Origin of the sequence: Streptomyces sp. NPDC006384 (assembly GCF_042870695.1) — a bacterium.
In the GTDB taxonomy this organism is placed as follows: Bacteria; Actinomycetota; Actinomycetes; order Streptomycetales; family Streptomycetaceae; genus Streptomyces.
In genome coordinates, this window is the sequence record NZ_JBIAHR010000007.1 from 295134 (window position 1) to 348144 (window position 53011).

40 protein-coding genes and 2 pseudogenes (1 of these 42 running past the window's edge) are annotated in these 53011 nt (G+C 71.4%); 22 read left to right on the forward strand and 20 right to left on the reverse strand.

Features of this window, described 5'->3' with window-relative positions; translation table 11 throughout:
- Both ACFYOJ_RS12195 and ACFYOJ_RS12200 read left to right on the forward strand, forming a co-directional pair.
- Positions 1–161 carry the final stretch of an SNF2-related protein gene (locus ACFYOJ_RS12195; RefSeq protein ID WP_356556427.1) on the forward strand. Its footprint begins 2770 nt before the window's first position, so 161 of the gene's 2931 nt are visible here — the last part of the coding sequence; its start codon lies beyond the left edge, outside the window; it ends in the stop codon at positions 159–161.
- Positions 158–2404 carry an SWIM zinc finger family protein gene (locus tag ACFYOJ_RS12200; RefSeq protein WP_356556428.1) on the forward strand — a complete coding sequence of 749 codons (2247 nt, stop codon included), beginning with the start codon at positions 158–160 and terminating at the stop codon, positions 2402–2404. Before ACFYOJ_RS12195 ends, ACFYOJ_RS12200 begins: the two co-directional genes overlap by 4 nt.
- Before the next feature lie 19 nt (positions 2405–2423).
- Here ACFYOJ_RS12200 and ACFYOJ_RS12205 read toward each other — a convergent pair whose 3' ends face one another.
- From ACFYOJ_RS12205 to ACFYOJ_RS12255, 11 genes and pseudogenes are all read right to left on the reverse strand, one after another.
- Positions 2424–3650 carry an alginate lyase family protein gene (locus ACFYOJ_RS12205; protein WP_356556429.1) on the reverse strand — a complete coding sequence of 409 codons (1227 nt, stop codon included), beginning with the start codon at positions 3648–3650 and terminating at the stop codon, positions 2424–2426.
- 165 nt (positions 3651–3815) lie between these two features.
- On the reverse strand, positions 3816–4505 hold the full coding sequence (locus tag ACFYOJ_RS12210) for a ThuA domain-containing protein (protein WP_356556430.1): 690 nt from the start codon (positions 4503–4505) through the stop codon (positions 3816–3818).
- Between the two features lie 43 nt (positions 4506–4548).
- Complete coding sequence (locus ACFYOJ_RS12215) at positions 4549–9087, reverse strand: fibronectin type III domain-containing protein (RefSeq protein WP_356556431.1); 4539 nt, start codon at positions 9085–9087, stop codon at positions 4549–4551.
- 54 nt (positions 9088–9141) lie between these two features.
- Positions 9142–10074, reverse strand: a complete 933-nt coding sequence (locus ACFYOJ_RS12220; protein WP_356556432.1) for a carbohydrate ABC transporter permease — start codon at positions 10072–10074, stop codon at positions 9142–9144.
- A complete protein-coding gene (locus tag ACFYOJ_RS12225) occupies positions 10071–11003 on the reverse strand; it encodes a sugar ABC transporter permease (protein ID WP_356556433.1) in 933 nt (310 codons plus the stop codon). The genes ACFYOJ_RS12220 and ACFYOJ_RS12225 overlap by 4 nt, the downstream gene beginning before the upstream one ends.
- Positions 11004–11006: 3 nt before the next feature.
- On the reverse strand, positions 11007–12338 hold the full coding sequence (locus ACFYOJ_RS12230) for an extracellular solute-binding protein (protein WP_356556434.1): 1332 nt from the start codon (positions 12336–12338) through the stop codon (positions 11007–11009).
- A gap of 285 nt (positions 12339–12623) precedes the next feature.
- The gene (locus tag ACFYOJ_RS12235) at positions 12624–13697 is read right to left on the reverse strand and encodes a LacI family DNA-binding transcriptional regulator (RefSeq protein ID WP_356556435.1); all 1074 of its coding nucleotides are present in this window, start codon (positions 13695–13697) and stop codon (positions 12624–12626) included.
- A 50-nt stretch (positions 13698–13747) separates the two neighbouring features.
- Positions 13748–13927, reverse strand: a complete 180-nt coding sequence (locus ACFYOJ_RS12240) for a hypothetical protein (RefSeq protein ID WP_388596711.1) — start codon at positions 13925–13927, stop codon at positions 13748–13750.
- A 109-nt stretch (positions 13928–14036) separates the two neighbouring features.
- Positions 14037–15044 (reverse strand): hydroxyacid dehydrogenase, encoded by a 1008-nt coding sequence (locus ACFYOJ_RS12245; protein ID WP_356556436.1) that lies wholly within the window; start codon positions 15042–15044, stop codon positions 14037–14039.
- 143 nt (positions 15045–15187) lie between these two features.
- Entirely contained in the window at positions 15188–16828 is a 1641-nt protein-coding gene (locus ACFYOJ_RS12250; RefSeq protein WP_356556437.1) for a glycoside hydrolase family 43 protein, read from the reverse strand.
- A 220-nt stretch (positions 16829–17048) separates the two neighbouring features.
- A pseudogene (locus ACFYOJ_RS12255) lies at positions 17049–17951 on the reverse strand (family 43 glycosylhydrolase); the annotation flags it as partial.
- A gap of 543 nt (positions 17952–18494) precedes the next feature.
- Here ACFYOJ_RS12255 and ACFYOJ_RS12260 point away from each other — a divergent pair.
- Both ACFYOJ_RS12260 and ACFYOJ_RS12265 read left to right on the forward strand, forming a co-directional pair.
- The gene (locus ACFYOJ_RS12260; protein ID WP_356556438.1) at positions 18495–19409 is read left to right on the forward strand and encodes a YceI family protein; all 915 of its coding nucleotides are present in this window, start codon (positions 18495–18497) and stop codon (positions 19407–19409) included.
- Positions 19410–19425: 16 nt separating this feature from the next.
- Positions 19426–20052 carry a YceI family protein gene (locus ACFYOJ_RS12265; protein WP_356556439.1) on the forward strand — a complete coding sequence of 209 codons (627 nt, stop codon included), beginning with the start codon at positions 19426–19428 and terminating at the stop codon, positions 20050–20052.
- 107 nt (positions 20053–20159) lie between these two features.
- On the opposite strand, the gene ACFYOJ_RS12270 is transcribed toward ACFYOJ_RS12265, so the two are convergent.
- The gene (locus tag ACFYOJ_RS12270; RefSeq protein ID WP_388596733.1) at positions 20160–22802 is read right to left on the reverse strand and encodes a cellulosome protein; all 2643 of its coding nucleotides are present in this window, start codon (positions 22800–22802) and stop codon (positions 20160–20162) included.
- A gap of 383 nt (positions 22803–23185) precedes the next feature.
- Here ACFYOJ_RS12270 and ACFYOJ_RS12275 point away from each other — a divergent pair, with 383 nt between their 5' ends.
- The 6 genes and pseudogenes from ACFYOJ_RS12275 to ACFYOJ_RS12300 form a co-directional block, all read left to right on the forward strand.
- Positions 23186–24238: a LacI family DNA-binding transcriptional regulator gene (locus ACFYOJ_RS12275; protein ID WP_356556441.1), complete on the forward strand. Its 1053-nt coding sequence runs from the start codon at positions 23186–23188 to the stop codon at positions 24236–24238.
- 132 nt (positions 24239–24370) lie between these two features.
- Positions 24371–25612, forward strand: a complete 1242-nt coding sequence (locus tag ACFYOJ_RS12280; protein WP_356556442.1) for a sugar ABC transporter substrate-binding protein — start codon at positions 24371–24373, stop codon at positions 25610–25612.
- 20 nt (positions 25613–25632) lie between these two features.
- Complete coding sequence (locus ACFYOJ_RS12285; protein WP_356556443.1) at positions 25633–26616, forward strand: sugar ABC transporter permease; 984 nt, start codon at positions 25633–25635, stop codon at positions 26614–26616.
- Positions 26613–27458 (forward strand): carbohydrate ABC transporter permease, encoded by an 846-nt coding sequence (locus tag ACFYOJ_RS12290; protein ID WP_356556444.1) that lies wholly within the window; start codon positions 26613–26615, stop codon positions 27456–27458. Before ACFYOJ_RS12285 ends, ACFYOJ_RS12290 begins: the two co-directional genes overlap by 4 nt.
- A 100-nt stretch (positions 27459–27558) precedes the next feature.
- On the forward strand, positions 27559–29319 hold the full coding sequence (locus ACFYOJ_RS12295; protein ID WP_356556445.1) for a trehalase family glycosidase: 1761 nt from the start codon (positions 27559–27561) through the stop codon (positions 29317–29319).
- Positions 29320–29417: 98 nt separating this feature from the next.
- A pseudogene (locus ACFYOJ_RS12300) lies at positions 29418–29897 on the forward strand (GNAT family N-acetyltransferase); the annotation flags it as partial.
- Between the two features lie 169 nt (positions 29898–30066).
- Here the strand turns inward: ACFYOJ_RS12300 and ACFYOJ_RS12305 are convergent.
- Both ACFYOJ_RS12305 and ACFYOJ_RS12310 read right to left on the reverse strand, forming a co-directional pair.
- Positions 30067–30954 carry a septum formation family protein gene (locus ACFYOJ_RS12305; RefSeq protein WP_356556446.1) on the reverse strand — a complete coding sequence of 296 codons (888 nt, stop codon included), beginning with the start codon at positions 30952–30954 and terminating at the stop codon, positions 30067–30069.
- Positions 30955–31159: 205 nt separating this feature from the next.
- On the reverse strand, positions 31160–32443 hold the full coding sequence (locus tag ACFYOJ_RS12310) for an MFS transporter (protein ID WP_356556447.1): 1284 nt from the start codon (positions 32441–32443) through the stop codon (positions 31160–31162).
- Positions 32444–32829: 386 nt separating this feature from the next.
- On the opposite strand from ACFYOJ_RS12310, the gene ACFYOJ_RS12315 reads away from it, so the two are divergent.
- From ACFYOJ_RS12315 to ACFYOJ_RS12345, 7 genes are all read left to right on the forward strand, one after another.
- Positions 32830–33849, forward strand: coding sequence for a FecCD family ABC transporter permease (locus ACFYOJ_RS12315; protein ID WP_388596736.1), 1020 nt, complete (start codon positions 32830–32832; stop codon positions 33847–33849).
- Between the two features lies 1 nt (position 33850).
- The gene (locus ACFYOJ_RS12320) at positions 33851–34624 is read left to right on the forward strand and encodes an ABC transporter ATP-binding protein (protein WP_356556448.1); all 774 of its coding nucleotides are present in this window, start codon (positions 33851–33853) and stop codon (positions 34622–34624) included.
- Between the two features lie 14 nt (positions 34625–34638).
- Complete coding sequence (locus ACFYOJ_RS12325; RefSeq protein WP_356556449.1) at positions 34639–35649, forward strand: ABC transporter substrate-binding protein; 1011 nt, start codon at positions 34639–34641, stop codon at positions 35647–35649.
- 100 nt (positions 35650–35749) lie between these two features.
- The gene (locus tag ACFYOJ_RS12330; protein ID WP_356556450.1) at positions 35750–36508 is read left to right on the forward strand and encodes a methyltransferase; all 759 of its coding nucleotides are present in this window, start codon (positions 35750–35752) and stop codon (positions 36506–36508) included.
- Positions 36505–37314, forward strand: a complete 810-nt coding sequence (locus ACFYOJ_RS12335; protein WP_356556451.1) for a Rossmann-like domain-containing protein — start codon at positions 36505–36507, stop codon at positions 37312–37314. Before ACFYOJ_RS12330 ends, ACFYOJ_RS12335 begins: the two co-directional genes overlap by 4 nt.
- Positions 37311–38336, forward strand: coding sequence for a GHMP kinase (locus ACFYOJ_RS12340; RefSeq protein WP_356556452.1), 1026 nt, complete (start codon positions 37311–37313; stop codon positions 38334–38336). The genes ACFYOJ_RS12335 and ACFYOJ_RS12340 overlap by 4 nt, the downstream gene beginning before the upstream one ends.
- Positions 38294–39322: a pyridoxal-phosphate dependent enzyme gene (locus tag ACFYOJ_RS12345; RefSeq protein WP_356556453.1), complete on the forward strand. Its 1029-nt coding sequence runs from the start codon at positions 38294–38296 to the stop codon at positions 39320–39322. Before ACFYOJ_RS12340 ends, ACFYOJ_RS12345 begins: the two co-directional genes overlap by 43 nt.
- 115 nt (positions 39323–39437) lie before the next feature.
- Here the strand turns inward: ACFYOJ_RS12345 and ACFYOJ_RS12350 are convergent, their stop codons facing one another.
- The 3 genes from ACFYOJ_RS12350 to ACFYOJ_RS12360 form a co-directional block, all read right to left on the reverse strand.
- Positions 39438–39593 (reverse strand): hypothetical protein, encoded by a 156-nt coding sequence (locus ACFYOJ_RS12350; RefSeq protein ID WP_356556454.1) that lies wholly within the window; start codon positions 39591–39593, stop codon positions 39438–39440.
- Between the two features lie 353 nt (positions 39594–39946).
- On the reverse strand, positions 39947–40462 hold the full coding sequence (locus ACFYOJ_RS12355) for a DinB family protein (RefSeq protein WP_356556455.1): 516 nt from the start codon (positions 40460–40462) through the stop codon (positions 39947–39949).
- A 1931-nt stretch (positions 40463–42393) separates the two neighbouring features.
- A complete protein-coding gene (locus ACFYOJ_RS12360) occupies positions 42394–42819 on the reverse strand; it encodes an OsmC family protein (RefSeq protein ID WP_356556456.1) in 426 nt (141 codons plus the stop codon).
- Between the two features lie 514 nt (positions 42820–43333).
- On the opposite strand from ACFYOJ_RS12360, the gene ACFYOJ_RS12365 reads away from it, so the two are divergent.
- On the forward strand, positions 43334–44017 hold the full coding sequence (locus tag ACFYOJ_RS12365; RefSeq protein ID WP_356556457.1) for a response regulator transcription factor: 684 nt from the start codon (positions 43334–43336) through the stop codon (positions 44015–44017).
- A gap of 61 nt (positions 44018–44078) precedes the next feature.
- Here ACFYOJ_RS12365 and ACFYOJ_RS12370 read toward each other — a convergent pair whose 3' ends face one another.
- Positions 44079–44795, reverse strand: coding sequence for a hypothetical protein (locus ACFYOJ_RS12370; protein WP_356556458.1), 717 nt, complete (start codon positions 44793–44795; stop codon positions 44079–44081).
- A gap of 476 nt (positions 44796–45271) precedes the next feature.
- Between ACFYOJ_RS12370 and ACFYOJ_RS12375 the strand changes: the two genes are divergently transcribed.
- Positions 45272–47179, forward strand: a complete 1908-nt coding sequence (locus ACFYOJ_RS12375) for an ATP-binding protein (RefSeq protein ID WP_356556459.1) — start codon at positions 45272–45274, stop codon at positions 47177–47179.
- Between the two features lies 1 nt (position 47180).
- On the opposite strand, the gene ACFYOJ_RS12380 is transcribed toward ACFYOJ_RS12375, so the two are convergent.
- Positions 47181–48542, reverse strand: a complete 1362-nt coding sequence (locus tag ACFYOJ_RS12380; protein ID WP_356556460.1) for a sensor histidine kinase — start codon at positions 48540–48542, stop codon at positions 47181–47183.
- A gap of 304 nt (positions 48543–48846) precedes the next feature.
- On the opposite strand from ACFYOJ_RS12380, the gene ACFYOJ_RS12385 reads away from it, so the two are divergent.
- The 3 genes from ACFYOJ_RS12385 (at position 48847) to ACFYOJ_RS12395 (ending at position 52158) form a co-directional block, all read left to right on the forward strand.
- Complete coding sequence (locus ACFYOJ_RS12385) at positions 48847–50997, forward strand: AAA family ATPase (protein WP_356556461.1); 2151 nt, start codon at positions 48847–48849, stop codon at positions 50995–50997.
- A 118-nt stretch (positions 50998–51115) separates the two neighbouring features.
- On the forward strand, positions 51116–51427 hold the full coding sequence (locus tag ACFYOJ_RS12390; RefSeq protein ID WP_061441721.1) for a hypothetical protein: 312 nt from the start codon (positions 51116–51118) through the stop codon (positions 51425–51427).
- Between the two features lie 398 nt (positions 51428–51825).
- Positions 51826–52158, forward strand: a complete 333-nt coding sequence (locus ACFYOJ_RS12395; protein ID WP_356556462.1) for a hypothetical protein — start codon at positions 51826–51828, stop codon at positions 52156–52158.
- Positions 52159–52182: 24 nt separating this feature from the next.
- On the opposite strand, the gene ACFYOJ_RS12400 is transcribed toward ACFYOJ_RS12395, so the two are convergent.
- A complete protein-coding gene (locus ACFYOJ_RS12400; protein ID WP_388596738.1) occupies positions 52183–52998 on the reverse strand; it encodes an IS3 family transposase in 816 nt (271 codons plus the stop codon).
- Positions 52999–53011: the final 13 nt, after the last annotated feature.

The following is a 53011-nucleotide window of genomic DNA, read 5'->3' on the forward strand; positions in this document are numbered from 1 at the left end:
ACCGCCTCATCGCCGAGGGCACGGTCGAGGACCGCATCGCCGAGATGCTCCGCTCCAAGCGGGCCCTGGCCGACGCCGTCCTCGGCACGGGCGAGTCGGCCCTGACCGAACTGACCGACCGCGAACTGACCGACCTCGTGTCCCTGCGGAGGCCGTCATGACCCCCCACCCCGCCGACGAGGCCCGCCGTGCCCTGCGCGCGGCACGGCAACGCGGCGACACGGCACCGGGCCCGGACGACACCCGCACCGATGTCCACGCCCACGCCGGAGCCGCGCACACGGCCCCGCGCACCGGCGGCACGGAACGTGAGCCGGCGCGCAGGCACGGACAGGAGCACGGCGGCGTCCGGGAGCGGGACCGGGAGCCGCAGAAGGAAGCGGACCACGAGGCGCACACCGGGCCACGCCGCCCCGGGGACATCGCACGCGCGGCACTGCGCAGCGCACGGACCGCCGACACGGCGACAGCCGCCGCCCCGGCCGCTGACGGCATGCCGGACCCCGCGTCCGGCCCCGGGTCCGCCGCGACGAGCGAGGCGACGGAGGCGGCGGAGCCGACGGAGCCGACGGACGAGAAAACGGACGAGGCGACGGGCGAGAAGCCGTGCGCCTCGGCATCGCCGTCTCCCGCCGGCGCCGCCCCCGCGCCCCGCTCGGAACCCGGTTCCGGGAACACCGGCCGGCCGGCGGACGTGGCGCGTGAGGCGCTGCGGGCGGCCCGTCGGCAGGCACAGGCACAGGCGCGGTCGGACAGCGCGGCGAACGGCCCGGCGCGCACCCGGCTGCCGTCCCGCCCGGCCCGAGGTCCGCAGGGAGCCGGAGGCCCGCCCACCGCCGACGCCCGTGCCCGCGCCCTCCGGGACTTCGTCGCGGGCGCGTTCCGCCTCCCCCCGGAGGTGGACCCCGCCGAGGACGCCCCGACCTCCGGCGAGCCCGTCGGCGCACTCCACGACGAGCACGCCCCCGCCCCGTCGCACGAGCCACCGCTCCCGTCGGCCGAACGGCAGGCCGAGCAGCAGGCCGAACGGCAGGCCGAACGGCAGCAGGCGGCAGCGCGCCCGGAACATGCCCCCGTGACGCACGGCCGGGACTCCGCCCCGCCGCCCGCGAGCCCGCGTGCCCCGCGCTCCATGGCCGCCCCGGACCGCGACGGCGACCTCCGGCGTACGTTCCCGGCCCTCCCGCCCCGGACGGCGTCCGGTGACGGCTTCGCCGAGACCTGGTGGGGCAACGCATGGGTGACGGCGCTGGAGGAGGGCGCGCTGGACCCGAAGCGGCTGGCGCGAGGCCGCGGGTACGCCGAGCAGGGGCACGTGGACGCCATCACCGTCACACCCGGACTGGTTCTCGTCTACGTGCAGGGCAGCCGCCCCAGGCCGTACCGCGTGCAGGTACGGCTGCGCACCCTCGACGACGCCGGCTGGGACCGCTTCCTGGACGCCGCGGCCGACCGGCCGGGCCACATCGCCGCCCTCCTCGACAGGGAACTCCCCCACTCCCTCGCCGACTGCGGCGTCCCCCTGCTCCCCGGCCCCGGCGACCTCGTCCCGCAGTGCAGCTGCCCCGACACCGGCCACCCCTGCAAGCACGCCGCCGCCCTCTGCTACCAGACGGCACGCCTGCTCGACGCCGACCCCTTCGTCCTGCTCCTGCTGCGCGGCCGGGGCGAACGCGACCTGCTCGATGCGCTGTCCCGGCTCAGCGCCGCCCGCGCGGCCCGCGCCGCCCAGGACAGGGACCCGGCGCCGCTCCCCGGCGTCCGGGCCACCGAGGCACTGGCCGCCCGCTCGCTGCCGCCCCTCCCGCCACCGCTGCCCGCACCCCCGCACCCCGAACAGCCCCCCGCCTACCCGGCCGCGCCCGGCGGCCCGGACCCCTTCGCGCTGGACCAGCTGGCCACCGACGCCGCCGCCCGCGCCCACGCCCTGCTCACCACGGGCCGCGACCCGGTCGGCGGCCTGACGCTGTGGCAGGACGCCGTCCGCCTCGCCGCCGCCCGCCCCGGCTCCGGCCTCACCGCGGCCACCCGGACGCTGTACTCCTCGCTGGCCCGGGCCGCCGGCCGCAGCACCTCCGAGCTGGCGCGGGCGGTGGCCGCCTGGCGGCAGGGCGGCCACGAGGGACTCGCCGTCCTGGAGGAGCCCTGGGACCCGCCGGCCGGCCGCTTCGACCGGGCCCGTCCCGCGCTGCTCGCCGCCGACCTCCCGGCCTTCCGCCCCTGGCGCAACCGCCTCACCCACCCCGCGGGGCACCTCCAGCTCCGCCTCGGCCGCACCGGTCTGTGGTACGCCTACGAGTCCGAACCGGGCCACGACGACTGGTGGCCCCGCGGCACCCCCGACCTCGACCCGGTCGGCGCCCTGACCGGCCTGGCCGGCCCCGAAGCCCTCGGCGGCCTCTGACCACCCCGGCGCACCGGCGCTATGCGGCGTACATCAGCGTGCCGAAGCCGAGCTGGTCGTAGCCGCCGCTGTTCGGGCCGTAGTCCCCTCCGCCGCCCTCGGGGGCGATGGACGAGTACATCCGAGCGATGTACTCGTCGTCGAGGCGCAGGCGCCGGTTGTAGTGGTGGTGCAGCATGGCCCACACCGGACGGATCTGGCCGCGGGAGGCGGAGCTGATCACCGTGTGGGTCTGCCGGCTGCAGTTCTGGCCGCTGCCCCAGGTGTAGGCGGTGAAGGGCACGTCCAGGCCGAGGTTGTACCTGGCGACGTACTGGGCGGCCTTCAGGAAGCGCCGGTCGTCGTACGAGTAGAGGTCCTCGCCCTGGTTCCACGCCATCTCGCAGACGGCGCCCATCTGGCCCATGCCCATCACGCTGTGTCCCTGGTCCCGGCCCGACTCCTGCCACTGACCGAGGCCGAGGTCGTGGCCCTCGACGCCGTGGTGCAGGAAGGGGACGGCGTTGCGGACCGAGCCGTTGCCCGCGCCGGTCCTGAAGTACGTGACGGCCTGGTCGTACTTCGCCGGGTCCTCGTCGAGGATGCCGATGGCGAGGACCGACGCCATGGTGCACAGGTCCCAGTTCGCCCAGTAGTTGGTGACGCAGGCGTCGTTGTGGCCGGTCAGGAACTGGTTGTTGAGCGGGTAGAAGACGTCGGCCATCATCCGCCGGAAGCGGGCGAGGTCGAACGCCGGATACGTCCGCATGAGTTCGGCCGCGTTGGCGAACTGCCAGCCGTAGATGCCGGCGGCGAGGAAGCGGTCGGCGTTTCCCGTGACGGCCGTCAGGGTCGACGACCACGCGTTGAGGATGCGGGCGGCGCACTGCGCATGGGCCTCGGAGCCGCCGATATGCCAGCACAGGGCGTTCTGGTAGGCGGCGTGGATGTCGTTGTACAGGATGCCGTAGTTCTGGCCCGTTCCGCCGCGGACGACGGTCGCCTGCGGGCGAGGTGTCCAGGTGGAGCGGGCGTGGGGGTTGGCGGTGAGCCGGTTCCAGCCGGCCAGCCAGGGGTCGCTGCCGGCGGCGACCCCGGCCTTCGCCCGGGCGATGTCGCCGGCGTTGTGCAGCATGCCGGGATGGGTCCAGGCGGAGGGTGCTTTGCGGGCGGAGGTGCCGGCGGAGGCGGGCGCGGCTGCGGTTCCCCCGAGGAGGAGCGCCGTGCTCAGCCCGCCTGCGGTCTTCAGCAGACCGCGGCGGCTCATGTCTGTGGACGGGAGGGCATGACGGGGAGGAATGCGGTCCATGTGCGGTACGGCTCCCATTCGTGACGGATCGGCCGGGGTGTGGTGGTCACCTCTCTGCTCCGGTGGTGGGGCGGGTCCCGGTGACGCCGCCCTCGGTGCACGACCGCGGGCTCGCCGCCCCGGTCACCCGCTCCCGGCCGGAGCCGGCCGTCGGCGGTCCGCCGTCCAGCGGAGGGCGCCGAGGAGATGGGAGCGGAAGGCGGGATCCGCGTAGGACTTTGAGGTGTGTCCCAGCGCGGTGAAGAAGAAGCGGCCTCCGGCCTTCTCGTGGCACCAGGAAAGCGGGTGGTCCTCGCCGTGGGCGCCACCGGTGCAGGCCGTCTCACCGGCCCGCAGCAGGACGCGGACGCCCTCACCGCGCGGATGCGCGGTGAAGTTGTACCACTCGTCGGTCCAGGCCCACTTTGCGGGCAGGTGCGCGGTCGCCGGGTGCGAGGGGTCCTCCACGAGGACCAGCCCCTCCTGGAGCGGCGGATGGCCCGCGAAACGGGTGCCGAGGAGGAGACCGAAGAAGGGCCAGTCCGGCTCGGCGCCGGCCGCCGCGTGCACGGCGACGAAGCCGCCACCGCCGCGCACATGACCCTCCAGGGCCGCCCGTGCCCGGTCGGTGAGGACGGGGCCGGTCGTGGACACGAAGACGACGGTCGCGCACCGGCCGAGCAGGTCCGGCGTGAACACCGCGGGATCGTCCGTGACTTCCGCCCCGAACCCGCACTGCCGTGCCAGGGCGGCGAGCGTGTCCGCGGCCGCGGGGAGGGAGTCGTGACGGTAGCCGGTGGCGCGGGTGTAGACGAGGACGGTCGAGGCGGGCACGGGCCGGGGCTCCTTTCACCGGGGGTTCGTCCCCGGTCGTCGTTCAGTTCTCTTCCGCCGTTCGGTTCTCTTCCGCCGTTCGGTTCTCTTCGGAACGGCGGTACCAGAACTCGATCTCCGCGAGGTTGCAGCGCCCGTTGTGGCCGTCGTACACGCGGATCAGGTCGTGGACGGCCCTTTCGGGGAGGTCCGCCTCGTACCACCGCGCGCTGTCGACCCCGCTGACGGTGTGCAGGTCGGTCCAGGTGGCACCGCCGTCGTTCGAGCCCCGGAAGACGGTGCCGTTGGCCCGGGTGATCTTGTCGGCGGAGTCGGAGCGGGGGTACAGGCGGATACGGTCCACGGTCAGGGGCCCGGACGGACCGGCTTTCACATCGATCCAGCTCTCCGCGGCGAGGGTGTCGGGGAAGGTCGCCGGGTCCCCGTCGAAGGCGCGCCGGCCGTTCTCCTCCCTGGTGCCGGTGCCGGGCCACCGGACGGTCGACGCGGTCACCATGTCCGGGGTGACATCGACCTTCGTGAGCAGGGTGTCGGCGGAGACGAGAAGGCCGTACGCCGCGTAGACGTCGTCGATCAGCCGGTCCGGGTCGGCTCCCGGGGTCTCGGCGGCCCGGCCGATCCGGTCGAGTTCCCCGGTGAAGGAGGTGTACGACGCCTTGGTCCATTCCGCGGGGTCGGTGGCCCGGGCCCGGGCCAGGACGGTGGGCAGGGACTCCGCGACGGCGACGGCGTCCTCGGCCGTCTTCCGCGTCCCGCCGCCCGCGAGCAGTGCGGTGACCCTGTAGCGGCGGGTGCCGTGGCGCAGGCCCTCGTCGCGGTGGGCGAGCGCCCGGGTGTCCCGGACGACCTGCTCCCAGGGGCCCTCGCCGACGGAACGCAGCAGGGTGAAGGAGACGGCGTCCTCGGGCTTGTTCCAGCGGACCGTGACCACGTCCGCCGCGCGCTCGACCCCGACGAGCAGGGCACCGGCGGGCAGCGCGGTGAGCGAGGTCCGGGCGAACTCGGCGTCGCCGGTGGCCGCGAACCCGGCCAGCACGGTGTACGGGAAGGGAGCGAAGGCCGAACCGGCCGTCGTCCACACGGTTCCGTCCGCCGACACCTGGGCGAGGACACGGTGGGTGGCGAAGTCCCGGACGATCCGCAGCCAGGGCGTGGCCTTGAGGGAGTGTCCCTCCAGGAGGCGGGCGACCGGCGAGCGGATCTCGTCCTGCCAGTCGTGGCGGCTGTCCCGGCTGCGCACCCGCAGCACGAGCCGGCCGTCGTCGTCCGCGCCGAAGTACAGGTGCCGGGTGTCGGCGGTGGCCGCGTCCCGGAGCATCAGCCCCGTCTGCGGGCCCCGGGCGGTGCCGAGCCGGGTGGTCAGCGAGAAGGTGCCGGGCGCGGGGCGGCTGACGAAGTGCAGGGCGTCGTCGATGCCGCGGGTGGCGACCTTGTAGTCGTCGCCCTCGCCGAGACCGTCACCGCGGGCCCCGAGTATCCGTATCGTGGCGCCCCGCACGGTCACGGTTCCCGGGCGGGTGCCGGACAGCGCGTCGTCGCGCCAGCCGGTGCCGCGCAGTCCGGGGGTGACGGGGGCCGGGAGCGAGGTGCGGACGGCGTGCGAGGCCCAGCCGGGGCCCTGCGCGTTCACGGCGGTCACCGTGTAGTAGTAGGTCTTCCCCTGACGGGCCGTCGTGTCGAGGTGATGCCGGCCCGTGGCCCTCGGTGCGACGAGCGCGTACGGTCCGCCGCGCCGGGTGGCACGCCGCACCTGGTAGTACGCGGCGCCGGCCGTGGTCTGCCAGGTGACGGCCACCGCGCCGTCGCCGGGGAGCGTGCGGACGAAGTCCACGTGGGCGGGCGGCTCGGGCGCGGGCACGTCCGAGGAGAGCCTCAGCACGAGCCCGGTCTTCGGCGGCACGTCGATCCGGCCGCCGGACACGCGGATCCGGCGGTTCGTCACCAGGTCGGTGACCGAGTCACCGCGGTGGTCGGCCGGGAGCTCCACCGTGTGGGTGCGTTCGTTCCCGTAGGCCTTCCGCGTCGTGTTGAAGACGAAGAGGTAGCGGCCGTACCGGGCGGTGAGGAGGTCGGGGTAGCCGGAGTAGGCGTGGTCCGCCTCGAAGTTCTCGCGCCGTACGGTGCCCACGCCGGGCTGGAAGGTGATCGGGGCCAGTTCGCCCGCGAGCGCCTGGGGCGCGATGGCGTCGGCGGTCTGCTGGTCCTCCATGAAGTCCACGTCGATGTTGTCCATGCGGGCCCAGTAGTCCTCGTAGGAGAACCGGGCGTCGGTCCGGATCTGCACCAGATGGTCGTGGTCGGGGTGGCGCACGTGGAGCCGGCCGTTGCGGGCGAAGCCGCGCTGGCGTTCGTTGAGCTGCCCGAAGATGCGGGTGTCGCCGTCCCTGAGGGAGACGAACATGCAGTCCACGTCCACCCAGGCGAAGTGCTCGTGGTCACCGGGCCGGACGCCGAGGGCGGCGATCTCGGCGGCGGTGTAGTGGGCGAAGTCGGTGTGCGGGTGGACGATGCCCGCCGGCGGCTGCCGCTTCAGCCACGCGTACGTCTCGCCGAGCCTGAGGTCCGTCCTGTTCTTGGCGGTGACGGAGCCGAACTCGCTGAAGTACTTGTGGTCCGCGAGCTGCTGCTGGGCGAATCCGAGCGCCGCCCGCGCGTGGTGCCGGGTCTCGGCCCATTCGGCACCGGCGTAGCGTCCGGGGTGCCGGGCGATGTGGTGGGCGAGCGAGACGTAGTTGAGGATCTTTCCCTCGGAGACGCGCAGCGCGTAGCCGGGGAAACCGGGGTAGTTGGGGTTGCGCTCGTCGACGACCATCTCCATGCGCATGGTGCGCTTGAGGTCGTCGTCCAGGTCCGTGTGGCGGGCGAACGAGCGGGCGTACAGGTTCTTCAGCGCCAGCCGGAGGATCCGGTCGTTGATCTCCTCGTCGCCGGCGTGACCCCAGGTGCGGTGGAACCATTCGGGCAGGTAGTTGGTCGACTCGCCGTAGTTGGCGACGTAGCCGTTCTCGCGGGTGAGGCCGGCCTCGGTGACGGTCGTGTAGTGGCGGCCGAACGGCAGCCGGCGTACGACCTCGCCGTTCCTGTCGAGCTTGGAGCGGGCCAGGCCCTTGACGACGTACCGCAGCTGGTCGTCGGTCCAGCGGGCGGTGGTGTCGTGGTGGAAGAGGGAGTGGAAGAGGTCCAGTTCCTGCCCGTCGGGGCCGACCAGGACCTCCTCGCCGAGGAACGGTTCCCAGCCGAGTGCCTCACCGACGATGCGGTGACTGCGTTTCCTGCCCTCGTAGAACGGCGACCCGATGATCCGCAGCCCTTCGTGGGCCTCCCAGGCGCCCTCGTAGGTGTACATGACCTGGTTGTAGATGTACGACAGCCGGGAGCGGGCGTAGTCGAAGTTGGCCTTCAGGACACGTCCCCACGCGGCGCGCCGGGTGAGCGGTCCGCCGTCGAGGTCGACGTCCCCGAGGGAGGTGGGGCCTTCCTCGGTGCCGGTGCGGAAGGGCTCGTCCAGGAAGGCGTCGAAGGCGGCCCGGCCGTACACGCCCTCGTCGAGGATCAGGTTCTCGACGATGTAGAGGGCCTCGCCGAGGGCGCCGTAGTAGCCGCCCCAGTCGCCCTGGTGGCCGCCCCGGGCCAGGAGCCGGGTGTCGCCGTAGTAGTCCCTGGTGTGGTTGTCGATACAGGTGAAGATCCGCGCCAGGGCGGCCCTGCGCTCGGCGGGCGTCCGGGCGGGGCACCAGCTCGCCTGCTGCAACGCGGCGGCGTAGAAACGCAGTTCGTCCTGGTAGCGGACGATGGAGAGGGTCGCCTCCGGGTTCGCGTCGAGCTTCGCCGAGCAGGTGTCGAACAGCTTGGCCTGCCCCGCCACGTAGCCGTCGACGAGGTGCTGTTTCGCCTCGTCCGTGAGGTCGGGCACGGTGTCGGTCGGGGGAGTGAAGCCGGGCCGGGGTTCGCCGTCCGGGGCGAGGCGGGCACCGGTGTGGGTGTAGGCCCGGTAGTAGCCGCGGGAACCGCTGGTGACCGGCTTGGCGAACGCCGCGTCATAGGTGCGCAGGGTGATCTCGACGACGGTGCGGTCCCGGGTGTGCTCCAGGGGCAGCATCACCGTGGAGTAGAAGAACCGGCCGGGCAGGGGACGGACGGTGCCGAGGTTCAGTGCCTCGTAGTCGCCGGTGCGCCGGTATCCGATCTGCTCGCCGTCGATGTAGGCGATGGTCTTGTACGGGGAGGCGTCGGAGCCCCAGAACTTCACCGTCAGGTAGTTCTGCAGGCGCGGGTCGACCTTCATGGTGAAACGGAGCTCGCCGGCCTTGATGTCCGGCGGGTCGAGGGGCTGGGCCACACGGGCGCGGTCGCCCGCGTGGCCGTCGACGACCGTCGTGTTCGCGGTGGTCAGGCCGTGTGCCTCCTCCGAGGCGGGGTCGCCGAAGTCGAGGAGGTCGACACGGCCGCCGGCGGGCGCGGTGTCCGACGGGGCCGCGAGGGTTCCCGCGCCCGCCGGGGCGGGCGGCCACGCGGTGGCCGTGACGGCCGTGGCGGAGGCGGTGACCGCGGTGCGGAGCACGGTTCTTCTGCTGAGCGGCATGCGGATGCCCTTCTGCGGAGGAGGGGAGGTGCCGTGCGGACGCCGGAGTGCGGGCTACTTGAGGCTTCCGAGGGTCACTCCCGTACGCCAGTACCGCTGCATGGAGATCATCAGGAGCACCATCGGGACGAGCGAGATCATGGAGCCGACCACGACCATCCCGGTGAGGTCGGCCGAGGAGTCGACCTTGACCTTGAGCCAGGAGTACAGGCCGACCATCACCGTCCACTTCTCGGGCGTCCGCAGGAACACCAGCGGGCCGAAGAAGGAGTTCCAGGAGGCGACGAAGCCCAGGAGGAAGATGGTCGCCGCGCCCGTGGACATCAGCCGGGCGCCGATCCGGAAGAAGATCCGGTACTCGCCGGCGCCGTCGATACGGGCGGCCTCCAGCAATTCGGGCGGGATGGCTCCCTCGGCGTACACCTTCGCCAGATAGACCGAGAACGCGTTGAAGAAGCCGGGCACGATGATCGCCCACGGCGTGTCGACCATCTGGAGGTCGGTGTAGAGGAGGAAGGAGGGGATGGTCAGCAGCGCGTGCGGCACCAGGAAGGAGCCGATGATGCAGCCCATGAGGACGCCCTGACCGCGGAACCGGTACATGGCGAGGCCGTAGCCGCAGGCGACGCAGACCAGGGTCATCCCGACGGTGGAGAGCACACCGTAGAAGACGGTGTTCCACATCCACTTGAGGAAGATGCCGTCCTGGTAGGTGAAGAGCGCCTCGAGGTTGTCCTTCAGGTGCATCTCCGCGAACCACAGGCCGTTGGTGGTGTAGAGGTCGCTCTGGCTCTTGGTGGCGGAGACGATCAGCCACCAGATCGGGGCGAGCGAGTAGACCGTGAAGAAGACGAGTCCGCCGAGCACCAGGGCCCTCGTGCGCCGGCTGTGCCGCACGCGTCCGGGCTTCGTGCGCGGGCGCGGGCGCCGCCCTTCGGCCGGGTCGGTGGAGGGGGCCGGGGCGGCCCCGTCGAGGGTCGTCGTCATGAGGTGGGCGCCTTGTTCGTGAACCGGTAGAAGAGGGCCGAAGCGGTGCCGACGACCAGGGCGAGGATGATCGACAGGGCGGCCGAGTAGTTGAAGTTCCCCTGCTGGAAGGCCCAGTCGTAGATCGCCATGATCGGTGTGAAGTCGCGCGTGATGGTCTCCGGCGTCATCGACTTGAAGAGCATCGTGTCGCTGAAGATCTGCAGGGTGCCGATGATGGAGAGCACCGTGGTCAGGACGAGCGAGCGGCGCACCAGGGGCACCTTGACCGACCAGGCGATCCGCCACTCGGAGGCGCCGTCGATGCGGGCCGCCTGGTAGACGTCGGGGTCGACCGCGCGCAGCGCCGCGTACACGATCAGCATGTTGAAGCCGATGCCGCTCCAGGCCATGAGGTTGCCGATCGAGACCCAGACCAGGTCGGCGCCGTAGAAGTCCGCGTCGACGCCGAACAGGGCGAGGAAGGAGGTGAGCGGGCCGACGTCCGGGCTGTAGAGGTAGATCCAGATCAGCGTGGCGACGATCCCGGGGATCATGTACGGGATCAGCAGGGGCATCCGGAACCGGTCGGCGAGCTTCTGGGAGGCGGCGTCGAGGAGCAGGGCGAGGCCGACGCTGACGAGCTGGATGAGCGGGATGCTGATCACGGCGAAGAGGGCGACGCGCAGCATCGACGCCCAGAAGCGGCCGTCACCGAACCCTTCGAGGAAGTTGCCGGCGCCGACGAACTCGACGGTCTTGGCGCCGAAACCGAGCCCGGAGCTCTTCTCCGCGTACAGGCTCTCCTTCAGGGCCATGACCATCGGCACGACGGTGAACAGGGCGAACCCGAGGAAGAACGGGAGGGTGAAGGAGGCCCCTTTGAGGGCCATCGTCCGTCGCCAGCCGAGGCGCGGTGCCCTGGCCGGGGGCCGGGTGGAGGTGCTCATCGCTCAGCCCTCCACGTTGATGTTCTTCGACTTCAGGTCCTGGACCGTGAAGGTCTGCAGGTGCCGGAGGGCTTCCACGACGGTGATCTTCTTGGTCACGATCCTGGCCCACTGGTCCTGGAGCTCGGCGAAGACACCGGTGTAGTTGGGGCCCACCGTCCAGGAGTCCTCGGCGTGCTCGAAGGACTTGAGGATGACGCCGCGGGCCTGGGACTTGTAGGGGCCGAAGAGCTTGTCGGGGATGACCGAGTCCACCCACGGCGTGACGTCCTTCATCGCGCCCGGCCACTGGTACTGCTTGGTGTCCTCCTGGTAGGTGGCGTCGATCGCCTCCTTGGTGGTGTTGAGCCAGACGCCGGCCTCGACGGCCTCCGCGACGTGGGCGCAGCCCTTGGGGACGAGCATGCCGGCGTTGGCGCTGTGCGCGGGGGTGGTGAACGGCTCTCCGGCGAACTGCGGCAGGTCCACGGGCTGCCAGTGCCCGGTGGACTTCTTGTAGTTGATCTCGTAGTTGCGCAGCTGCCAGGTCTGGGTGGGCAGGGAGACCATCCTGCCGGAGTCGAAGTACGAGATGAGGGCGGGGCGGTCCTGGTAGGTCTGGTTGGCGACGAGGTCGTTGTCGACGAGCTGCTGGACGACGTCGGCGGCCTTGAGCGACGCGGGCGACAGGAAGTCCACCTTCCAGGTGTCGCCCTTCTGTTCGTACCAGCTTCCGCCGGCCTGCTGGACGAGGTTGACCAGGGTGGACGGGTCCTCACCGGCCAGGTTCATCACGTAGACGCCGTGCTTCTTCAGCTCCTTGCCGGCCGCGATGACGTCGTCCCAGGTCTTGGGGACGGCTATGCCGTAGCGGTCGTAGACCTTGCGGTTGACGATGAGGAAGGAGGGGGTGAAGCCGGTCGGGACGGCGTAGTAGGCGCCGCCGGCCCGGACCGCCGGCAGGGCGTCCTCGTTGAAGACGTCCTTCTCCAGGTAGGGCTTCAACTCCTCGCTGACGTCGGTGAGCAGGCCCTCGCCCGCCAGGCCCGGGACCTCGCCGAAGTTCTTCACCAGACACGGCACGTCCTTGCCGGAGGCGACGACGTTGCGCAGGTTCTGCGCGGTGCCCGGGTTGTCGGCCTGCTTGACCAGTTTGAGCTCGATGTCGTCGTGCGTGGCGTTGAACTTGTCGACGACCGGCTGGACCGTCCTGGTCTCGTCCCAGCTCCACCACTCGATGGTCACGGGCCCGGAGGACTCCGCCTTCTCCTCGTCGTCGGCTCCGCAGCCGGCCAGGGAGAGGGACAGGGTGAGGGCGCCGGCCACGACGGCCGTTCCGCGGCGGTGCACACGCATGGGAGCTCCTCTGGTAAACGGGGTGCGGGGCAGGGGAGAAGGAGACCGGGGGCTCGTGCGTCCGGCGCCGCCCGGGCGCCGATAGAAATCGGTCTCTACGGAAGTTAAGGTCCCCGGGTCGGCTAGGCAAGGCATCTGTCGGGAAAAACTTCAGCCGCGGCACGCCCCTTGCCCCATGGCCGATATGCCGGACGGCCTGCAACAGAAAACGGTCTCCCCCACCACCTGGTGAACGGCGCCGAAGGCTCCCGACGCCCCCGACACCGCCGGGAGGACCGCGCGGGATCAGCCCCGGGCGGCACCGGGGGAGCACACCGAGTCCCGGACGACGACATGGGTCCCGAAGACCTTGTGCTGGCGCTCGGCCGTCTCCTCCCGGTGCAGGGCGAGGCGCACGGCGTCGCGCCCCATCTCCTCCAGCGGGACCGCGACCGTCGTCAGCGCCGGATACACGTCCATGGCCAGGGGGATGTCGTCGTAACCGGCGACGGACACGTCCTCCGGCACGCGGAGACCGGCCCGGCGGAACGCCTGGATCGCCCCCGCCGCGACCATGTCCGTGCCGGCGAAGACCGCCGTGAACTCCTTCTTCGAGGCGAGCAGTTCCTGCGCCGCGCGGTAGCCGAAGGAGCGCGTGAACTCACCCGGCACGATCAGGTCCGGGTCGGGCTCGACACCGAGCGCCTCGTGCGCCCGCCGGAAGCCGGCCAGACGTTCCGCACTGGTGGACAGCCCCGGCACGGCACCGAGGTAGGCGATGCGCCGGTGCCCCGCGCCCAGCAGGTGCATCGTCATCGCCGACGCGCCGCCCCCGTTGTCGTACTCCACGACCGTGGCCGGCACCCCCGGCCCCAGCGGCGGCCTGCCCACCAGGACCAGCCGCGACCCCGCCCGGTCCAGCGCGTGCGCGAAGTGGGTCATCCGGTTCTGGTAGGACCGCTCGTCCCAGGCGCCGCCGACCACGATGACGGCGTCCGCACGCTGTTCCCGCATGGTCTCGACGACGGTGAGCACCCGCTGCGGGTCACCGTGCGTCGTGCAGAGCATGCACAGCCTGCCCTCCGCGGACGCCTGTTCCTCCACACCGCGTGCGATGTGCGCGTAGAAGGGACCGGTCACGTCGTCGACGACGAACGCCACGGTCTTGTTGGTGGCCCCGCCGAGCGCCCGCGCATGGGCGTTGACGACGAAGTCCAGCTCCCGCATGGCCTTGAGGACCTTTGCCCGCGTCGCCTCGGCCACGGGATACGTGCCGCCGATGACCCGGGAGACGGTCGCCGGGGAGACGCCCGCCAGGCGGGCGACGTCCCGGACGGTCGAGGCGTCCTTGGCGGGCCTGCCTCCCGTGCTCCTGCTCACTGTGTCTTTCCCCTCACCCGTGCGCCGCGCGCCCGGCGCTGCGGTGCCGCTCACGATAGTGCAGCCGCGGTGCGGCGAAGCCTGAGCAGTACCGCCGGGCAGGGGTCCGGCGGCGAGACCACGAGACCCCCGGCCGCCGGGGCGGCGGCGAGCCCGAGCAGGCGCGGCGGGCCGTCGGGATCGCGGGAGAAGTGGAGCGTGAGGGCGTCGTGGCCCCGTGTCTCGAGCAACGGATCGTCCTTCGGGGTCGGCGTGGCGGGCGGTGTGGCGGGCGGCGGCGGTCCGTGCCGCGCGGGGCAACGGCTCTGCGGGAGCGAGGGCTTCTGCGCGGTGTGGCTCCTACGCGGCGCGTTCGAGCACGGCGTGATCGACGCGGTGGGACAGCGGGACGCCGGCGAGCAGCTGCTCCAGCTCGGAGACGGCACACAGCCCCAGACGGCGGACCTCGTTGCCGTGCGAGCCGGCCAGATGGGGGGTGAGGAACGCGCCGGGCAGGTCGAACAACGGGGAGTCGCCCGGCAGCGGCTCGGGATCGGTGACGTCGAGCACCGCCGACAGCCGGCCCGTCCGCAGCTCCGCCACGAGCGCGTCGTGGTCGACGAGACTGCCGCGCGCCGTGTTGATGAGCACGGAGCCGTCCCGCATCGCGGCGAGCTGCTCCCGGCCGATCAGCCGGTCGGTCTCGGCGACGGCCGGAGCGTGCAGGGTGACGATGTCGGAGGCCCGCAGCAGCGCGTCGACGGACAGCAGCCGCACACCCAGCGCCGCCGCCTGCGCCTCGTCGACGTACGGGTCCGCGAGCAGCACCTCGAAGTCGAACGGCCGCAGCAGTTCGATGACCCGCCGGCCGATGCGGGAGGCCCCGACGACGCCGACCCTGCGCCCGAAGTTCCCGACGTCCGGCTGGATCTCGGCGATCGTGAAGCCGCGCCGCGTCCGGTAGCGCTCACGCGCCGCGATGACGTCCTTGCCCGCCAGGAGGATCATCGCGAGGGTGTACTCCGCGACGGGCAGGGCGTTGGCGTCGGCGGCGGAGGAGACGACCAGCCCCCGCTCCCACCAGCCGGGGGCCATGATGCCCTTGACGGATCCGGCGGCGTGCAGCACCGCCTTGAGCCGGGGCGCGGCGTCGAGGACGTCCGCGTCGATGAACGGGCAGCCCCAGCCCGTGAGGAGGATCTCGGTCTCGGCGAGCGCGGCGCGGACGCGGGGTTCGGCGAAGTCACGGACCAGCAGGGACGGATCGACGGCCACGGAACGCCTCAGCCGGTCGAGGAGATCGGGCGGGTACACGGCGGCCAGTGCCTCGGCGCTCATGGCGAACAACGCCTTCGGACGGTCGGACACGGCAGGGCCTCCGGTGGGTGACGAGGAAGGGAGTGACGAGGAAGAGGGTGAAGAAGGAAGAGGGCGAAGAAGGAAGAGGGGATGACGAGATGACGAGAAAGGGGGAAGGCGAGGGAGACCGGAGCGGGCGAGCGCGGTCCGTGTCACCGGTCCTCGAGCGCGAAGTGGCCGAAGTACGCGGGTGTGCGCGTACCGCCCAGGTCCTGGGCGCACAGGCCGACGAAGGCGCCGGTGAAGCGGAGGACGTCGCCGTAGTCGTCGGAGAGTCTGCTCGCGTCCAGGACGGGCCCGACACCGAGCCAGTCGGCACCGTCGGGCGAGGCGGACAGGGTCAGCGCCGCGCCGTCCAGGCGGGCGCGGAGGTGGAGGGACGGCCAGGTGCCGACGTCGATGACGGTCTCCGGCCGTTCGCGGTAGGCGCCGGCGTCGTTCTCCACGAGGCCGAGCACCCGGCCGCGGGTCTCGTCGTGCGTGACGCGCAGATAGAAGTAGGTACTGGTGTCGTACCAGCAGACGAGCCCCGCCGACTGGGTGAAATGGTCGGGGTGGAAGTCCATCACGGTGCGGGCCTCGCACCGCAGGGAGCGGAGCCGCCGGGCGACCAGGCTCTGCTCGAAACGCGAGTGCAGGCTCTGCCGGCCGCTGAGGCGCAGGTGCCCGGGCCGGTCGGTGAGGCTGAGCCACGACGGGTCGGCGGGCACCCGCAGCGTGCACCAGGAGCTGTGCAGGACGGGGGCGTCGAAGTCGTCCCGCTCCGGCACCGTACGACGGGCCCGGCCGGAGGCGGCCGACGGGGACGGGCCGACGGCGGCCGGCCGGGACGGACCGGTGGCGGTCGGCCGGGACGGACCGGCAACGGTGAGGCGGGGCTCGGTACCGCCGTGCTCCAGCCTCGGCCAGCCGTCCCGGGGCCAGGTGATCTTCTCGATGCAGGTCTCACGGCCGAGGATCGACCGCGGCCCGCCCTCGGTGGCCACGGGCCGTGAGGCCAGGTGGGCGACGTACCACTCGCCGTCCGGTGTCTCGACGAGCTCGCCGTGCCCGGCCTTGAGCAGCGGCGCGGTCCGGGTGTGCCGGGTGGTCATCAGGTCCCCGTCGGGATCGAGTTCGTACGGGCCGGTGAGCGACCGGGACCGGGCCATGAGGATGCCGTGGTTCCAGCCGGTGCCGCCGTGCGCGAGCATGAGGTAGTACCAGCCGTCGCGCCGGTAGACGTGAGGGCCCTCGACGAGGTCCTCGTGCGTGAGGACGGTGCGGGGCCGTCCGACGAGGCGCCGCCGCACGCGGTCGTACTCCTGGAGGAGGATGCCCGCGAACGACGGTCTTCCGTCGCGGGGGTCCCACTCGATGTTGAGCAGCCAGGTCCTGCCGTCCTCGTCGTGGAAGAGGGACGGGTCGAAGCCCGAGGAGTTGAGGAAGACGGGGGCCGACCAGGGGCCCTCGATCGAAGGGGCGGTGATCAGGAAGTTGTCGACGTCCTTGAACGGGTGCCCGACGGTCCGCACGACGCTGTACGCGAGCCAGAACAGACCGTCGTGGTACGAGAGCGAGGGCGCCCACACACCGGCCGAATCGGCGACCCCCCGCAGGTCCACCAGATCGGGCCGGTCCAGGAGATGCCCGGCAAGCTCCCAGTGGGCCAGGTCCGCCGAGCGGTGGACGGGGACACCCGGCAGCCACTCGAACGTCGAGGTGACCAGGTAGTAGGTGTCGTCGACCCGGACGATGCTCGGATCCGGGTGGAAGCCCGGCAGTACGGGGTTGTGGATCAGGCCCACGGACATGCGGCGGTTCCTCTCGGAAGGGCGGGTCTCTGCGATGCCGTGACGAGACGGCCTCACTGTAGAAACCGATTTCTGCGCCGGTCAATGGATCGGGCACCGGCCGTCCCGCACCCGGCGTGCCGGCACCGCAGCCGCACCGTGGCCTCTGCGCGCCGGACAGAGGCCATGGCGGAGCGTCGGCCCGCGTCTACTCCCCGGTGGTCCGGCGCTCCACGGCGACGACCGTGCCTGCCCTGGCGTCCACCGTCAGCTCGTCGCACCAGTCCATGCGGATCGTGTGCCGGTCGGGGAAGGCCAGCGGGAGCCACACATGACGTGATGCGTTGACCGGCGCCCCCCAGTCGGCCGCCCAGCGGTCGCCGAGGTAGAGGTACGAGGAGGCGACGCTGCCGTGCACCGCCAGGGCGTACGCGGTCTGCGAGCGGTACGCCGTGGCGTCGCCGAAGTCCCGCAGCTCGCTCCAGGGGCCGGTGAAGGTCTCGGCGGTGGCGTACTGCTGCTGATTGGGCGCCCAGCCGGAGCAGCCCGAGGTGAGCATGAAGTAGACGCCGTCCCGCTTGAACACGGCAGGTGCCTCCCGGGACCTGCCCACCCACAGTTTCGCCACCAGCTCCTCGGCGGCGAGGTAGTCGGCGCTCAGCCGGTAGACGTGCAGGTCCTCGTTCTCGTTGGCGGCGGAGACGAGATGGCCGGTGCCGTCGTCGTCGCGGAAGAGGGTCAGGTCGCGGGACATGTGCCCGAGGGGGCGTGTGCTGCCGCGGTAGTCGTAGGCCCCGTCCGGCGTGTCGCACACGGCGACCGCGGCCCGGGCCTCCCTGTAGTGCCCGGCGGCCTCCTTGTGCATCCACATCACGAACCTGCCGTCGGCCGGGTTGCGCAGCACCTTGGGCCGCTCGACGTTGGCCGAGGCCAGCTCGGGGTGGGAGTCCTGGGTGAGCACGTGCCCCCGGAACTCCCAGTTCAGGAGATCGGTGGAGCGGTACGCGGCGACGCCCCGGAAGGTGTTGTCCGGGTGCCGGTCCTCGCCGTACCAGTAGAAGAACCCGTCGGCTTCCACCATTCCGCCGCCATGGGTGTGGAGGGGGTTGCCGTCGGTGTCGGAGAACTGTGTGCCGTTGACCAGCTGATGCATGGATCGCGTCGCCTCTTCGTCGCAGCGGCCCGGCCCGGGATAGAAACCGGTGTCTACGGAAGACTGCTCGGTGAGGCCTCGCGGGTCAAGACCCGGAGAGGGCGCGGAGGCGGGGACGCCGAGGCCGACGGAGCGGGACGGTGCCGAGGCCCGGTGCCGTGAGTGTGCGGCCCGTGCGGTGCTCCCGGGTGGATCCCGTCCGTCTGTGCCGGGTTTGTGATGAACCGGCGGACCGTCTGTGAATATCGCGTTCCGCTTACGTGCTCTTCACCACAGCACCGCAGCAAAGAAGCGGAGTCGAGGTGGGACGATATGGCCGGTCGATGTGCTGATTTGTGCCCCTACGCGCACCGATGGGGGAGCTGAACGGCCCGGATTCCAGGGAGAGTCATCCGTGTGCGTACGGTCGTACGATCATCAACGAATTGTTGACGTCGTGTCCGTACCTCTCTGTCGTCGGCGTCCCTTGGCGACCGCGAACGCGTCGGCCGAGCGGACCGCCGGACGGCGAGGCGGGTGAGAAAGGTGAACACCATGGCCCTCGGGCTTCTCCGACGCCGGCGCTCCCGCGGCGTCTCCAGTGCCGGACCGGGCATCTCGATCCCGCTGCCGCCCGACTCCGGGGCGTTCGGCTTCGAGGTCGTCGATCCCATGGGCCAGCCCCTGCGCGGGGCCGAGGTCACGGTGACCGCGCTGGACAGCCACCGGGTGGCGACGCGCGGCACCACGGACCCCAACGGCTACTTCATCGCGACGCTGCCCCCCGGCTCCTACAGCGTGATGACCGTGGCCGAGGGCCTGGCGCCCTCCCGGCAGGACCTCGGCATCACCGCCGGGACGGCCCTGCCGCCGGTGCGCGTGGCGCTCGAACCCGCCCGCCGGCTCGAGCTCCCGCCCGCCGGGTCCTGGCTGTTCGACCCCCCGCACACCGCGATCCGGTTCATCGCCAAGCACGTGGGGATGGCGCACGTCCACGGGCGGTTCACCCGCTTCCAGGGCGGCATCCGCGTCGCGCCGGACATGGCCGACTCGCACGTCTCGGTGCGCATCGACGCCGCCAGCATCACCACGGGCAACAACACCCGCGACAACCACCTGCGTTCGGCCGACTTCCTGGACGTCGAGCGCTTCCCGTACATCGACTTCACCAGCACCCGGTTCGCCTACCGGGGCGGTGCGAAGTGGACCCTGCACGGCACGCTCACCATGCACGGCACCAGCCGCTCCGTCGGCCTGGACACGACCTACCTCGGGACGGTCAACGGGGGCTACGGCGAGGAACTGCGCTGCGCGGCCCTCGCGAAGACGGAGCTCCACCGGGAGGACTTCACCCTCAACTGGCGTTCCATGCTGGCCCGCGGCATCGCCGTCGTCGGGCCGACCGTCCAGCTGGAGCTGGACGTGCAGGCGATGTACCACACCCACGACACGCCCACGCCCCCCGAGTAGGAAAGGGCTCACGAGCATGGGAATCTTCAGCCGCCGTCAGAGTGCCCTCGCCGAGCCGGACCCCGCCGCCGGTGACGGGGGCGTGGCACTCGCCCCGGAGCTGCGGGCGCTGACCGGGCACTGGATCATCGACCGCCCGCACAGCCGCATCGGGTTCTCCGTACGGCACGCGATGGTCACCACGGTCCGCGGGGCGTTCACCGACTACGACAGCGCGCTGTACTTCGACGGTGCCCGGCCCGCCGAGTCGCGGGCCGAGCTGGTCATCAGGGTCGCCAGCGTCGACACGGGCGTGGAGCAGCGGGACGCGCACCTCGTCGGCCGGGACTTCTTCGACGCCCGCCGCCACCCGGAGATGACCTTCCGCAGCACCTCCACCGTCCACGAGGGCGAGGAGCGCTTCCGCATGACCGGGGACCTGACCATCCGCGACGTCACCCGGCCCGTGGAGCTGCAGCTCGACTACCTCGGTTCGGTCCTGGACCCGTTCGGCTTCGAACGGGCCGGCTTCGACGGCACCACCACCATCGACCGCACCGAGTGGGGCCTGGTCTACAACCAGCGTCTCGAGGCCGGCGGCTCCATGGTCAGCGAGAAGGTCCGCCTGCAGTTCGACATCTCCGCGATCCGGGCGACGCCGTGACGGGCCGCGCGACGCCGTAGCGAACCGCGCGGCCGCTTTTGCGGGTGAGGCCGGGGCGGGGCACCGTGGGACGTCGGTGCCCCGCCCCGGCGGCTACGGGGAGGGCGTCACCTGGAGGCCAGCGGTGTGACGGCGATCTGGTCGATCACCGGCGCGTACGGCGACCGCTGGCCGTACTGGTTGTAGGTGTCGCCGTCGAAGTCCGGCAGTTCCTCCGCCGTGAACGTCAGCCGGTTCGTGCCCTCCTTCAGGGTGACCGGGACGGTCAGTTCCCGGAAGTCGTTGAAGTGGAAGGTGGTCGGGAACAGGACGCGGCGGGCCGGTCCTCCGTCGACGGACAGGTCGGCGTGGCGGGCGACCGGGTCGGGGTTGTAATGGGTGGCGGGTGCCTGCTCGGCGTTGGAGTAGCGGATGGTCAGCGCGTGCCGGCCGGCCCGGGCGGCGGTCACGTCGACGGCGAGGGCGTTGGCCTTTCCGTCGCCGATGTCCGTGACGGCCTTGCCGCCGGCCGCGAACCCGTAGGCGTCGGTCGCCCTGGCGGCGCCGGTGAGGGAGCCGTTCTCGGCCTGGTGGACGGTCGGTTCCAGGGTTCCCCGCGACGGTGCGACGCGCAGCCGGTCGAGGTTCAGCCTGCCCGACACACCGGTCAGGGTGATCTTGTTGACGCCGCCGGAGAGGAACAGCCTGACCGTGTCCGTGCCCTTCCCGGCGCCTCCGACCGGATACGTGGACAGTTTCTCGCCGTTGAGTGCCAGGCTCGCCCGGCCACCGCCGAGATGGTCGATGGAGACGGTCGACTCGCCGTCGGCGGGGGAGTGCACCCAGAAGGTCGTGGAGGCGCCGCCGGCCAGCGGTACCGTGCCGGGGCCGGAGGTGCCGGAGCGGGTGTAGACGGGGCGGGTGCCGTCGAGCGTGGCGTACTCGGCCTCGTAGACGGCCGGCCGGGTGACGTCGCCGTCGCGCAGCGCGAGGTCGATCTTGTCGATGATCGCGTCGCCCTTGGTGACGCCGAGTTCGGGGTCCTGCGCGGCGAGGGTGATCCGGTGCCTGCCGGCGGTCAGTTCCACCGTCGTGTCGGTGTGCCCCCACACCACCCACTTGTAGCCCAGGGGCAGCCGCAGCTCCTGCGGGGCCTCGCCGTCGACGCGCAGGAAGACGTTGGTCGGGCCCTGCTCCTTCACCAGGTGGTACTGGTTGAACGAGTTGGCGAAGACGCTCAGGTCGTACGTGCCGTCCTCGGGGACCTCGACGTCGAAGGCGAGGACGCCGTCGGAGCCGGTGCGCAGCCCGCCCACGTTGTAGGCGCCGGAGGTGGCGAACCTGCCGACGTTCGAGGGCGTGCCCTCCGGGCCGTTCCTGGAGTAGCCCGAGCCGGTGTAGGTCGCGTCCTCCGCCTCGTACGTCCCGCGCCAGCTCACCGAGGGCGCGGCAGGTGCGCCGCCGCTGCCGCCGGGGGAGAGGATGACCTGGTACGCCGACATCTCGTTCATGTCCCGCATCGGCAGGGTCACGGTGCCGTCCGCGCCGACCTCGATCTTCCGGTCGGCCAGCCGCAGCGGCTGCGCGGAGTCGCCGACCTGGCCGGTCCAGGGGATCTCCTGCACGGTGGCGCGCACGGTCGTGCCGAACAGCCCGGGGTCGACGTTGCGGAAGACGACGTCCGCGTCGCCGCTCTTGCCCCCGAAGAGGGCCCGGGACTGCTTCTTGTCCTCGTCGAGGGTGGCCAGGCCCTGGAGGGTGTACTGCACGTTGGGGTGCGGCGCGGTCACCCGCACCGTGTGCCCGGACATCCGGCCGTAGGCGTTGAACAGCCACCACTGGCCGTTGCCCTTGTTGGCCTCCACGGCGGAGTCGTTGAGGTTGCCGTCGATGTTCCAGTACGCCAGATCGGCGTCGATCTTCGACTCCTCGATGGCGGAGACCCACTGGACGACCTGGCCGGGCACCGACAGGTGGTAGTTGTGGCCGTACTCGTTGACGTTGACCGGCAGCGGGCCGATCCCGATCTCCTTCTCCCACCCCCGGTACCTGGCCACGTTCGTGCGGACGGCGGCGGGGGAGGACAGCTCGTGCCAGGTCATCACGTCCGGGACGACGTCGTTGTCCTTGGCGTACTGGAGGAAGCCCTTGACCTGGCCGAAGAGCTGTGAGGTGTTGGGGCCCGCGATCCGCGCGTCCGGGTCCAGGCTCCTGATCAGGTGGTGGACCTCCTTCCACGCGGCGAAGAACTGCCGGGGGTCGTCCAGCCAGGAGACCTTGTCGTAGCTCCAGTCGCCCGTGCCGAACATGTTCCCCTCGGGTTCGTTGAAGGGGACGTAGACGACGTGGTCCTTGTAGCGGCCCATGGTCTTGACCTGGGCGACCTGCTTCCTGATCCTCTCCTTGAAGTCCGCGAGCCGCGCGGGGCCGTCGGCGCCCGGCCACTGGTAGGGGAAGCCGCGGTAGATGTCCGTCATGTAGATGTAGACGTCCTTGCCGCCCGAGTCCACGAACGGCGGCAGTATCTCCAGCGCGTCCGCTCCCGGATGCTGCGGCCCGTCCTGCGCCTTCGTGGACACCGTGCGCAGGTGCATGCCCTCGATGAGGTTGCGGCTCGGCACGCCGTCGCCGTAGAGGCCGTAGAGGGAGCCGGAGGCGCCGCCGTGGAAGGCGCCGGTGTCGGTGGCGAGGTCGATGACGAGCTGTTCCGGTGCCGCGGCCCGGGCCGTCCCGGCCGCGGGGCCGGCGAGCAGGGAGGCCAGGACCGCCACGGCCGCCGCTCCGGCCTGCGTCGTTCTTCTTCTTCGCACTGAGGTCTCCAGGAGGTCCGCGTGCTGGGTGGAGGGGGACGCGCATCGGTTCTACGCGCCCGCGGCCGGCGTGAGGGCACGCCCGACGCCCGGGACGAACGTTCCGGGGGTGCTGTTCGGGGGTGGCGTCCGCTCGGCGCGGCGGGGCGAGGCCGCACGGGCTTCGAACCGGTTCGAGGGAAGCTAGCACCGGCCCGACCCGTCGGCAATGCCCATGACGCAGGTAACTGGGCGGCAGAGACAGGGATTTGGGGAGCGCGAGATGTTCTGCGCGAAGCATTGACAGCGATGGGCGGGCTCCCTACTTTCCTCACAGCGAACCGGTTCGACACAGAGGAGTCGCCGTGAACATCGGTGAGATCGCCAGGCGGGCCGGTGTCTCCCGGAGCACCGTGTCGTACGCGCTCAGCGGCAAGCGCGCCGTGTCCGAGGAGACCCGCCGGAAGATCCAGCGGGTCATCGACGAGCTGGGGTACCGGCCCAACGCGAGCGCCCGGGCCCTCGCCAACGGCCGCACCAGCACGATCGGCCTGGTGTTCCCGCCGGCCGGCAACCACTACACCGGGATGCAGCTGGACTTCATCGGCAGCGTGGTGGAGGCCGCCGCGGCGCACGACTACGACGTGCTGATGTCACCGAGCGGCGTGGACAGCGACCGCTCCTTCCAGCGCCTGCTGGGGGAGCGGCGGGTGGACGGCGCCATCCTGATGGAGATCAGGCTGGAGGACGACCGCGTCGACCACCTGACCGAGCTGGACTTCCCCTGGGTCGCCATCGGGCGCACCGCCCGCCCGGAGGACGGCTGGTGGGTCGGCCTGGACCACACCAGGCTGGCGGAGGCGTGCGTCCACCATCTCGCGGACCTGGGCCACCGCACCGTCGTCTTCGTCAACCGGCCGGAACAACTGCTGCGCACCGGCTACGAGTCCGCGCACCGGGGGCTGGAGGGGTTCACCAAGGCCGCCGCCGAACGCGGGCTCACCGTGCGGACGTACTGCTGCGGGGACGACGCGGCGTCCGGCCAGGCGTGCCTGGAGCGGATCCTCCACGACGAACCGGCCACCACGGCCCTGGTCACCCTCAACGAGGCGGCCCTCGGCGGCATCTACCGGGGCCTCGCCCGGGCGGGCCGCCACGTGCCGCGCGACTTCTCGGTCACCGGAGTGGTGGCCGCCCGCTGGGCGGAGACGGTGACCCCGCAGCTCACCGCGGCGGACGTACCGGCGGAGGAGATGGGCCGGCGTGCCGTCGAACTCCTCATGGAACGCCTCGACCACCCCGGCGCGGCACCTCGGCACCACCTCCTCGTACCACCGATCTCCCTGCGCTCCAGCACCGGCCCCGCGGCCGGAGCGGCCCCGGCCGGCACCCCGGCCGGACCCCCGCCCCGGTCCTGAAGAACGGCCCCGCCTCCACGCACCGCCTCTCCCGCAGCGCCCCGCACCGTTCACCTCCGGCCCGCGGGCATGCCCCCGCGCGCCCGCACGGCGTCCCGGGCACACCCGTGCCACCGACCTAAGGAACCCGCAATGCGCAGACTCTCCAGGCGTCGCCTCACCGCGGCAGTGGCCCTGTCGACCGTCGTCGCCGTCACCGGCACCGCCTGCTCCTCCGGCCCGGGCAGCACGAGCGCCGAGGGCGACAGCGGAACGTACACCGTCTGGGACCCCTACCCGCAGTTCGACAAGGCGTCGGCCTGGGCGAAGCTGCTGGACGAATGCGGCACCGAGGCCGGCGTGAAGATCGAGCGCACGGCCTTCGACACCAGCGACCTCTCCAACAAGGCGCTGCTGGCGGCACAGCAGGACAACTCCGCGGACGTCCTCATCGTCGACAACCCGGTCGTGCCGACCCTGGCCGAGGCCGGCGTGCTCACCACGACCGACGAGAACGAGCTGGACACCTCCGAGGTCGACGCCAACCTGCTCGCCGCCGGACAGTCGGGCGGCAGGACGTACGGCACGCCCATCGGCGCCAACACCCTCGCCCTCTACTACAACAAGGACGTGCTGAAGAAGGCCGGCGTGGACATCGCCTCGGTCAAGGACTGGAAGTCGCTGACGGCGGCCCTCGACAAGGTCGAGGCGGCGGGCAAGAAGGGCATCACCTTCTCGGCCATCGGCACCGAGGAGGGCAGCTTCCAGTTCCTGCCGTGGTTCTGGGGCTCCGGCGCGGAACTGACCGACCTCGACTCCGACCGGGCGGTCGCCGCGCTGTCCCTGTGGAAGGACTGGCTGGAGAAGGGCTACGCGCCCAACTCGGTCATCAACAACACCCAGACGACCAGCTGGCAGGAGTTCGCGAGCGGCGACTACGCCTTCGCGGAGAACGGCACCTGGCAGCTCGCCAACGCCGAGAAGACCGGCTTCGACTACGGGATCCTGCCCATCCCCGCCGCCACGGGAGGCAACGCTCCGGCCCCGACGGGCGGCGAGTTCGTCACCGTCCCGGTCCAGGGCGACACCGGCCGCTACGCCACGTCGCGGAAGCTGGTCACCTGCCTGACCAGCGCCGAGAACATCCTCACGACCGACACGACCCTGTCGTACGTGGCACCGACGGGTGAGGTGCGGGACAAGCAGGTCACGGCGGATCCCGGGCTGAAGCCCTGGGCCGACGCGGTGAGGACCGCCAAGGGACGCACCAGCGACGACCTGGGCACCAAGTACCCGAGGATCTCGGAGCAGTTGTGGAAGGCGGTCCAGTCCGCCCTCAGCGGTGCGCGGTCACCGAAGGACGCGCTGGCCGAGGCCCAGTCCGCCGTCAAGTAGCCAGGGAACCCGGACCGCAGATGACTCACACGACCCGGCTGCCGGACCACCGTCCCGCGCGCGCCCGGAAGGGCAGGGCCGAAACCGCCCCCTCCCCGGCCCCCGCGCGAACCCGGCGCCGTCCGCCCTCCCCGCAGTGGGCCGCCTGGGGCTTCCTCGCCCCGGTGACGCTCTACCTCGTCCTCTTCTACGCCTATCCGCTGTACCGCAACATCGACCTGAGCCTGCGCGACTACACCGTCCGCTCCTTCGTCCGGGGCGACGCGCCGTTCACCGGCCCGGAGAACTACCTCACCGTCCTCGCCGACCCGGTCTTCGCGCCGGCCCTGCTGCACACCGCGGTGTTCACCGTCGTGTGCCTGGCCTTCCAGTACGCCCTCGGGCTGGCCCTCGCGGTCTTCTTCAAGCAGCACTTCCCCCTGTCGGCGACCCTGCGGGCCCTGTTCCTCGTACCGTGGCTGCTGCCGCTCATCGTGTCGGCCTCCACCTGGTCGTGGATGCTCAACAGCGACTCCGGCATCGTCAACGCCGCCCTGCACGTCGTCGGCGTCGACCCGGTGAACTGGCTGACCTCGCCCTCGTGGTCGCTCACCTCGGTGATCATCGCCAACATCTGGATCGGCGTGCCGTTCAACCTCGTCGTCCTCCACAGCGGCCTCCAGTCGATCCCGGACGCGCTCCACGAGGCCGCGGCCCTCGACGGGGCGAACGCCTGGCAGCGCTTCCGGCACATCACCTTCCCGCTGCTGCGCCCGGTGTCCGCGATCACGCTGCTCCTCGGCCTGGTCTACACGCTCAAGGTCTTCGACATCATCTGGATCATGACCAAGGGCGGGCCGGCGGACGCGTCCACCACCCTCGCCACCTGGTCCTACCAGCTCGGATTCGGCAACGCCCTGCCCGCCTTCGGACCGGGGGCGGCCGTCGGGAACCTCCTCGTCGTCGCCGCCCTGATGTTCGGCCTGATCTATGTGAAGGTCCAGAGAAAGCAGCACGCCCCATGACCACCGCGACCGCCCTCCGCCCGCGCCGCAGCCGGAGCCACTGGTGGAAGACGGCCACCGGCACCGTGCTCACGGCGATCATGCTCTTCCCCGTCTACTGGATGCTCAACGTCTCCTTCACCCGGGACGAGGACATGCGCAAGAGCCCGCCCGCCCTGTTCCCCGCGCAGGGCACGCTCGACGGCTACCGCAGGGTCCTCGACGAACAGCTGCCCTACCTCGCCACCAGCCTCGTCATCGGCCTGGGCACCGTCGTCCTGACCGTGGCCCTGGCCGCACCGGCCGGATACGCCCTGGCCAAGCTCCGCCCACACGGCGGCGGCGTCCTGGGCTTCCTCCTGCTGGCCGCCCAGATGATCCCCGGCATCATCATGGCGATGGGCTTCTACGCCGTCTATCTCGGCCTCGGCCTGCTCCAGTCGGTCCCCGGCCTGATCCTCGCGGACTCCACCCTGGCCGTCCCCTTCGCCGTACTCATCTTCACCGCCTTCATGTCCGGCATCCCGGGCGAGCTGCTCCAGGCCGCGAAGATGGACGGAGCGGGCGCCCTGCGCACCTTCTGGTCCGTCGTCCTGCCGATCAGCCGCAACTCCGTCGTCACCGTCTCCTTGTTCGCGTTCCTGTGGTCCTGGTCCGACTTCGTCTTCGCCGGCACCCTCGTCAACGGCGGCGCCCACGAGCCCATCACCCTCGGCATCTACCACTACATCGGCAACAACAACCAGGAATGGAACGCCATCATGGCCACCGCCGTCGTGGCGTCGCTGCCGGCCGCCGTCATCCTCGTCCTGGCACAGCGGTACGTCGCCGCCGGCGTCACCGCCGGAGCCGTCAAGGACTGACGTCCGCGGCGGCCCGCCCCACCCCACCCCTCCTCTCCACGGCTCCGCCGTCCCCTCGCCGGACGGCCGTCGCCCCTGCCCGAGAAACGAGACGCACCCCATGACCGCCGCCCGACCCGGCCCGGCCTTCTCCGTCCACGACATCCCGTTCAGCACCCGCGGATCCTGGTTCGACATCTCGCCCGTGGTGGCGGAGAAGACGTACGCCGAGGACCTCCACCTCGTCTCCCACCAGACCGGCATGCACGCCGTCCTGCGCCTGACCCCCCTGGACCCGGCGACGGGCACCCGCGCCGGAACACACGTCGAGGCCACCCCGGAGCTGCTCAGCTGGACCGGCGCGGCGGGGCGCGTCGACCTCGCCTACGAGTCGCCGGACACCCTGCGCCTGCGGGGAACCGGCCTGGGCCTGCGCATCCACGCGGCGGCGCAGACACTGACCCCCTTCAGCGGCACCTACTTCTACCGGGAACCCCGCACCGCCGCGTACGTGTTCACCTCGTACGAGACGGGACGGCGTTACCGGATCACCCTCCTGTCCGGAGCCGTGGCCGGCACGGCCGGTGCGCAGGCGCTGGGCGGCGCCGACCGCGGTGTCACGATCACCGCCGACGACGACGGCGGAACCTGGGAGATCGCGGTCGAGGAGTACGAGACCGCACGCGGCCCCTACAGCTCCCCCGCCCCCTTCGACCGTGTCGTCGAGGCCGCGCGCACGGCCTTCACGGCCTTCACCGACGCCCTCGCGCCGTGGCGCTCGCCCGCCACCCCCGCGGCGGAACTCGCCGCCTACGTGCTGTGGTCCGCGACCGTCCGGCCGAAGGGCTTCGTCACCAGGCCCGCGGTGCTGATGTCCAAGCACTGGATGGACAAGGTGTGGAGCTGGGACCACTGCTTCAACGCCCTCGCCCTGGCCCCGGGCCATCCGGAACTGGCCTGGGACCAGTTCTTCCTGCCCTTCGACCACCAGGACGAGAGCGGCGCCCTGCCGGACTCGGTCACCCACTCCGAGGTACTGCACAACTTCGTCAAGCCCCCCATCCACGGCTGGGCCTTCGGCCACCTGCGCCGGCGGCTCCCCGCACCCCTCTCCCGGACACGGCTGGGCGAGGCGTACGACAGGATCGCCCGCTGGACGGACTTCTGGCTCACCGCACGACGCGCCCCCGGTGCCGCCCTGCCCCACTACCAGCACGGCAACGACAGCGGCTGGGACAACGCCACCACCTTCGACACCGAACGCGTCGTCGTGACCGCCGACCTGACCGCCTTCCTCGTCCTGCAGATGCGCGAACTCGCCTGTATCGCCGACGAGTTGGGTCGCGACGACGATGCCCGCCGGTGGACGCGGACGGCCGGTGCGACACAGGCGGCGATGTTCGAGGAGCTGTGGGCCGACGGCCGGTTCCACGCCCGCTCACCCGCGGACGGCCGCACCTGGGCCGGCACCAGTCTCCTCGGCCTGATGCCCATCACCCTGGGCGAGCACCTGCCCGAGGACGTCGGCGCCGAACTCGCCGAGGGGATCGAGGCACACCTGACACCGCACGGCCTGGCCACCGAACAGCCCGCCTCACCGCACTACGTCCCCGACGGCTACTGGCGCGGACCCGTCTGGGCCCCGTCCACCGTGCTCGTCGAGGACGGTCTGCGCCGTGCGGGCCACCACCGCCTCGCGGACGAGGTCAGCGCACGGTTCCGCGCCCTGTGCGAGACCTCCGGATTCGCGGAGAACTTCGACGCCCTCACCGGCGCCGGGCTGCGTGACCGCGCCTACACCTGGACCGCGAGCGGCTACCTGTTTCTCGCCGAGGCCCATGAACTCCGGCGCACCGAGCCGTCGCGGACGGCCGGCGTCTGACCCACCGGGCGGAGCGACGGGCGCGGCAGGGCGGGGCTTGTGGGCGGGCGGGGTTTGTGGGCGGGCGGGGCACCACACCAGTGCGGGATACTCTCCCGATGGGTTCACGCACTTCCCCGACCAGCCGGCCGATCACGATACGGAGGGCCGTCGCACGGGACGCCGGACGGCTCACACGGATCGTGCGCGGCTCGGGCGCCTACGCGGGGCAGTACGCGGCCGCGGTCGCGGGCTACCGGGTCGGCCCCGACTACCTCGAGGCCCACCGCGCCTTCGTGGCCGTCGGCGCCGACGAGCACGGCGGCCGGGTCCTCGGGTTCTACTCGCTCCTCCTCGCTCCACCGGAGCTCGACCTGCTGTTCGTCGCCGACGAAGCGCAGGGGCGGGGCATCGGCCGGCTGCTCGTCGCGCACATGCGGTCCGAGGCCCGTGCCGCCGGGCTCGACCGCGTCAAGGTCGTGTCGCATCCTCCCGCCGAGGACTTCTACCACCGCACGGGCGCGGTGCGGACCGGGACCGCGCTCGCGAACCCGCCCGCCGTGCCGTGGGACCGCCCCGAATTCGAGTTCCGCGTTCCGGGTCCCTCCGGATCCCCGGATCCCCGGAACGAGCCTCTTCCCTCTCGAGCACCCGCCGGTTCCGAGGGCGACGACGGCCCGGACGACGGCGCCGGCCGCGCGGGCTCCCGCCCGGAACCCGGGAAGCGGGGCCGGGCATGACGCACCCGGCCCCGCTTCCCCAGGAGTGTCAGCCCGCCCAGACCTCGGCCTCGTCGGCCGGAACGGTGGTGGCCAGGCCCAGTTCCTTGCGGGCGGCGACCGACTTGTTCGGGTCGATGTCGGTGAACGCCGGGTCGTAGGCGAGGTAGAACGCGTCGGCGTCCGCGGCTTCCGCGGCCTTCTTCCAGTTGCCGGCCGCCTTCGTCAGCGTCGAGCGGAGCTTGCCGACCTCGGCGCCCTTGATGCCGTTCAAGCCCTCGACGTGCGCGTCGAGGGCGGCCCCGACGGCCTTGGCCTGCGCCTTGTAACCGGCCAGGTCCTCCTCGACGGCGTCCTTCTCGGGCTGGTTCGCCCACAGGGCCTCGTAGACCGCGTTCGCACCCTTGAGGTACGTGAGCTGCTCGGGCTTGAGGGACTTCGCGGTGTCCAGCGTGCCGCTGAACGTGCCCTGCTCCGCGGTGTAGGTGCAGCTCACCGCACGGTCACCCGTCGCCCAGCTCTCCTTGGTCGGGGTGTAGGAGGAGAGGGCGACGCCCTTGGGGAGCGCCCAGGTGTCCGGGGCGTACTTCTGCGCCTCGACCGGGCAGCGCTCGTCCGCGATCGCCGAGACCCCGGCGTCGCCGGGGTACTCCTTGCCCCCGGTGATCGAGAACTCGCCGACGACCTGGCCCGCGTGCGCCTCGTCGCAGGGCACGATCTCGACGAGGTACGCCTCCCCCTCGGCCTTGCCGGTCGGGTTGTAGCAGTCACCGGTGTTCAGCGAGAACACCGAGCGCTGGCGGGCCACCTTCTTCGCGCCGTCCTTGGCGCTGTCGACGGCGTCGGTGACGTCCGAGCATCCCACCGCACCGATCGCGAGCAGGGCGGCAACGGCGGTCATGCCGCGAAGGGAACGGTAGGGGGCACGGGTGGCCATGGCGTGTACATCCTCTTACTTGATCTTTACGAGGGGCATGCGGATCGTATGCCATCTCCATGGCCCGGTTGTCCGGGGCATGCCCCCACCTCATTGCGACCTCTCTGACCCGCGACGGGCCGCGAGGGTTGTACCCGGGCGGACAAGATCCCGAAAGGCCCGGTTCGACAAGACCCGGCGTGATGGCCTGGGGCTTCTACGGCCGTCAGCGGGCGTCGCCGCGCCCTCGTGCGGTGGAGAAGGTACGGGCGCCGGGGGCGAGGGCGGCGGTGGCGGGTGCCGCGAAGCAGACGAGCGCGCAGGCCGAGAGGACCGCTGTGGCGCCGAAGGCGTCGACGGCGGGGGCGATGACGGCGAGTCCGACCGGGGCGAGGCCGTAGGAGAGCAGGAAGTCCAGTGAGGAGACGCGGGCCAGTTTGTCCGGGGCGACCTCGCGCTGGGCGGCGGTGAACCAGGGCACGTTGAACAGTTCGATGCCGATGCCCGCGACGGCGTAGGCGGCCATCACGACGACCGGGTGCACGGGGAACACCAGGCTGAGCGGGGCGAAGCCGTAGGAGGCCAGGCCGGCGAGGGCGGCCCGGCCGGGGGAGCGCGGACGCCAGCGGGCGATGAGCAGCGCACCGCCCAGCGCCCCGGCGGTGTAGGCGGTCATCGCGCCCGCGAGGACGACCTCGGTCCCGTACTCGTCCCTGCTGACCATGGGCAGGGCGACGCCGGTCGCGGAGTAGCCGGTGGCTATGACGGCCGTCAGCGCGCCCAGGCCGGCGAGGAACCAGGGGTGCCTGCGTGCCTCGCGGACCCCCTCCGCGAACTCGGCCGGGAAGGACGCCCCGCCCGTCCCGGCCGAAGACTCCGGCGTGTTCTCCGCGTCCCCGGGCCGTGCGCCGCGTCCGGGGACGCAGGCCGCGACGAGCCAGAGCAGCCCGATGCCCACCAGCAGTGCCCACGTGTCCAGGAAGACGGCGAGCAGCGCGGCCAGGGAGGGGCCCACGAGGGTGGTGACCCGTACCGCCAGAGTCATGGCGGCGTTGGCCTGCTGCCTGCGGCCGGCGTCGACCACCTCGGCGGTGAGGGCCTGGTAGGCGGGCCGGCAGGCGCCCTGCCCGGCCCCCGCCACCGCGGCGGCCGCCGCCATCAGCGGCACCGAGCGGTCCAGCCCCGCGGCGATCACCGGTGCCGCGGCTCCGGCGGCGAGCCCCGACCACAGCACGACGCCCCGGCGGGAGTGCCGGTCGGCGAGCACCCCGGCCACGGGCACCGCGGCGAGGAACCCGACGGTGCGCGCGGCGAGGAGCAGGCCGAGGTCCGTGGCGGCCAGGGTCCGGTCGAAGACGGCGAGGCCGAGGACGAAGGGCAGGGCCCAGGTGGCCAGGCCCGACGCGGTGGCGCCCGTCCACAGGCGGAGGAAGGCCGGGTCGAGCAGGATCGAGCGCTGCTTCGCGGGAGGTGACTCGGCGGCGGCGGGAGGGACGGAGGGGGTGGGCACGAGGGAGTACTCCTGTCCTGGTGGCGGCGGGGGACCGGACGCGAACCGGCTGCAACGTCCCTGTCCGGCAGGGGAGTTGTGCGACGGGACCGGCCGCGGCACACGGCGGGCGGGCGACGCGGGCGACACACTATCGCAGTGATAATCATTTCCATTAGAGTGCCGTCGGCCGCCCTCTCGCGATGACTCGTGGTGAGGGGCGCGGTCGTGTGTCACCGGTCGGTCCGGGCTGTCCACCGGGCCAGGGGGCGTGCTACGTTCCCGCACATGAACATGATTTTCATTAGTGAGGGAAAGTGAAGGTAGCGCACAAGCCTCCGCCCTCGGCCCCCGTGTCCCGGCCCGCCGGGGTCGCGCGGGCCCGACTCGCCTCCCGGAAGGGGCTGTTGCTCGGCTGTGCGGTGCTGGCCGCCGTCCTGTTCGCGTCCGTCGTCGTCGCCATCGGGCTCGGGCCCGCGGTCGTCACCCCGGGGGAGACCGCCCGCCATCTGTGGGCGGCTCTCAGCGGAGGGCGCGTCGGGTCCGACGAGGTGACGACGTATCAGATCGTCTGGCAGATCCGTACGCCGCGCGTGCTGCTCGCGGCGCTGGTGGGGGCCGGGCTGAGCGCGGCCGGAGTGGCGATCCAGGCCATGGTGCGCAACGCGCTGGCCGACCCCTTCGTCCTCGGGGTCTCCTCGGGCGCCTCCGTGGGCGCCGTCGGGGTCACGGTCAGCGGAGGGCTCGCGGCGCTGGGCGTGTACGCCGTCTCCGCCGGCGCCTTCGTCGGCGCGCTCGTCGCCTCGCTCCTGGTGTACGCCGCCTCCGCCGACCGGGGTGCGCTGTCACCGCTGCGCCTCGTCCTGACGGGCGTGGCCATGTCGCTGGGATTCCAGGCTGTCATGAGCCTGATCATCTACTTCGCGCCGGACAGCGAGGCGACGAGCATGGTCCTGTACTGGACCATGGGCAGTTTCGGAGCCGCGACCTGGGGCGCGCTGCCCGTGGTCTGTCTCGTGGTGCTGGCCGGACTCGCCCTCCTGTACCGGTACGGGCGGGCGCTGGACGTCCTCTCCCTCGGCGACGAGACCGCCGCCAGCCTCGGCTTCGATCCCGACCGGCACCGCAAGGTGCTGCTGGTCCTGGTCTCGCTGGTGACGGGCGTCATGGTCGCCGTCAGCGGCGCCATCGCCTTCGTCGGACTCGTCATGCCGCACGTGGTGCGGATGGCCGTCGGCGCCACGCACGCCCGCGTGCTCGCCGTGGCCCCGCTGGCCGGAGCGATCTTCATGGTGTGGGTCGACCTGGCGGCACGGACCCTGGTGGCCCCTCGTGAGCTGCCGCTCGGGGTCATCACCGCGCTCGCGGGGGTGCCCGTCTTCATCGCCCTGATGCGCCGCAGGGGCTACACCTTCGGAGGCCGCTGACATGGACCTGAGACTCGACGGACTCTCCGTGGTGACGGACGGCAGGAGTCTCGTGCGCGAGCTGTCCCTGGAAGTGCCGGACGGGCAGGTCGTGGGGCTCGTGGGGCCCAACGGAAGCGGCAAGTCCACCGCGCTGCGGTGCGTGTACCGGGCGCTGCGGCCCAGCTCCGGAACCGTCTGGGTGGGCGAGCAGGACCTGACCCGGCTCCCGGTGCGCCACAGCGCGCGCGTCGTCGCGGCCATGACGCAGGACGGCGGCGTCGACTTCGACTTCACGGTCGAGGAGGTCGTCGCGCTCGGACGCGCGCCCCACCTGCGCGGCAACCAGGCGCTCAGCGGCCGGGAACGCGAGCTGTGCCGGCGGGCGATGGACCGGCTCGACATCGGACACCTCGCGCACCGGGGCGTCATGACGCTGTCGGGCGGCGAGCGCCAGCGCGTCCTGCTGGCCCGCGCGCTCGTGCAGGAACCGGCGATCCTCGTCCTGGACGAGCCGACCAATCACCTGGACGTCCGCCACCAGGTCGACCTGCTCTCGCTCCTGCGCGGGTCCGGTCTCACCGTCCTCGTCGTCCTGCACGACCTCAACCTCGCCGCGGCGGCCTGCGACCGGCTCGGCGTGCTCTCCCGGGGCCGCCTGGTCGCCTCCGGCACGCCCGCCAACGTGCTCACGCCACAGCTCGTCGGTGACGTCTTCGGCGTCAGGGCCAGCGTCGTCCCCCACCCGCTGACGGGCGGTCCCCAGCTTCTGTACTCGCTCGACCCCACCCGCTGAAAGGCTGCTCACGCATGCGTACAACCCGAAACCCCGCCACGGTCCGCCGGCCCGCCGCTCTCGGCTCCGCCCTGGCGGCGGCCCTGGTGCTCGGCGGATGCGGTGCCGAGGTCGAACCGGACGCCGAGGACTCCGGCAAGGTCACCGTCGAGCGGTGCGGCGAACCGGTGGAGTACACGGTGCCCGAGCGGGCCGTCGCCTACGAGGGCGGCAGCGCGGACAAGCTGTTCGCCCTCGGCCTGACCGAGCACGTGCACGGCTATGTGATGCCTCCCGCCAACCCGCCGGTGAGCGAGTCGCCCTGGGCCTCCGAGTACGCGAAGGTCGAGATGCTCAGCGACGACCTCCTGAACAAGGAGATCGTGGTCGAGGCCAGGGCCGACCTCGTCGTGGCCGGCTGGAACTCCGGCTTCAAGGACGAGCGGGGCATCACGCCCGAGATCCTGGACAAGCTCGGCATCCAGAGCTTCATGCACACCGAGAGCTGCTTCAACTACCCCGGCCACCCCGAGCGGATGAGCCCCTTCGAGGCCCTCTACACCGACCTCGAACGGCTGGGCAGGATCTTCCGGGTCGAGGAGAAGGCCGCGGAAGTCGTCGGCGGGCTGAAGAAGCGCGTGGAGGAGGTCGAGGCCAAGGCCCCGGACGGCGACCCGGTGCCCGTCTTCCTCTACGACTCCGGTACCGACCAGCCGTTCACCGCGGGCAACCAGGTGCCCCCCAACGACATCATCAAGGCGGCGGGCGGCAGGAACGTCTTCGACGGCCTCGACGAGCGCTGGACCCAGGTCAGCTGGGAATCCGTGGCCGAGACCGAACCCGAGGTCGTCATCGTCCTCGACTACGGCGACCTGCCCGCCGCGAAGAAGATCGACTTCCTGAAGAAGTCCCCCCACACCAGAGAACTCCCGGCCGTGAAGAAGAACAACTTCTTCGTCCTCGACTACAACGAGGGCATCAGCGGCCCCCGCAACATCGACGGCCTGGAGAAGTTCGCCACCTACCTGCGCGGACTCAAGGGCTGATCCCCGCACACCACGGCCTGCCCGGCAGGCGTGAACCCCCGCCCGGCAGGCCGCACTCCGGCGTGCGCGCCATCCCGCCGTACGACAAGGAAAGGACCCCATGGACATGGACCGTGACCCGGCCGGCCAGGCTCTTCTCGAGCAACTGCCCCCGCCCCTGCCCGCCGAACGGATCATCGCCCTCAACCAGCCCAAGGAGGACCTGCACACCACTCGCTCCTACGAGTGGAACGGCTGGACGTTCGACGTTCCGCCCGGCGTCTTCATACCCGGCTGGACCAGCCGCCTGATCCACGAGCGGGTGCTCGACGGCCGTATCGAGACCCGCGGCCTCCGGTACGCCGCCATGGGCGTCGGCCTGGGAGTCGAGGCCGTCGCGGCGGGCGTCCGGGGCGCCCGGGAGATCCACGCGCTCGACGTCCACCCGCAGAGCGTGGCCGCCGCCGGCGGTCACTACCGGCGCCTGGTCGGCGAGCGCCCGGACACCGCGTTCCTCCCCGCGGTGAGCGACGTCTTCGACGCCCTCCCCGACGACGTCCGACTGGACGTCGTCACCTTCAACCCGCCCGCCGTCAGCCAGACCGTCAGCGACGACCCCGACGTCGTGCGCAACGTCTGCGTGGGCGCGCCGCTGCTGGCGAAGTTCTTCGCCCAGATCGCGGAGAAGGACCTGCTGGCCCCCGACGGCGAGATCTACGTCATCGCCTCCAACACCGCGGATCTGCGGGCCCTGGTCCAGCACGCCCTGGACCACGGGCTCAGCCCTCGTATCGACCATCTCCACGACTGGCGGGACGGCGTGCTGACCTTCCTCTTTCGTATCACCCACGACACGTCCCGCACCGGAGGACGGCGATGAAGAACACCGAGGAACTCCTGGCCGCCGTCCTGGCGGGCGAACACGGCCCCCGCCCCGACGGCCTCGTCGCCACCAGCGTCTTCTGGGTGCACCACGGCACCCGGCTGGCCGGCGGGAACACCACCTACCTCAACCAGTACCTCCTCGTCCGCCTGGGCGACTCCTTCGGCGGCTGCGCCTTCGAGGCGGGCGAGGCCGACCCGTCCGTATGCCGTGACGCCTCCGGTACCCCCGTCGGCACGCTGCTGCGCGAGGCGCCGGGGCCGCTGCGGATCGCCGCGCTCGACGCCTACCTCAGCTCGGTCCGCCCGCACCGGGAGGCGAGGGAGGCGGAACCGGTGCCCCTGCCCGCCGGGGCCCCCGAGACCCGGGCGCTGGCCCGGGACGCGGCCGTCGCCGGGCTCCTGGACATCGACGCCGGGGCCAGGGTCGGTCTGATCGGGGTGGTCAACCCGCTCGTCGCGGCCATCCGCGAGCGCGGCGGTGATCCCCTCCTCTGCGACTTCAACCTGCGCACCACCCAGTGGGGAGACCCGGTCACCGACGACATGCACGAGGTCCTCGACACCGCCGACGTCGTCGTGGCCACCGGCATGACCATCGGCAACGGAAGCTTCGACACCGTCCTGGCCCGCTGCCGCGAACGCGGCGTGCCCCTGGTGGTCTACGCCCAGACCGGCAGCGCCGTGGCGCGCGCCTTCCTCGGACGGGGGGTGACCGCCCTGTCCGCGGAGCCCTTCCCCTTCTCCCAGTTCAGCGCCGAACCCACCACCCTGTACCGCTACCGGGCGGCGGCCGGCGTATGACGGCCGCCACCCGCCGGCCGGAGGCCACCGCCCGTGGCACGAAGGCCCCCGCCCGTGGCACGGAGGGCACCGGACGCGCCGCCTGCCATCACGGCGAGATCCTGCAGGGCGTCTTCCTCGACGAGCGGCGCCGCACCGTCCACGCACTGGTCACACTGCCGATGCACGGACCGGGCAGCACCGCCCGGTTCGCGCACCGGCCCGGCAGCCCGCCGGACGAGGTGACGGTGACGCCCGCCGGCCGCACCAAGGCACGTGCGGCGGCCGTCCTCGCGGTACGGGAGTGCGCCGCACGCCGCGACGCCGAGCCCTGCGGCGGGGAGCTGACCCTCACCGGGGACCTCCCCGTCGGGCTCGGCATGGGCTCCTCCACCAGCGACGTCATCGCCACCGTGCGGGCGGTCGCCGACTCCTGGGGCGTGCCGCTGCCGCCGGAGACGATCGCCGGGATCGCGGTGCGCGCCGAAGGCGCCAGCGACCCCCTGATGCACGGCCCGCGCCCCCTGCTCTTCGCCCAGCGCGAAGGCAGGGTCCTCGAAGTGCTGGGCGCCGCGCTGCCGCCCGCCGTGGTGGTCGGATGCGCGCTCGCCGGGGGAGCACCGGTCGACACCCTCTCCCTCCCCGCCCTCCACCACCACGACGACCTCGCCGCCTACGGACACCTGCGCCGCATGCTCCGCCGGGCGGTGACCGACGCCGACACCGCCCTGCTCGGCCGGGTCGGCACCGCCAGCGCCCGCCTGCGCCAACGCGTCCTGCGCCACCAGGAGTTCGAGGCCCTCACCGGCATCGCCGACCGCACGGGCGCCGTCGGCGTGCAGATCGCCCACAGCGGCAACGTCGCCGGCATCCTCTTCGACCCCCGCACCCCCGGCCTGCGCCGCGGACTGCGCCGCTGCACCCGTGCCCTGGACCGCGAGGGCATCACACCGACCCGGACCTTCACCACCTTCGCGTCCCCCGTCAGCGAGGAGTTCCTGTGGACGAACACATCTCGGAAGCCATCGGCCGCCCGGACCTGATACGCCTCGACGACGGCCTTCTCTGCCTGCGCTTCGAGACCATGAAGGTCGTCTCCGCCCTCGCCGCCGTACGCCACCTGCTCGACACCGGTGCCGTACGACGCGGCGACACCCTCATCGACAGCTCCAGCGGCATCTACGCCTACGCGCTCGCCCTGGCCTGCCACCGCTACGGCATGCGCTGCCACATCGTCGGCTCCACCACCGTGGACCACACCCTGCGCACCCAGCTCGACGTCCTCGGCGCCCGCCTGGAGCAGATGCCGCCCAGCAGCAGCCTCGAGCTCGACCAGAACCGCCGCGTCGCCCGCGTCCGCGAGATCCTGCGCGCACACCCGGACTACCACTGGATGCGCCAGTACCACGACGACATCCACTACCTCGGCTACGAAGCCGTCGCCGAGCAGATACACGACCGGACCGCCGGCGACCGCCTCACCCTCGTCGGAGGAGTGGGCTCCGGCGCCTCCACCGGTGCCCTCACCCACTACCTGAGGAAACGCTCCGCCGACGTACGGCTCGTGGGCGTCCAGCCGTACGGGAGCGTCACCTTCGGCAGCGGGCACGTCGCCGACCCGGAGATCATCATCGCCGGGATCGGCAGCTCCATCCCCTTCGGCAACGTCCGCCACGACCTCTACGACGTCCTGCACTGGCTCGCCTTCGACGCCGCTCTCGCCGGCAGCGTCGACCTGCTGCGCCGGCACGCCGTGTTCGCGGGCCTGTCCACCGGAGCCGCCTACCTCGCCGCCCGGTGGGAACGCCGCGAAGAGCCCCGCCGCACCGCCCTGTTCATCGCCGCCGACACCGGCCACCGCTACGTCGACACCGTGTTCGCCCGGCACCGGGAGGCCGCCCGGACCGAGGACCTGGCCCCTCGGGCGGTGGGCGGCACGGACGAACTGTCCCTCCCCTGGTCCCGCATGGACTGGGACGGATCACCCGCACCCGAGGGAGCACTCCTCGGGCAGGCCCCCGGGGCGTAGGCGAAGGGAACCGCGCGGCAGGAACCGCACGGAACGCGACAGCCGTCTCACCGTCGGCCGCGGCGCAGGCAGCGGCACGCCCCACCCGTGACACGGGTGGGGCGTGCCGTCGTTCTCAGCGTTCCGGCAGTCCGGCCCACACGCGTGCGGCCATCGCCTCTGCCTCGTCCTGCGGTGTTCCCGCCCGTACCAGGATGATCCCGCGGGACTTGTCCGGGAACGTGACCTCCCGCATCGCCGTACCCAGCGGGCCCATCGGCTCGTCCGACATGGTGGCTTCCCTTCGACGGCTGCCGCCACGTTAGAGGCGCGCCGGGCAGAAGACGAGGACCCTCGTCCGGACGGGGGCCCGGCGCGGGTCGCGGCCGGCACAGGAATCCCGCCGTTCGACGGACTCGCCGCATGCCACCACCGGGAAGCACTCCGCCCGCCTTCCTCCGCCCGCGCCGGTACGGTGCCTGAGCCGATCCGACGCTGCCTCGACTCGTCGAAGGCGCCCTTCGCCGCCCTGTGCGGCCTCACCCGCACCCACCACACCTGGCACCTCGACATGGCCACCGGATGACCAAAGGGGCTGCCCGGCCTCCGGCCGGACAGCCCCTCACCAAGATCTTCATCAATCTTCTAGACGCCGGTCCGTCCGTCGACGAGCTCCCGCACGATGTCGAGATGCCCGTTGTGCCGGGAGATCTCTTCGATGAGGTGGAGGATCACCCAGCGGAGGTCCACGTGGCGGCCGTCGCTGATGGGGCGCTCGGCCCTTGAGTCCAAGTCGTGGCCGGACAGCAGGCGACGGTAGCGGTCGCTCTGCTCCTCGTATTCGGCGAGAAGCTGCGGCAACGGGATGTCGACAGCTGTCCGCATCTCGGGGTCGGGGTCGTCGTCACTCGCCCGCGTAAGCGGACCTGCTGGTTCCTCCCCCAGGAACATTACTTGGACCCAGTGATACTCGACCCACCGCAGATGGCTGATCAGCCCGCACAGGGTCATCAGCGGTGAGTTCGGGAGCGGGGCCCTGCGGGCGTCTTGTGCGGACACGCCCTCGCACTTGGCTCGCGCCGTGTCACGGGCGTAGTCCAGGAACGTGATCAGCTGCGTGCGCTCGTCCCAGGTGGGAGGCGTATCGGTTCGTTGAGTCATCGCTGGGAGCATCCCGCAGATCGAGCAGGCGGTCGAGTGATTAATGCGGGGGACCCCGTCGAGAACTGTCGAGCTGAACCGCCCCGGGTCCGGGTGCGGGCCTACGAGGTCATGCATGAGAACGGCCTCCGCAGGGTCCGTCTGTACGATGCTCGGGCGTCTTGTCTCACGTACCTCGCCGACAACGGGGTGCCGGATCACCTGCTCGCCAGGCGGGCCGGGCACACCGACGTGAAGACGACCGAGAAGTGGTACGTGAAGCCGGACGTGGCAGGCCTGCTTCCAGCAGCGGAGGCATGGGGAGGTCCCGCAGGGGGCGTGTGACAGATCGTGACAGATGAAGGTGTGAACCCGTGACCGAAGCCAAGATCGAAACGCTGCAATACCGCTTTGACGGGCCAGATCACCTACCCGTCCTGATCTTGGGTCCGTCCCTCGGTACCACATGGCACAGGTTGTAGAGACCGTCCAGGGGCGTCTGTGCCAGTCCCCCGTGGGCACGAAAGTGCAGGTCGGAGCCTCTCGGTCCGAGAGGGTCTACCCAGCTGGTGATGGCTGTGTGATACGCGGGTGATATGGCGAAGCGCCGCGGTCCGTCCTGGCGGGGTCTCTGCCCGGATCCGTGAGACGTCGAAGCCGCACCGGAGCGCTCCGGTGCGGCTTCGACGTGAGGTCGAACGCGTTGGCGCGCATGATGCGGTCGGTGCCTCTGAGGGGTCCGTGTGCCTGTAACTCACTCGGGTGCCTGATTTGCGATCGCACCCGCTTATCCGTCCGTATCGGGGTGCGTCTTTCTCCCAGCGCGACGAGACAGGCTCATGCATCTCGATTGCTACATTGCCCGAGGGGCCGACCACTTGGCCGGGCTCACACGGCCATGATGGCCATCAGAAGCGGAGTCGTAGGCTATAAAGCTTCCTCATCGAATCGGCGACCGAGCAGGACGCCGAACTCTGGGCGGGCTATCCCGCCGTGGTTCTGGCAGGGCCGCGTACCGGACGCTCCTGGAGGCATCCGAACTTCGCCCCCTTGCTGATACGGCGCGTCGAGATCATCCAAAAACCGGCTTCACGAAGCGGCTGCTCGACGATTTCACGGACCTCGGTCCAGGCGCTGTCGCCGCCGACGAGGATGCCTTGCTCCGACGACTGCGCGGCAGGGGCACACCGCCGAGGTAACCGCCTACCCTCGTCGTGGCTTCGCAGCGGCTGGCCGTCCTTTCACAAGAGGGGCTTGTGGGAAACGAGCGGCTGCTGCCGGCTCCGAGTCATCGTTGCCGCGGTACGGCCGGACCGGGAGGAATCGAGGCCGTTCCGGCCATAAAGGAGGGCCTGTCTTCCGCGACGGCCCCGGCGAGTCGAGTGATCACGATCTTGCAGCCGAGTCGTGGAGGGCGGTAGCCCATGGGAGTGCGTCGTTGTCTCAGGTATGAGCCTTCTGGGGGATAACGGAGATGGTGTGACGTTCGCTCAACTGACGGATTCCTACTGGTTGGACGACGTCAGCGGTGATTGCCGCGAGAGCAGGCAGGATGTCGAGCCCGTTGGCGCCAGCCGCGTCGTGGGCCGCTGGGCCGGCTGCGTGTGGTCATGCTGCCGGTCGCGTCGGCCACGGTGAGCGCTGCGATCGTGGTGATGACCGCCGACGGCCCGCTGGACGACCTCGGCACCCGCATACGGCCGGAAGCCGGCACGCCCCCCTGCGCCGAGCAGACAAGGGACGATAGGAAGGGGGCCGGCCCGCCGCCCGTGAGGGTGGCAGGCCGGCGAGGCCGCGCCGCCTCCGGTGGCAACGCCGTGGCCTGCCCACTTCGAATCGCCACTACGCGTCTTCAGCGGGTGCGTGAGTCAGACCTCTGGGGGACTGCACCGCAGTTCCGTTGCAGAACCGGCTCCGCCCGACGCGTCATGTGGCCGGTCCCCGCCCCTGTTTCAGGCCAGCTTCGCGGTCAGGGTGATGGTCGTGCCGGTCAGGGCCTGGCTGACCGGGCAGTTCTTCTTGGCGTCCTCGGCGGCGGCGACAAAGGTGTCGTTGTCGATGCCGGGGACGGTGCCCTCCACGGTGAGGTGGATGCCCTTGATGCCCTCGCCGGGCTGGAAGGTGACGTCGGCGGAGGTGGTGAGCTTGGTGGGCGGGGTGCCGGCGCCGGCCAGGCCGTGCGACAGCGCCATGGAGAAGCAGCTGGAGTGGGCGGCGGCGATCAGCTCCTCCGGGCTGGTCCTGCCGTTCGCCTGCTCGGCGCGCGACGGCCACGACACCGGCTGCTCGCCGATACCGGACGAGTCGAAGGTGACGACGCCGTTGCCCTCGAGCAGGTTGCCTTCCCAGACGGTGTGCGCGGAGCGCGTGGTTGCCACGGTGGTTCCCTTCGTTGAGCCTTCGGCCCCTTGATCGGGGCAGCGAGCCCATCGGATCACAGGCGGACGTGACACGGCGGCACGGTGTCCCACGGCGATACCGGCGGTCGTGCGGTGTCAGCACCGCCCGCGAACGCAGACCCTCGCCCGGACGGCACGCTTCACGAAGTTGATCGTGATTTACTTCTGCGTAAGCGTGTACTGCATGCTGTAGGGGTATGTGAGGCAGTAAGGAGAAGGGGAAAGAGCTCCGGCAGATGATGCCTCAGTTGCTGGAGCAACCCTCTCGGGTCGGCTTGATCAGTCGCCAGGCCGGAGCAGCGTGCCATCTCGTCTCTCCACGTCGGCTGCGCCAGGCTGCGCGCATCGACCCAGTGCGTCCCGGACGACCCGTGCAGATATCGTGATCTGTCGTCATCGAGAGCCGGTACACATGCTCGTCATCGGCGCATCGCTCGGGGCGGCAGTCGACGGCCGCCCGTTTCACCCGCACCGCACGAAGGAAGCCTCTTCCATGGAGTCCGTCCGCGTTCTGCTGGTCGACGACCAGCAGATGATCCGCACCGGTTTCCGTCTCATCCTCGAATGCGAACCGGACATCGCCGTTGTCGGCGAGGCGTCCGACGGCGACTCCGCTGTGGAGCAGGTCTTCGCCCTGCGACCGGACGTCGTCCTGATGGACGTCCGCATGCCCGGCACGGACGGTGTCGAGGCCACCCGACGCATCGTGGAGTCCGGTGCGGAAGCCCAGGTCGTGATGTTGACCACGTTCGACCTGGATCGGCACGTCCTGGACGCTCTCAGGGCCGGGGCCGTCGGTTTCCTGCTCAAGGACGGGCCCGCACAGTCTCTGGTGGAGGCGGTACGGATGGTGGCCGCCGGTGACGCGGTCCTGTCCCCCCGTGTCACTCGGCGGCTTCTGGACCGCTTCGCCCGTCTGCCTCAGTCGGCCGTCGGGGCCGCGTCCAGGCGGCTGGAGCATCTCACGGCCCGCGAGGTCGACGTGTTGCGTGCGCTGAGTCGGGGGCTGTCCAACGAGGAGATCGCTCAGGAGTTGGACGTCAGCAAGAACACGGTCAGGACACACATCGCTCATATCCTGGAGAAGTACCATCTGCGTGACCGGGTACAAGCGGTGATCCTGGCCTACGACGCCGGCCTGGTCACACCGGTCGGGCACGCTCCCACCGTCCGCTGACAGGCTGCTCCTCCCTGACGGCCTCCCACGAACGAGTCGTCAGCGCATCCGGGGCGCGAGATCAGAGGCGCAACGGCGACTGCGCGGGCGGCACTTCGTACGGCACGGCCTCGCGCATACCCGTGTACCTGGTCCGGCCCCACCGGTGTACGGCGTCGACGGAGACCCCGTACGGCGCCAGACGTCCGTTCAGACGCATCACACGGGCTTGCAGCGCCCGTTTGCTCACCGGCTCCCCGGCGGTGCCGAGCAGCAGACCCAGATCGTGACAACACCACTCACGGGAAGGCAGGCTTAGAAGTTCCAACAACACCTGCTGAGAAGCCTGGTGAGGCACGACCTGCGGACGACTCTGGGACGGTGCCCGCAGGCGTTGACGCCTCGAAGAGAGATCGATCCACCTGCGTTCGGCGACGATCCGTCCGGCCAACTCCCTAGGAGGGGTGCCCCGGGGGAGCACGTTGACGGCCCCCGCACGCAGCGTGGCGACCACGTTCACGTCCCGGGGCGCCAGCACCACGACCGAGGAGATCGTGCTGAGCACGCGCACGCGCTGCTCGAGTCGGTCCGTTCCACCGTCCTCGGACACATCGAGGACGGCCAGCCCGTCGGGCCTGCGCAGCAGCGACATGTAGGCCGGTGCGGAACCCCATGAGTGGGACAGGGCCGGCAGCACGTGGTACGGGCGCATGGTGCGCAGCAGACGGGCTGTCTTCTCCCGGCGCAGCGAGAGGACGACATCGACGGGGCAGGAGGAGGACATCTCAGTTGTGGGCATGGGCATGGGCATGGGCATGGGCATGGGGGTGGGGGTGGGGGTGGTACTCGTGTGGCGGGGTCCGTCCCATGCTCGGCACCCCCGCGCGCCACCGGCTGCTTAAGCGGTGGTCGTCATGTGCTCACCTGTGCTCAACGGCGGCCGCCGAGGGTGCAGGGGGGGGGGGGACGAACTCTCCGCCCCTCGTGGGCGGCCGCCCGTGGTGATCCACGGACGCATATGCTCCTCTCGGAGTACTCCCGTCGCGGCCGCGCTCCGCGCTGTCGCGGTCAGCGGCCCGGGCGCGTCGGGCGAGACGGAGAGGCGGAGTGAGTGAGCACGCGCGGCGGCAGCCTGGGCCGGCGGTTGGAACGAGTCCGGGAGCGTTCATTCCTCGGACGCAGGCATGAGCTCCACTTCTTCCGCGCAGCGTTGCACGGAGCATCCGGCGCCGCCTGCGTTCTCTACCTGCACGGTCCGGAGGCACGGGCAAGTCGATGCTCTTGCGCCGGTTCGCGCTGGAGGCCCGTGCCGCAGGCCGCATCGTCGTACGCGTCGACGGGCGGACCACGCCGGCGACCGCCGATGCGTTCACGCGTGCCGTACGTCCCGTCACGCGGGAGCCTGAAGCCGTTCTGCTCGTCGATTCCTTCGAGCACTGCCGGTCCTTGGAGGACTGGTTGCGTGAGGAGTGCCTGCTCCGCCTCCCCTGGGACACCGTGGTCGTCGTGGCGAGCCGCCACGAGCCTGACCCTCACTGGCCGGCCGACCCGGGCTGGACGGGGCTGCTGCGTGTACTGCCCCTCGGCGGTCTGAGCAAGCCCGACGCAGCGGCGTTCCTCCGGCAGCGAGGCGTGCTCCCTCACCTGCACGACGCCCTGCTGGAGTTCACCGGAGGGCACCCCCTGGCTCTCGCCCTGGCCGCGGAGGCGGCGGTGCGCACGGAGACCGATGGCGGTGCCGATCACGCGGATCCTCCGCTGGGCCAGGACGCCGTCACCACTCTGCTGCGCCGCCTCGTCGGTACCCCGCCCGACGAGGCTCACCAGGCAGCCCTGGACGTGTGCGCCCAGGCCCGTGTCACTTCGGTGGCGTTGCTGCGGGCGGTCCTCGGTGACCAGGGCGAGGATCTCTTCCTCTGGCTGCGCGACCAGCCGTTCGTCCAGACCACCCGGCTCGGTGTGGCCCCCCACGCCGTCGTACGCGAGGTGCTGAGAGCCGATCTGCGCTGGCGTGATCCGGCCGGATTCGCAGAACTGCACCGGAGGATCCGGGGCCACCTGCTCGAACGGACGAGGCTCGGGCCCGCTTCCCGCGTCCTCGAGACCGTGGGGGACCTGCGGTTCCTCCACCGCTCCGGGCGCTTTCTGGCAGATGCGCACGGCCGGGCGTCGGGCGGCCGGGCCGAAGAGCTGCCCCGCGCGGTCGGGCACGAGGCGACGCTGATCCGCCGGATACGCCGCCAGGAGGGGCCGGAGTCGGCGCGCATAGCCGCGCACTGGCTACGCGAGCAGCCCGAGAACGTCCATCTGCGCCGCCTCGGGCCCGGTGAGGAGGACGTCGGAGGTTCGGCGTGGTTGAGGCTCATGCCCTTCGAAGGGGAGGCGGAGGACCCGGTCGTCGCCGCCGCCTGGGCGCACACCAGGAAGCACGGGCCGGTGCGGGCCGGCGAGCACATCGCGCTGGCGCGGTTCCACGTCGGCGAGTACGGCGATCACCGTCCCTCCCCCGTGATGGACGCGTCCCTCGGGCGCATGGTGGGGGAGATCATCCGCGACGACAGACTGGCCTGGGCGTTCGCCGTCCTGCGCGACGACGGCTTCTGGGACTCTCATCTGCGCCACCACGCCATGGAACCGACGGCCGGCACGGTGACCGTCGACGGCCACCGTCACCGTCTCTTCGCCTGCGACCGGCGTGCCCTGCCCGCGGTGTTGGGGGGTGCGGCGAACGCTCCCTTGCTCACCGGCGCCGCTCCTGGTCCAGCCCGCTCCGGGAAGGAATCGTGCACGGCGGCGGAGATCCTGGTGCTGGGCGAGGAGGAGTTCGCCGTCGCCGTGAAGGCCGCTCTGCGAGCCTTGCGCCGGCCACGTGAGCTGGCGCTCAACCCGCTCCAGCGCAGTCGTCTCGTCCTGGCGCACGGCATGGGTCTCAAGGACGTGGTCACCAGCGCGATCGGCAGCCTGCCGCTCGAGCGCGGTGGTGACAAGGGCTACCGGGCGGCGACCGCCGCCTACGTCGAAGGGGCCTCGACGCAGGCGGCCGCCGCTCGGCGCCTGGGGCTTCCCCTCAGCACCTACCGCCGCCACCTGGCGTGGGCGACACACCGGGTCACGCGGATCATGTGGGAGCACGAACTGTCCGGAACCCCGCTGCTGTCACCCGCGGACCGGCCGCGGCGTTGACTCAGGTGACCGGGAGAGCGAGGACGGTCCCGGCCTCGTCGTCGTGGGACCCGGTGCCGTCCTCGTGGCCAACGGGATCGGCGAGGACGCAGGAGCTCCGGTCGTCCGGCGGGGGCGGGCCGTACACGGACGGAAGGGGGAGGGCGGCATGCACACAGTAACCGCCTCCGGGCCGGTGACCGGTGTGCAGTGTGCCGCCCATGGCCGCGACCCGTTCCCGGATCCCGACCAGCCCGTGCCCCGCCCCCCGGTCGAAGACGTGGACCGGTGAAGGCGCGGCCTGCTCGCCGGGGCCCGCGTCGCAGATCCTCAGGGACAGCCGGTGACGGTCGTGCTCCCACGTCAGCGTGACGGCGGTGCGGGTGCGGCCCGCGTGCTTGAGCGTGTTGGTGAGGGCTTCCTGCACGATCCGGTAGACCGCCAGTTGCGAGCCGGCCGACAGGTCGGCCGGTTCCCCGCTGATGGTGCAGTGGACCTGGAGACCGGCGGCACGTACCGACTCCAGCAGCGCCGGGATGGCGTCGATGGTGGGCTGCGGTGGCTGCTTGCTGGGGTCGGTGTCGTCCTCGTCGTCGGTGCGGAGCACGTCCAGCAGTTGCCGTAGCTCGGTGACGGTGGCCCGGCCGGTCTCCTCGATGGTGCGGTGCAGTTCGTGGGCCTTCTCCGGGTCGCGGGCCTGGACCCGGTCGGCGGCGATGGTCTGCACGATCATGAGGCTGACGTTGTGGGCGACGATGTCGTGCAGTTCCCGGGCGATGCGCGCGCGTTCCTCCATGACGGCGGCATGGGCTTTGGCGAGCTGTTCACCCTCCAGTGCCTTGGCGCGCTCCAGCGCCTGATCCTGCATAGCGGTCCGGGTTCGTACCAGCCGGCCGAGGGACCAGGCCGCGGCCGTCAGCACCGCCTCGGTCGTGCCCGCGGCAAGCCAGTGATCCGCGGGCGCCAGCACGGCTTCCGTCACGGACAGCGCCGGAACGTGGAGGAGCGCCACAAGAGCGGCGGTGCGGTGTTCGGTCCGCACGGCGGTCAGGAACAGGGCCGTCGCGGCGCACAGGTAGGTGGGGCTGATCGCGGTCCCCTGCGGCCCCACCAGGTGGGGCACGTAACGCAGCGCCTGAAGGATGCTGCAGGCGACCGCGACAACCACGAGGCTCGCCAGCGGGAACCGGTGATGAACGGTAATGGGCGCACCGCAGACCAGGATGAGCGCGACCCACCAGCCGCCCGGCGCGTTGTGCAGGGCCTCGCTCGCAGGGACCAGGGACGGCAGGGCCAGGCACCAGCCTGTCAGGAGAACGCCCAGGGCCAGGTCGGTCAGGGCGGGGGGCAGACGGCGGCGCGGCCACGAGTTCAGTGCGCTCATGACGGTCCACGGTAGACCGCGCCGACCGACAGCGGCCCGCCGGGACACCGGAAGACGGCGTACCCCTCGTCCGTGGGTCAGCGCGAGCACGGACAGTCCGGATGTCGGTGCAGGAGCGTCCGGGTGCACGTACTCGTTCTCCAGGACGAGCAGGAGAGCGACCTCGTCCGGTCGGCCGATCCGCGAGTTCCACTCGAAGGCGGAGCTCGCGGACGACCGGGACGGTTGGACTGGAGGGGTTGACCGATCCCTTCGCAGAGGAGTTCCGGTGAGTCCGGGACCAGTCCCTACCCGAGCCGACCCGGTGAGCGGCAGCAACGCCACGGACCCCGCCGGCTCCTGTGGTGGCGGTCTGCTCGGCGAGCACGTGGCCGCCGCACGTGCCCGGGCCTTCGTCGGCAGGGCGGCCGAGCGGGACGCGTTCCGAGCGGCGCTGGCGGGAGAAGCCGAAGCCCGTCCCGTCCTCTTCGTGCACGGGCCCGGCGGTATCGGTAAGTCCGCCCTGCTGCACCGCCTGTCCTTGGACGCGACCGCCGCCGGCAGGACGGTGGTGTGGGTGGACGGTGCGAGGACACCGGCGGACGCCTGCGGTCGCCTGGATGTGTTCCGTGATGTCCTTGACGATCCCGCAACAGTCCTGTTGGTCGATTCCCTGGAGCGGTGCACCGGGCTGGAGGCGTGGCTGCGCGAGAGCTTCCTGCCCGACGTACCGAGTGATGCGGTCGTGGTCATGGCGTCAAGAACCCCGCCGCAGCTCGGCTGGAGAACCGATCCCGGCTGGGCCGCCTGCGCCCGGTCCGTGAAGCTGCCCGCGCTGAACGCGGAGGAGACCACCAAGGTCCTGGGCGACCAGGACGTGCCGCCGCCCCTGCACGTCCCCGTGCGGGAGTTCGCGGGCGGCAATCCCCTGGCTCTGTCCCTGGTCGCGGCCGCCGCCCGCACAGGTGGGGAAGCAGGGTGGTCCATGGACGGGGGCGTCTCCCGACGGCTGACCGCGGTCCTGTTCCACCGTCTCGTCGGCGGCCTTCCCACCGAGCAGCACCGACGGACTCTGCAGGTGACCGCCCGGGCGGGGACCGTCACGGAGGAGTTGCTGCGCGCCGAACTCGGCGCCGGCGCGGCGGCCCGGTTGTTCGCGTGGCTGCGCGCGCAGCCCTGGGTGACGGCCGTCGGATGCGGCCTGCTGCTGGACGAGGCGGTACGCAACACGGTCGCGCACGACGCCAGATGGAACGACCCCGACGGGTTCGCCGCTCTGCACGAGCGCCTGCACGACCACCTGGTGGAGCAGATACGCACCATGCCTTTCGACCGCGCCCTGGACGCTGCGGCAGCCCTGCACCGCCTGTACCGGGACATCACGGCGCTGCCACCCGCCCATGAGTGGACCGCGCGGGACAGCCACGAGGACGAGGCGTGCAGACCTGTGGACGAGGCCACCGTGCTCGGCCTGACCGCGGGCTGCGAGGGGCCGGAGTCCGCGGAGAACGCACGGTTCTGGCTGCGTCACCAGCCGGAGGCGTTCAGAGTCCTGCGGCCAGTCCCGTACGGCCCACCCCGAGCCTGCTCGGCCTGGCTGAAACTGACGGCGTACGAAGGGGAGACAGCGGATCCCGTGGTCGCCGCCGTCTGGGACCACGTCCGGCGGCACGGGCCGCTGCGGGCGAACGAGCGGATCTCGGTGGCCCGCTTCCACGCCGGCCCGCGAGAGCGACGGGACGCCTCATCGGCCGTGGCGCTGTCGCTGCGGTGCCTCGTCGCGGAGACCGTGCGGACCGGCGGACCGGCCTGGGTGTTCTTCGTGCTCCGGGACGACGGCGTCTGGAACGGGGCGCTGCGCCGGCACGGGCTGCTTCCCACGGAGCACCACTGGGACGTCGATGGCGTTCCCCAGCGTCTCTTCGCCCGTGACGTGCGGGTCTTCCCCGCTTCCGACTGGCTGCGCGGGCTGCTGCGCTCCGTGTCGGGGGAGGGCGACGGCCGCGACCCCTGTCATCGAGTGAACGGTGCCGGCCTCGTCCGCACGGACGAGGCGCGGACACCGACGGGAGTACTGTCCGAGCTGGAGTTCGCCGACGCCGTGCACGCGGGACTGCGTGCGTTGCGGCGGCCGTCGGAGCTCGCGCTGAATCCGTTACGGCGTAGCCGGGTGGCTGCCGTAGGCGGTGAAGACCTGGCGGCCGTGCTCCAACAGGCCGTCTACGAGCTGGCCGAAGAGCAAGGCGGGCACGGACCGCACCAGGCCGCGATGACCGCGTTCGTCGAAGGGCCGACCACGCACCGGGCAGCGGCCGAACGACTGGGTGTGTCACTGAGCACCTACCGCCGTCATCTCAGGACTGCGGTCGAGCGCGTCTCGGCTCGTCTGTGGCATGAGGAGGTGTACCCGTCCGGTGTGCCGGACGGGTACACCTCCTCCGTGGGCGACCGGGAACAGAGCCGCGTGGACCGCTGACGCACGAGGGCGGCAGCCGGAAGGGCGGCACCCTCGTGCGGGTCTATGCTTCGCGGACTAGGTGCGATTCCTCCTGGTGGCCGAGATCGCAGCGGATTCCGCGCGAAAGGATCGGCTCATGGATCGCATGCATGTTCTCGTCGCCCTGATCGCTGTTGTGGCCCTTGCCCTCACCGCATGGACCAAGCCTCTGAAGGTGTTGTCCTTCTGGCCCCTCGTCATCGTCTGCATGATCTCCTACCCCGTGGGCGCACGGCTGTTCTCAGCGTTCGAGAAGGGGCGGTCCGGCGGTGCGTGGGTCGAATGGACCTTCCTGCTCAGCGTCGCCCTTCTGATCACCGTGCTCGTCGCGTCGGCCCTCCGGTTCCTCACGTCCTCCCGAGGCCCACACACCGACCGTCACGCCTACCACCAGGACCCCGACGCGTGAGTGTCCCTCTCCCGTAGTCCGGTGAACCTTGATCTGTGACGGCCCGGGGTTCCCCTGAGTTCGGAACGCTGCTGCGGCCCCGGACCGAGAGGTCGTGTCGGTGAGCGGGGCGCGGGGCGCGTGTTCCGAACAGTCCGTGTCGTTCGGCAGTGTCGCCGACACGGCTGTTCAGCCCCATGCTTCGACGGTCAGCTTCGTCATGGACGACAACCTCCCGCTCCGGCCGGGCCCGCACGGGAATGACTCCCTTCCAAGGGGCCGGGATCCTGCCACGGGGGACGACGCTGCAAATGACGGTGACGAGCCCCGGTCGGTGGCCCCGCGACGGCTGTCGGCGGTTGCCGCACTCCCACCGTGCCCTGCCCTCCGCCTTCCCTGACTCCAAGCCGAGGACCACTATGTCCGCCCCCGCCCCGATGACCACCGCACCCCATCGCCCCCGCCTGCCGCACACCGGGACCCGCACCATCACCCGTCCAGCTACGCTCGATGACTTCGACGCGGTGAACGCGCTGCACAACCGCTGCTCGCTCGAGACGCGCTTCGCGCGCTACCAGGCCGCCCGGCGTTCCCTGCGCCGGGGCGAGTTCCACCACCTGACCCGCCCCGGCCTGGGCCTCACCTGGGTCACCCACCCGGAGGACGATCCACAGCGACTCATCGCGACCACCAACCTGGTCCGCACGACCGAGCCCAGCACCGCCGAACTCGGCATCATGATCGAGGATTGAACCGCTCCGGGATCGGTGGAGGCTCTATGCGTTGACTCCAGCCGCCGGTTGGGGCTGGTGTTGAGCGTAGTGGTTGGTCTCGTGCTCGTGGGGCGGGATGTCGCCGATCGCTGTGTGGAGGCGCTGGTTGTTGAACCAGTCGACCCATTCCGCGGTGGCGAGTTCAACGTCGGCCAGGCCGTGCCAGGGCCTGCGCGGCTTTATCAACTCCGTCTTGTAGAGGCCGATCTGGGATTCCATGAGCGCGTTGTCCAGGGCGTCGCCGACGGTGCCGATCGAGGCGTCGATGCCGGCCTCGATCAGGTGCGCGGTGAACGCGAAAGACGTGTACTGACTGCCCGCATCCGAATGATGAACCAGCCCCGGGCCAGCGGGAGTTCCTGCGCGGTCGCGACGCCACAAGGCCATGTCGAGCGCGTCGAGGACGAGCTTGGCCCGCTTGTTGGTGGCGGCGGACCAGCCCACGATCGCCCGGGAGAACACGTCCACGACGAACGCGACGTAGACGATCCCCGACCAGGTGGCGACATAGGTGAAGTCAGCCACCCACCGCTCGTTCGGCCTGGACGCGGTGAAGTCGCGTTGCAGCAGGTCAGCGGACCGCTCATGGCCATCTTCCCGGACGGTGGTGCGGATCTTCTTCCCGCGCCGGGCGCCTTCGAGGCCGAGGTCGCGCATCAGCCGGGCGACGGTGCAGCGGGCCACCGGTATGCCCTCGCGGTGCAGCTGACGCCATACCTTCCGGACCCCGTAGACGCCTGTCGGCGTACGGACTTTTCTCCCCAGATGCGTACGGACGAACGTCCCCGGCTCTGGCCGCAGGCAGCGGCAACGGGACAGAGGATCTCGGTTG

What these genes read in the sequence shown, in the direction of transcription:
- ACFYOJ_RS12225 (WP_356556433.1), bottom strand. Translation starts at nt 11,003, where the DNA reads ATGAGCACCTCCACCCGGCCCCCGGCCAGGGCACCGCGCCTCGGCTGG.
- ACFYOJ_RS12350 (WP_356556454.1), bottom strand. Translation starts at nt 39,593, where the DNA reads ATGTCGGACGAGCCGATGGGCCCGCTGGGTACGGCGATGCGGGAGGTC.
- ACFYOJ_RS12330 (WP_356556450.1), top strand. Translation starts at nt 35,750, where the DNA reads ATGGACATGGACCGTGACCCGGCCGGCCAGGCTCTTCTCGAGCAACTG.
- ACFYOJ_RS12325 (WP_356556449.1), top strand. Translation starts at nt 34,639, where the DNA reads ATGCGTACAACCCGAAACCCCGCCACGGTCCGCCGGCCCGCCGCTCTC.
- ACFYOJ_RS12395 (WP_356556462.1), top strand. Translation starts at nt 51,826, where the DNA reads ATGTCCGCCCCCGCCCCGATGACCACCGCACCCCATCGCCCCCGCCTG.
- ACFYOJ_RS12380 (WP_356556460.1), bottom strand. Translation starts at nt 48,542, where the DNA reads ATGAGCGCACTGAACTCGTGGCCGCGCCGCCGTCTGCCCCCCGCCCTG.
- ACFYOJ_RS12265 (WP_356556439.1), top strand. Translation starts at nt 19,426, where the DNA reads ATGGGAATCTTCAGCCGCCGTCAGAGTGCCCTCGCCGAGCCGGACCCC.
- ACFYOJ_RS12280 (WP_356556442.1), top strand. Translation starts at nt 24,371, where the DNA reads ATGCGCAGACTCTCCAGGCGTCGCCTCACCGCGGCAGTGGCCCTGTCG.
- ACFYOJ_RS12200 (WP_356556428.1), top strand. Translation starts at nt 158, where the DNA reads ATGACCCCCCACCCCGCCGACGAGGCCCGCCGTGCCCTGCGCGCGGCA.
- ACFYOJ_RS12370 (WP_356556458.1), bottom strand. Translation starts at nt 44,795, where the DNA reads ATGCCCACAACTGAGATGTCCTCCTCCTGCCCCGTCGATGTCGTCCTC.
- ACFYOJ_RS12260 (WP_356556438.1), top strand. Translation starts at nt 18,495, where the DNA reads ATGGCCCTCGGGCTTCTCCGACGCCGGCGCTCCCGCGGCGTCTCCAGT.
- ACFYOJ_RS12390 (WP_061441721.1), top strand. Translation starts at nt 51,116, where the DNA reads ATGGATCGCATGCATGTTCTCGTCGCCCTGATCGCTGTTGTGGCCCTT.
- ACFYOJ_RS12205 (WP_356556429.1), bottom strand. Translation starts at nt 3,650, where the DNA reads ATGAGCCGCCGCGGTCTGCTGAAGACCGCAGGCGGGCTGAGCACGGCG.
- ACFYOJ_RS12355 (WP_356556455.1), bottom strand. Translation starts at nt 40,462, where the DNA reads ATGACTCAACGAACCGATACGCCTCCCACCTGGGACGAGCGCACGCAG.
- ACFYOJ_RS12375 (WP_356556459.1), top strand. Translation starts at nt 45,272, where the DNA reads ATGCTCTTGCGCCGGTTCGCGCTGGAGGCCCGTGCCGCAGGCCGCATC.
- ACFYOJ_RS12305 (WP_356556446.1), bottom strand. Translation starts at nt 30,954, where the DNA reads ATGGCCACCCGTGCCCCCTACCGTTCCCTTCGCGGCATGACCGCCGTT.
- ACFYOJ_RS12320 (WP_356556448.1), top strand. Translation starts at nt 33,851, where the DNA reads ATGGACCTGAGACTCGACGGACTCTCCGTGGTGACGGACGGCAGGAGT.
- ACFYOJ_RS12365 (WP_356556457.1), top strand. Translation starts at nt 43,334, where the DNA reads ATGGAGTCCGTCCGCGTTCTGCTGGTCGACGACCAGCAGATGATCCGC.
- ACFYOJ_RS12285 (WP_356556443.1), top strand. Translation starts at nt 25,633, where the DNA reads ATGACTCACACGACCCGGCTGCCGGACCACCGTCCCGCGCGCGCCCGG.
- ACFYOJ_RS12295 (WP_356556445.1), top strand. Translation starts at nt 27,559, where the DNA reads ATGACCGCCGCCCGACCCGGCCCGGCCTTCTCCGTCCACGACATCCCG.
- ACFYOJ_RS12220 (WP_356556432.1), bottom strand. Translation starts at nt 10,074, where the DNA reads ATGACGACGACCCTCGACGGGGCCGCCCCGGCCCCCTCCACCGACCCG.
- ACFYOJ_RS12230 (WP_356556434.1), bottom strand. Translation starts at nt 12,338, where the DNA reads ATGCGTGTGCACCGCCGCGGAACGGCCGTCGTGGCCGGCGCCCTCACC.
- ACFYOJ_RS12215 (WP_356556431.1), bottom strand. Translation starts at nt 9,087, where the DNA reads ATGCCGCTCAGCAGAAGAACCGTGCTCCGCACCGCGGTCACCGCCTCC.
- ACFYOJ_RS12290 (WP_356556444.1), top strand. Translation starts at nt 26,613, where the DNA reads ATGACCACCGCGACCGCCCTCCGCCCGCGCCGCAGCCGGAGCCACTGG.
- ACFYOJ_RS12340 (WP_356556452.1), top strand. Translation starts at nt 37,311, where the DNA reads ATGACGGCCGCCACCCGCCGGCCGGAGGCCACCGCCCGTGGCACGAAG.
- ACFYOJ_RS12250 (WP_356556437.1), bottom strand. Translation starts at nt 16,828, where the DNA reads ATGTCCGTGGGCCTGATCCACAACCCCGTACTGCCGGGCTTCCACCCG.
- ACFYOJ_RS12335 (WP_356556451.1), top strand. Translation starts at nt 36,505, where the DNA reads ATGAAGAACACCGAGGAACTCCTGGCCGCCGTCCTGGCGGGCGAACAC.